Here is a 56,483-nt window from a genome sequence, read left to right on the forward strand (position 1 = left end):
AAAAAAGCCAAAAAAGCAAAAAAAAGGACCACTTTTCTGCCTCCTCTCTTCCCCCCCCCCCCCCCCCCCCCCCCCGCGGCGAAGATGGGGTATGAGAGGAGGCCTTGGACGCCGGAGGTGGCGGCGTCCCGATGCCGTCCGGTCAGTGCGTGAAGTGACCCCGGTAGTACTGGAAGACGAAGCCGATGGTGGCCATGATCACCGCGAAGGCGCCGATCATGAACATCCACCAGCCGATGACGAAGCCCACGGTCATCAGCGCCACCGCGAGGCACAGGAACAGCGGCCACCAGCTCGACGGGCTGAAGAAGCCCAGCTCGCCCGCGCCGTCGCTGATCTCGGCGTCCTTCCTGTCCTCCGGCTGCTCGCCGATGCGGCGCGCGGTGTAGAGCAGGTAGTAGCCGATCATCAGCGCGAGACCGACCGAGATGGCCAGCGCCGTGGTGCCGGTGGGCTCCTTGGACCAGAACCAGTAGACCAGGTCGACCGCGGCGAAGAAGACGCCGCAGAGGAGGAACAGCCAGCCCTGAACCTTCATCGAACCTCCTCCAGTTCCCGGTCAGGCGCCAGCCCGGGCGGGTTCTTCAGGTCGAAGGCGGGACGCTCCGACCGGATGCGCGGCAGCCTGTGGAAGTTGTGCCGCGGGGGCGGGCAGGACGTCGCCCATTCGAGGGAGTTGCCGAAGCCCCACGGGTCGTCGACCATCACCTTGGGCGCGTGCCGCCAGGTCCGCCACACGTTGTACAGGAACGGCAGCGTCGAGGCGCCCAGGATGAACGCGCCGACCGAGGAGACCACGTTGAGGTCGGTGAACTGGTCGGCCGCCGAGTAGTCGGCGTACCGGCGCGGGAAGCCCTCGGCGCCGAGCCAGTGCTGCACCAGGAAGGTGGTGTGGAAGCCGATGAACAGCGTCCAGAAGTGCCACTTGCCCAGGGTGTCGTTGAGCATCTTGCCGGTGAACTTCGGCCACCAGAAGTAGAAGCCGGAGAACATCGCGAACACCACGGTGCCGAAGACGACGTAGTGGAAGTGGGCGACCACGAAGTAGGAGTCGCTCACCTGGAAGTCCAGCGGCGGCGACGCCAGGATGATGCCGGTCAGGCCGCCGAACAGGAACGTCACCAGGAAGCCCACCGCGAAGAGCATGGGCGAGGCGAAGGTGATGTGACCTCGCCACATCGTGCCGATCCAGTTGAAGAACTTCACGCCGGTCGGCACGGCGATGAGGAAGGTCATGAACGAGAAGAACGGCAGCAGCACCTGGCCGGTGACGAACATGTGGTGCGCCCACACCGCGGCCGACAGGCCGGCGATGGCGATCGTCGCGCCGATGAGGCTGATGTAGCCGAAGATCGGCTTGCGGCTGAAGACCGGCAGCACCTCGGTGATGATGCCGAAGAACGGCAGCGCGATGATGTACACCTCAGGGTGCCCGAAGAACCAGAACAGGTGCTGCCAGAGCATCGCACCGCCGGTCGCCGAGTCGAAGATGTGCGCCCCGAGGTGGCGGTCGGCCTCCAGGCCGAGCAGCGCCGCGGCCAGCACCGGGAACGCCAGCAGCACCAGGATGCTGGTGAGCAGGATGTTCCACGTGAAGATCGGCATCCGGAACATCGTCATGCCGGGCGCGCGCATGCAGATGATCGTGGTGATGAAGTTGACCGCACCGAGGATGGTGCCGATGCCGGACATAGACAGACCCATGATCCACAGGTCGCCGCCCAGGCCGGGGGACGAGATGGCGTCCGACAGCGGGACGTAGGCCGTCCAGCCGAAGGAGGCCGCGCCGTCGGGGGTGAAGAAGCCCGAGACGGCGATGGTGCTGCCGAACAGGTAGAGCCAGTAGCTCACCATGTTCAGACGGGGGAACGCCACGTCCGGCGCGCCGATCTGCAGCGGCATCAGCTCGTTGGCGAAGCCCGCGAACAGCGGGGTCGCGAACATCAGCAGCATGATCGTGCCGTGCATGGTGAACAGCTGGTTGAACTGCTCGTTGCTGACGAACTCAAGGCCCGGCTGGGCCAGCTCGGCGCGCATGATCAGAGCCATGACGCCGCCGATGAGGAAGAAGATGAACGAGGTGATCAGGTAGAGGTGCCCGATCACCTTGTGGTCGGTCGAAGAGGCCCACCGGGCGATGACGGTCCCCTTGCGGGCACGCCGCGGCGGAACCGCACCTCCGATCGGCGCGTTGATGGCGGTCACTGGGCACTCCCCGCCTGGCTGTTGACATATCGGTCGTACTCGGCCGGGGGCACGAGCTTCACGGTGAAGAGCATGCGGCTGTGGTCGACGCCGCACAGCTCGGCGCAGCGGCCGGCGAACTCGCCGCCCTTGTTCAGCGTGTGGATCTCGAAGACGTTCTTCACGCCCGGGATCACGTCGCGCTTGAACAGGAACGCGGGCACCCAGAACGAGTGGGCCACGTCGTCGGACTTCAGGTCGAACTGCACCGACTTGTCCTGCGGCAGCACCAGGACGGGCCGCTTGGCGGGGGTGCCGACGACCTGGACCGTCTTGCCGCCGTACTCGCTGGTGAAGCGCCAGCTCCACTGGAAGCCCTCGACCTGCACCTTGACGTCGGGGTTGGCCGACACCTGGGTGATGGTGTTCTCGTCACGGGCGGTGAAGTAGAAGAACACCGCGACCATGATGATCGGGACCGTGGTGTAGAGGATCTCGATCGGCAGGTTGTAGCGCACCTGGGGCGGCAGGGCGTCGCCGCTGTTCTTGCGCTTGCGGTGGAACGCGCAGGCCCACAGGATCAGGCCCCAGACGACGACACCCACGGCGAGGGAGGCGATCCAGGCACCGTTCCAGAGACTCTGGATGATGCCGGCCTCTTTGGTGACGCCTTGGGGGAAGCCGGCACGATCCCACGTGCCAGGGCCCCCACACGCCGTCAGGGAAACCAGCAGCGCCGCCAGGGCGGCGGCGCCCGGCACCCTTCGGGCCAACGGACGCCGTCTAGTACGGCGGGTCGGACTCACGGATCGCCTACCCCACAGATAAAGCCCAAGAGTCCCCCTCCTGGGCGGTCGTTTCCAGATTCACGATGTTCGCGCTCTTGGTTGGCTCACGTCACGCTGGGGGACACATTAGCGCGGACAGGGGCCGCCCTCCTTCTCAGCCCCCGCGAACGCGGCGGGCGCCTCGCCGCGCTCCCCCGCCTCGGCGGGCCGTGGCGCGGGTGCGAGCATGAACGCGTGGCGTACTTCGACGCGGCCTCGGCCGAGCCCCTGCACCCCGCCGCCCGCGAGGCGCTGATCGCCGCGCTCGACGCCGGCGGCGCCGATCCGGCCCGGCTGTACGGCGCGGCGCGGCAGGCGCGCCTGCTGCTCGAACGTGCCCGCGCCGAGGCCGCCGAGGTGATCGGCGCCCGCCCCGACGAGGTCTCCTTCACCTCCTCCGGGACGCAGGCCGTCCACCTCGGGGTACTGGGGACGCTGCTCGGCCGCCGCCGCGCCGGGCGCCGCGTGGTGGCGAGCGCGGTGGAGCACTCCAGCGTGCTGGCGGCCGCCGCCGCGCACGAGCGCGAGGGAGGCGCCGTAGAACTGGTCGGCGTCGGCCGGACGGGACGGGTGGACCCGGCGGAGTTCGGCGCGGCCGTCGCCGCCGAGGGCACCGCGCTGGCCTGCCTGCAGACCGCCAACCACGAGGTCGGCACCCTGCAACCGGTCGCCGAGGCGGCCGAGGCGTGCCGCGCGGCGGGGGTGCCGCTGCTGGTGGACGCCGCCCAGACGCTCGGGCGGCTTCCCGTCCCGGCGGGCTGGTCGGTGCTGGCGGCCAGTGCGCACAAGTGGGGCGGGCCCGCCGGGGTCGGGGTGCTGGCCGTACGCAAGGGCACGCGGTGGCGTTCGCCGCTGCCGGAGGACGAGCGCGAGCGCGGCAGGGTGCCGGGCTTCGAGAACGTGCCCGCCGCCGTGGCCGCCGTGGCCGCGCTCCGCGCCGCCGCGGCCGAGGCCGAGGAGGAGAACGCGCGGCTCTCGGCGCTGGTGGACCATGTGCGCCGTACCGTGCCGCGCCTGGTGCCGGACGTCGAGGTGGTCGGCGAACCGGAGCTGCGGGCACCCCATATTGTGACGTTTTCGTGTCTTTACGTACCCGGTGAGGCGATCCTCGCCGAATTGGACAGGGCAGGGTTCGCCGTATCGTCCGGCAGTTCATGCACGGCGAGTACGCTACGTCCATCCCATGTGTTGGAGGCGATGGGGGTGCTCACGCACGGCAACGTCCGCGTGTCGCTGCCCCGAGGCGCCTCCGCCGCGGACGTCGACCGGTTCCTCGCCGTCCTGCCGGACATCGTCCGGCGCGTCCGCGAGAGCGTGGGAGTGAGGTCGTAGAGATGCGCGGCGGACCACGGGGTCCGGGCCCTCGCGGCGAGCCCGCCGCGGCGGGACGCGCGGGCGGGCGGCGGCGACGGCGAAGGTGGATCAGCGATGGCAGGCTCGCAGCAGGCGGCGGCCGGGGCGCCACAGCCCTCGGCCGCGCTCACGATCGACGCCCTGGGGCGCAAGTGCCCCATTCCGATCATCATGCTGGCCGAGCAGATCAACCAGGTGCCGCTCAACGCGACCGTGGCCGTCCTCGCGGACGACCCGGCCGCGTTCACGGACGTCCCGGCGTGGTGCCGGCTGAAGTCGCACCACCACGTGGGCACCTATGAGCTGCCCCAGGGCGGCTGGGCGATCCACGTGCGCCGCAACTACTGACCGCGCGGCGGCGCGACCCCGCGGCCACCACGGGCCGGACGGCCGCGCCGCGCGGATGTCCTCGCGCGGGCGGTCACGCCGCGCGGGCGGTCAGGCGTAGTGGCACACCAGGTGCGGCTCGACCTCGGCTGCGGCGCCGGCGCCGTAGGCGGAGGCGAAGCGCTCCATGAACGCCTGCTTGCCGAGCTGGTACTCCTGCCCGCCGACGTGCTCGAGGACGTAGGTGGCGGTGAGGTTGCCGATCTGGCCGCAGCGCTCCAGCGACAGGCCCCAGGACAGGCCGGACAGGAAACCGGAGCGGAAGGCGTCGCCCACGCCGGTGGGGTCGGCCTTGCGCAGCTCGGGGGTCGGCGGGACGTGCACGCTCGGCTCGCCCTGGCGGTCGATGCGGGCCCCCTTCGGCCCCAGGGTGGTCACCCGCACCCCGACCTTGGACAGCACCTCTTCGTCGGACCAGCCGGTCTTCTGCTCGACGAGGGCCTTCTCGTAGTCGTTGGTGAACAGGTAGGCGGCGCCGTCGACCAGCGACCGGATCTCCTCGCCCTCCATGCGCGCGAGCTGCTGGGAGATGTCGGCGCCGAAGGGGATGCCGCGCTGGCGGCACTCGTCGGTGTGGCGGAGCATCGCCTCGGGGTCGTTCGGGCTGATCATGACCAGGTCGAGCCCGCCGACGCGGTCGGCGACCGGCCGCAGCTCGATGAGCCGCGCCTCGGCCATCGCCCCGGTGTAGAAGGAGGCGATCTGGTTGTGGTGCTCGTCGGTCGTGCACAGGAAGCGGGCGGTGTGGTGCAGGTCGGAGACGCGCACCGAGCCGCAGTCGACGCCGTGGCGCTCCAGCCATGAGCGGTAGTCGGCGAAGTCGTCGCCGACCGCGCCCACCAGGATCGGCGTCAGGCCGAGGCACCCCATGCCGAAGCAGATGTTGGCGGCGGTGCCCCCGCGCCGGATCTGCAGTTCGTCGACGAGGAAGGACAGCGACACGCGGTCGAGCTGCTCGGCGATGAGCTGGTCCCCGAAGCTTCCTGGGAAGGTCATCAGATGATCGGTCGCGATGGATCCGGTGACGGCGATGCGCACGGGCTCGCTCTCCTCGTTGTCAGCCTCGATGAGCCCGCCAAGAATACGCCAACGAACTCGTCCCGGCGCCGCGAACCGCCACCGACGATCTTCTCACCGGGACGCCGGCCCGGTCGCGGCCCGCGCCGGGGCGGGCCAGGTCATCGAGGGCCGCCGGGTGACCTGCGGCGCGGCGCGGCGGACCCCGGCGCACCCCTACCGCTCCGGGGCGCGGCGCCGCCCGCCCCCGGTGCGCGCCGGAGGCGCGAGAACGAGGCAAGAGAACACTGTCGGCCCGGTGACATGGCCGCCCATGACCACTCTCCGCCGCCATGAACCCTGGGCCCGGCGAGCCCGGGGTGCGGATACGCCTGAACCCCGCCCGGCGGTACGTCGAGCGGGGGCGGGCGGAGATGTGTTTAGTTGAACGAGTCGCCGCAGGCGCAGGAGCCCGTGGCGTTCGGGTTGTCGATCGTGAAGCCCTGCTTCTCGATGGTGTCGACGAAGTCCACCGTGGCACCCATGAGGTAGGGCGCGCTCATGCGGTCGGTGACGACGCTGACCCCGCCGAAGTCGGAGACGACGTCCCCGTCCATCGAGCGGTCATCGAAGAAGAGCTGGTAGCGCAGGCCCGAGCAGCCACCGGGCTGCACCGCCACCCGCAGCTGAAGGCCCTCTTCGCCCTGCTGTTCGAGCAGGCTGCGCACCTTGGTCGCGGCCGCGTCGGTCAGGACAAGGCCCTGCTGCGTGGTCTCGCTGCTCTCAACCGTCATCTGTTGACTCCCCGTCTGCCAACGCCCCTCGGGGACGGAGGCCTGGTTCTGAGGTCTCATTCAGACGCTACCAACAGCCGGACCCCTCTACACATTCCTGTCTCAGCCCGCGGTCCTGTCCCACCCCCTCCGCGCGGTGCATCGCCCGACGTATGCCATCATTAGTCGTCAACTAGACGATAAGCCCCTTAAGAGGTGTAAGCCGTGACGACTACCGAAACCGGCCTTCCGCTCTTCGTCCTCGGCCAGGGCACCGACCCGCACAGCGAACGCGGCGTCGACTGCCCCGGCGACCTGCCCGCGGCCTCGGATCCCGAGCTGGTCGCGCGCGCGGTCAGGGCCAAGGCGGCGCTCGGCGACCGGGTCTTCGTACTCGGGCACCACTACCAGCGTGACGAGGTCATCCAGTTCGCGGACGTGACCGGCGACTCCTTCAAGCTCGCCCGCGATGCGGCGGCCCGGCCCTCCGCCGAGTACATCGTCTTCTGCGGCGTCCACTTCATGGCCGAGTCCGCCGACATCCTGACCGGCGACTCCCAGCGCGTGGTCCTGCCCGACCTGGCCGCCGGCTGCTCCATGGCGGACATGGCGACCTTCGACCAGGTCGAGGAGGCGTGGGACGTCCTGACCGACCTCGGCATCGCCGACGTCACCGTACCGGTGACCTACATGAACTCCTCGGCCGACATCAAGGCGTTCTGCGGGCGCAACGGCGGCGCCGTCTGCACCTCCTCCAACGCCCGCCGCGCCCTCACCTGGGCGTTCGACCAGGGCCCCGACGGGCCGGCCAAGCAGGCCGGCGACCGCAAGGTGCTGTTCCTGCCCGACCAGCACCTGGGCCGCAACACGGCCGTCCTGGAGATGGGCTTCTCGCTGGACGACTGCGTGGTCTACAACCCGCACCGCCCGAACGGCGGCCTCACCGACCAGCAGCTCAAGGACGCCAAGGTGATCCTGTGGCGCGGGCACTGCTCGGTGCACGGCCGGTTCTCCGAGAGCTGCGTGGACGAGGTCCGCGAGCGCATCCCGGGCGTCAACGTGCTGGTGCACCCCGAGTGCAAGCACGAGGTGGTCACCAAGGCCGACTACGTCGGGTCGACCGAGTACATCATCAAGATGCTCGACCAGGCCCCCGCCGGGTCGGCGTGGGCCGTCGGCACCGAGCTGAACCTGGTCAAGCGGCTGGCCGCCCGGCACCCCGACAAGACGGTGACCTTCCTCGACCGGACGGTCTGCTACTGCTCGACGATGAACCGCATCGACCTGCCGCACCTGGTGTGGGCGCTGGAGTCGCTCGTCGAAGGCCAGGTCGTCAACCAGATCACCGTCGACCCCGACACCGCCCACTGGGCCAAGGTCGCCCTCGACCGCATGCTCGCCCTCCCGTAGCCGCGGCCGGGGGAGCCGCGCGGGTCAGAGGAGCTCGTACACGGCGCGGACGGTGACGGTGACGGTGCCGTGGCCGGGGTTGAGGGAGGCCTTCTCGGCCATCATCGCGAAGCGGGAGGGCGGGACGTCGCCCTCCTCTTCGAGCTTCATCACGCGGCCGAGCCGGCGTCCGGCCAGCTCGGCGTACTGACGCGCCTTGCTCTGCGCGTCCCGGAACGCCGTGGCGCGCGCGGCCCTCACCAGCGCCGCCGCCTTGGACACCTCGAACGAGATGCCGTTCAGCCGGACCTCCTCCCCCACCCCCGCGACCGCGTCCACCACCGCGTCCGCGCGGGACAGGTCGCGCACGTGCACCTCGGCGCCCTGGGTGGCGCGGTAGCCCACGACCTTGGGGTACTTGTCGTACTCGGCGCCCAGGGTCAGATCGTTGGTGCGCAGGTCCCGCTCGGCCACCCCGGCGGCCAGCAGCGCCTCGGTCAGCTTGCGCGCGGCCGCCTTGACGGCGGCGAACGCCTCCCCCGCCCGCTCCCTGCGCGCCTCGACGCCGACGTTGATCCGCATCAGGTCCGGGGTGACCTGGACGGTCCCGCGTCCGACGACGACGAGCTCGGCCGGATCGGCGGCGGCGCGCACGCGGTGGGCGGGCGCCTTCGCGCCGTCACGGGCCTGGACGGGGGCCGGCACGGCGGCGGCGGTGGCCGCGAGGGCGGGGACCGCCTGTGCTCCGGCGAAGACGAAGGCGGTGGCCGCCAGCGCCACACTGAACGCCACACTGAACTTGGTCATGAGCACATGGCACCACCGGGCGGCCCCGGCTCCGGCGCGCCCTTCCCGGGCACGGCCGGAACTTGACCAAGGTCAGGTGGTCCTGGTGTAGCGCAGGAACAGTTCTTGATACTCCGCCGCCTCGGCCGTCGCCGGCACGCGGGTGGCCTCGCCGTCGAAGCAGACGACCACGGAGTTCCCCCTGGCCGCCCTCCCCCAGCCGTCCGGTGAGCTCGTAGCCCCCGACCCGGACGGGGTCACCCGGTCGTATCGGCACCGGGTTCGGCATGGCGCCCTCCACCCCCACTTATGGGCTTATCACACCCCGCGGCGGGGACTTGGGCGAATCTTTACCTGCCGCCCCATCCCGTACCCGTAGCGTGACCCGCGGCGCCGGAGCCGGAGCCAGAGGCGGAGCCGGCGCCGCCGTGGCCGCGGCGCCGGAGCAGGGTCAGCAGGCTCGGCACGGTGAGGAACCCCTCGGCGATCGCGGAGGCCAGCCCCACCTTGGGCAGGTCTCGGGTGTCGTCGTAGGCGAGGAAACGCGGCACCCAACGGGGGTGGTACTTGGCGTTGGCCCGGTACAGCGACTCGAGCTGCCACCACCGGGAGCAGAACACCAGCGCGCGCCGCCACAGCCGCAGCACCGGCCCGGCGCCGAGCCGCGCCCCGCCCTCGAAGACCGAACGGAACATGGCGAAGTTGAGCGAGACGCGCTTGACGCCGAGCCCCGACGCCCGGCCGATCAGCCCGGCGACCATGAACTCCATGAGCCCGTTGTCGGCGTGCCGGTCGCGCCGCATCAGGTCCAGCGACAGGCCGTCGTCGCCCCACGGCACGAACGACAGCATGGCGGCGGGCTCTCCCGCGGCGTCCCCGGCCTCCACCAGCACGCACTCGCCGTCGGCCGGGTCGCCGAGCCTGCAGAGCGCCATGGAGAAGCCCCGCTCGGTCTCGGTGTCGCGCCAGGCGGCGGCCCGTTCGATGATCTGCCGGACCTCCTCGGCCGACAGCTCGGCGTGGCGCCGGACCCGCAGCGTGAAGCCCGCGCGCTTGACCCGGTTCACCGCCTGCCGCACCCCGCGCATCTCGCGGCCCGCCAGGCCGAACTCGGCGACCTCGATGACCGCCTCGTCCCCCAGCTCCAGGACGCGCAGTCCGGCGCGCGCGTAGGCGTGGGCGGCGGCCTCGCTGGGTCCGAGGACGGCCGGCGCCCAGCCGTAGCGCCGCGCCTCGTCCAGCCACGCGCGGATGGCCGGGCCCCAGGCCTCGACGTCGCCGATGGGGTCGCCGCCGGCCAGGCAGACGCCTGCCACCACGCGGTAGGAGATCGCCGCCTTGCCGCTCGGCGAGAAGATCGCCGCCCGGTCGCGCCGGGTGGCGAAGTAGCCGAGCGAGTCGCGCGAGCCGTAGGCCGCCAGCAGCGTGCGGATGCGCTCCTCGCTCTCGGGCGGCAGCTCGGCCTTGGCCCGCTGGGAGCGGAACAGCACGGCGAAGGCGACCAGCACCGCGACGGCGCTCAGGATGCCGATGACGGAGTTCACCCAGAACGGCGGCCGTCCCGTGCGGTAGAAGTCGAGGGTGACCACCCCGCCGAGGGTGCGTTCCAGCGCCCAGGGCAGGTGGTCCTTCGCCTGCAGGGTGCCGGGGAACAGCGTCACCAGGCCGTACCCGACGCCGAAGGACACCGCGAGCAGCGAGCCGAGCGTGAGCAGGGCCTTGCGGAACGACGCCCGCCGCATCGGGGCGAAGAACTGGTCGTGCGCCGCCGCGAGTACGCCGAGCACGACGGCCGACACCGAGAGGTTGACCTCCGAGGCGACCACCTGCCCCATCAGCGCGAACTCCTCCACCAGGTCGGGCATGAGCGAGGCGGACAGCACGATGGCGAGGTTGCCGAGCACGAGAAGGGCGAAGAAGGCGACGAGCACCCAGTACGCGGCCCGCTTGTGCCGGGCCAGGGCTCCGGCGAGGATGCCGAGGAACACCGCGTAGCCCAGGTTCGGCTCGACGGGGAAGACCGCCATCTCGAGCAGGGTCGTGACCGGCCTGAGCAGGTGGCGCACCGGCGCGACCAGCGCGATCGCCGCCGAGTAGACCGCCGCCACGGCGATGCCCACCGACATGACGCGGGGCACGACGGCGCGCAGGCGCTCTCCGGCGTGGGCTTCGGCGGCCGCTCCAGCGCGGCCATGGTCGGTCACTGCCACCCTGTTTCCCCCCGGCGATGGCTGATGTGCCGGGTGGTATACCCCGCGTTTGGCCTGGCTAAGGGCGTAACGACCAGAGTGATCGTTTTCGTACGCGCCCTTGACGCGCGGCAAAGACGAGAGCGGGGGAGGTCAGAGGCCGGGGGCTCCCCAGAGGGGAAACCAGCGGGACAGGTCGGGCTCGATGCGCAGCTCGCCGGAGAGCGCCCCGCGGACCTGCAGCTCCAGCGGGTTGTCCCTGCGCTCTCCGCCCAGCGGCGCGAACGGGTAGAAGGTGCCCTGCTTGTACAGGTAGACGACCGCCAGCCGCCGCCGCGAGGCGTCGGTGAAGGAGACGAGCGAGCACAGCAGCGACGGGCCGAACCCGGCGCTCTCTAGTGAGGAGTTGACGCCGTGCAGGTCGGTGACCAGCGCGCTCAGGTCGTCGGCCGGGCGGCGTACCAGCAGCCAGGTGTAGCCGTAGGAGTCCTGTGACCGCTCGACCTCGACGTCGCCGAGCAGGGCGTTGATGTCCTGCTGCAACGTGGCGAACGCCCCGCCCTCGGCGGAGCGGAAGCAGACCGAGCCGAGCCCGGTCGGCTCGAACGCGGTGGCCGCCTGCAGGGTCACCGCGGCCGGCGGAAGCGCGAACAGCGCGTCGAGGTTCGGCCGGGCGGGCTTGCTGCGGCCGAGGAGCGCGTCCAGCCAGCCCATCGGCTCAGGCTCCGCGGCCGAGCTGGGCGGCGATCCGGTTGAGCTGGTCGAGCCGGCGCTCCAGGGGCGGGTGGGTGGCGAACAGGGTGGCGAGGCTCGCGCCGGCGCGCCCGGAGACCGCCGGGGTGAAGAAGAAGGCGTTGAACGCCTGCGCCTCGCGCAGGTCGCGCGTCGGGATGCGCGACATCTCGCCGGTGACCTTCACAAGGGCGCTGGCCAGGGCGGAGGGCCGCTGCGTCAGCAGGGCTCCGGCGCGGTCGGCCGACAGTTCGCGGTAGCGCGACAGCGCCCGGGTCAGCAGGAAGCTGATCGCGTACACGACGACCGAGACCAGCATGATGATGAGCCCGATCGGCGGGCCGTTGTTGTTGCCCCGGTCGCGGCCGAGCCCGGAGTACAGCGCGAAGCGGGTCATGAGGCCCGCGACGATGCCGAGGAAGGAGGCGAGGGTCATCACCGCGACGTCCCGGTGCGCCACGTGCGACATCTCGTGGGCGATGACGCCTTCCAGCTCGATCGGGTCGAGCCGGCGGAGCAGGCCGGTGGTCACGCAGACCACGGAGTTCTTCTGGTTGCGCCCGGTGGCGAAGGCGTTGGGCACGTCGGTGTCGGCGATCGCCACGCGCGGCTTCGGAGTGTCGGCCAGGGCGCACAGCCGGTCGATCAGGCCGTGCAGTTCGGGCGCCTCCTGCGGTGAGACCTCTCGCCCGTGCATCGCGAACAGCGCGATCTTGTCGGAGAAGAAGTACTGGACCAGCAGGAGGCCCCCGGCGAGGACGAGAACCACGACCGCCTGGACCCCCAGGGCGATCAGGACGCCCACGAAGACGACGTAGAGCAGGCCCAGCAGGAACATGGTGGTGACCATGCGCACCGTCAGACCCCGGTCGGGGGCATACCGGGTTTGTGTCATATCTACAAGCTATCCCGGGATAAGCCCGGAATCGCCAAGCATGCCTCTCACTTCGTCGATCGAAGCGTCGGCCGGCGGCAAAATCAGCTCCGAGGGCTCCAGGGCGTCGTCGGGCAGCGGCTTGCCGATCTGGCGCACCTTGTCGAGCAACGCGTGGAGCTTGGTGCGGAACTGCGCCTCGTCGTCGACCTCGATGGCGGCCTCAAGCTCGGTGTCGAGCGAGTTCAGCACGTCGATGTCGCCCTCGGCGACCTCGACCTGTCCCTCGCCCATGATGCGGACGATCACAGGCCCTCCCCCGGCTGACGGTACTGCTGGGTCGGCTGGGACTGGGACTGCTGCTGAGGAGCCTGCTGCTGGCCCGGGTGGCCGGCCTCGATCGCGTCACGCGGCGCCGGGCCCTGGCCCAGCTCGGCCTTCATGCGGGCCAGTTCGAGCTCCACGTCGTTGCCGCCGCCCATGCGGTCGAGCTCGGCCTGGATGTCGTCGCCGCGCTGGCCGCTGAAGTCGTCCAGGGCGCCGCTCGCCAGCAGCTCGTCGATCGCGCCCGCGCGGGCCTGCATCTGGGCGGTCTTGTCCTCGGCCCGCTGGATCGCCAGGCCCACGTCGCCCATCTCTTCGGAGATGCCGGAGAACGCCTCGTTGATGCGGGTCTGCGCTTCGGCGGCGGTGTAGGTCGCCTTGATGGTCTCCTTCTTGTGGCGGAAGGAGTCCACCTTGGTCTGCAGACGCTGGCTGGCGAGGGTGAGCTTCTCCTCCTCGCCCTGCAGGTTGTTGTGCTGCACCTGCAGGTCGGCGATCTGGGTCTGCAGGGCGGAGCGCCGGCTCAGCGCCTCGCGCGCCAAGTCTTCACGCCCGACGCTCAACGCCTTGCGGCCCTGGTCCTCAAGCTTCTTCGCCTGCTGCTGGACCTGATTGATCTGCAGCTCCACCCGCTTGCGCGAGGTGGCGACATCGGCCACGCCCCGGCGCACCTTCTGCAGAAGCTCAAGCTGCCGCTGATAGGAGTAGTCGAGGGTCTCGCGCGGATCCTCCATCTTGTCCAGGGCCTTGTTGGCCTTGGACTTGAAGATCATGGAAAGTCTCTTCATCACGCTCATGCGCGTTGGCCGTCCCCTTCTTAGGTAGTGCTGTGCCTATGCTCCCGCTCGCTGCGACGCTCGCCGGCCGTATGCTCGCTTCGCTGGCATCCATGCTCCCTCGCGCCGACTCGCAACTCCATAGGCTGCCCGCTCATCGTCAGCCCCCGATTATCGCGGCTAAGTCGCGTAGGTCCACCCTACGCATAACGCACGAGGGCGTCATTAAGTTGCACCCCCGGTAGGCTGACGTCGTGTTCCGACGTCGCACGCAGGCCCCCACGGATGACAGCCCCTCATCGTCCTCAGAGACGCAGTCGAAAACCGCGGGCAAGGGCCGGCCAACCCCCAAGCGCCGCGAGGCCGAAGGCCGCCGCCGCCAGCCGGTGACCGCTCCCGGCAATCGCAAAGAGGCCTACAAGCAGGCGCGCGAGCGCCAAGCCGCCGAGCGGGCGCGCGCCCGCGAGGGCATGTTGAGGGGAGATGACCGTTATCTCCCTGCCCGAGACCGTGGGCCGGCGCGCAAGCTCGCCCGTGACTGGGTCGACTCCCGCCGCACGATCAGCCAGTATTTCCTTCCCGTCTCGCTGCTGCTGCTCGTGATCCTGTGGACGGTCCCGATGTTCGGCGGCCAGGCCGGCATGGCCCTGTACTCCTACGCCATCACCATCCTGTGGCCCGCGATGATCATCGTGGTCGCGGTGAGCGCGGTGTGGGTCGCGCAGCGGGTCAAGAAGGAGGTCGCGCAGCAGCTGCCCGACGAGAGCCTCCGCGGCGTCGGCTTCTACGCCGCCATGCGCGCCATGCAGATCCGCCGCCTGCGCTTCCCCCCGCCCACCGTCCTGCCCGGCGGCAAGCCCGTCCCCCCCAAGAACTGACCCGCCTCACCGGCGACGGAAATGGTGGCCCCCGCGCTCCCTCGGCGGCCACCATGCTCCCGTCTCCGGGTGGATGTTCAGAAGGCGCCGCGACGGCGGGAAGTGGGTACGGCGACATCGGCGCCCTCGTACGGCGAGACGCGGCCGGACCCCGTGGCCGGCGGCGCACTGGCGCGGGCCCTCGATCACCGCGTCCAGCGCAGGCGCCCTGCGGTCACCGTGGGGCGCAGGCCGCGCACCGGGCCGCCCGTCTCCAGCGACTCGGCCGCCGCCTTGAGCAGCGCGTAGAAAGACGTCCAGCTCTCGCCGGAGGCGAATGACGCGCCCTCGGCGCCGGCGCCGAACCGCCGCACATCGCCGCGCCGGGGGTCGATCACCCCGGTCGCGCCGGCCGCGCCCACGGGAACGGGCGCGGTGTCGCCCTCAGGGGCGCGGGACGCCGGGGTACCGTCCGTGGACGGCGGCTCCGCAGCGGGCGCGGCGAAGGGGATCAGCCGGCCGTCCCACCGCCCCGCCGTCGACGGCGAGCCCGCGCCAGAGGCGGACGCGGCGCACAGGCCTCGCCAGGTGTCGCGGATCTCGCGCACGCCGAAGGCCCGCCACTGCGGCAGCACCGCGCCCTCGCCGCCCGAGGGCCCTCGCGCGCCCTCTGTTCCCGTGCCGTCGTGGCGCAGCAGCGACGCGCGCAGGGCGGCGGGGAACCGCATGCCCGTCTGGGCTTCGGCGATCGCGATGGTCCGCGCCCTCGCGGGCGGGCGCAGCCCGGCGTAGGTCACCGGCGCGTTGGCCTTCAGCCACCTCTCGACGCGCCGCCACTGGTGGTTCACCGCCCGGAGCACGCGGGGGTCCACCGGGCGCAGGACGAGACGACGCCCCTCGGGAGGACACGCGGCCGCCGTCGTGCTCGTGGCCGGCACGCCGCTGACCTCCGGAGAGGCAACCGGAAGCGGCACACCGCTTGCGGACGCGTCCGATGAAGGAGAGGCGTCCGGCGAGGACCCGCCCGCGGCGCGCGCGGAAGGGACGGAAGAGGCCGCCGCCGCCACCGGAGAGGGGGCGTCCCCCATGGCGCGGGCGCCGAGGAGGCCGGCCGCCACGGCGACGAGGCCCGCGGCCGCGACCGGCGCCGCCCACCGCTTCCCGCGCCGCCCGGCCGCGGCCCGCGGCGCGACCGGTTGCGGGGAGACGGCGGGGCGATGGGTGGGGTCGGCGGCGGGGCGATGGGTGGGGTCGGCGGCGGGGCGATGGGTGGGGTCGGCGGCAGGGCTGCGGGGGAGGGCGCGCAGTGCGCGGGCCGCCACGAACAGGGCCGCGCACACGGCGGCCACCGCGAGCGCGCGCCGTACAACCCCGCGTGTGATCAACCGCCGCACCCGGGGCAGACTACCCCGAAACAGATCACGAGTAAGCGACAGTTAGGGTCAAAGGCATGCAATATCGCCATCTTGGCCGCAGCGGTCTGAAGGTCAGCGAGATCAGCTACGGCAACTGGATCACCCATGGTTCCCAGGTCGAGGAGGACGCCGCCAAGGAGTGCGTGCGGGCGGCCCTCGACGCGGAGATCACCACCTTCGACACCGCCGACGTCTACGCCGCGACAAAGGCCGAGGAGGTCCTCGGCCGCGCGCTGAAGGGCGTGCGCCGCGAGTCCGTCGAGATCTTCACCAAGGTCTACTGGCCCACCGGCACGGGACCGAACGACTCGGGGCTGTCGCGCAAGCACATCACCGAGAGCATCCACGGCTCGCTCCGCCGCCTGCAGACCGACTACGTCGACCTCTACCAGGCGCACCGCTACGACTACGAGACGCCGCTCGAAGAGACGCTGAAGACCTTCGACGACCTCGTGCGGCAGGGCAAGGTGCTGTACGTCGGCGTCAGCGAGTGGAGCGCCGCGCAGATCGCCGACGCGCTCAAGATCGCCGACGAGATGGGGTTCGACCGGCTGATCTCCAACCAGCCGCAGTACTCCATGCTGTGGCGGATCATCGAGGCCGAGATCGTGCCCCTCTGCGAGAAGGAGGGCGTCGGGCAGATCGTCTGGTCCCCCATCGCCCAGGGCGTGCTCACCGGCAAGTACCAGCCGGGTCAGGCCCCGCCCGCCGGTTCACGGGCGACCGACCCCTCGGGGTCGGGGTTCATCTCGCGCTTCCTGGACGACGACGTGCTCAAGCGCGTACAGGACCTCAAGCCCATCGCCGCCGATCTCGGCCTCAGCATGGCGCAGCTGGCGGTCGCCTGGGTGCTGCAGAACCCGAACGTCTCGTCGGCCATCGTCGGCGCCACCCGCCCCGAGCAGGTGCTGGACAACGTCAAGGCGTCCGGCGTGAAGCTGGAGGCCGAGGTCATGGCCAAGATCGACTCTGTGCTCGGGGCGATCGTCGAGCGCGACCCGGCCAAGACCGTGAGCCCGGCCACCCGGCCGGGGCCACGGTAGCGGTCACCGCCGCCACGGCCGGGCCGGCATAAAGGCGCGGCCGTAAAGGCGTTCTGTCGGGTCCCTTGGGTTTTCGGTCACTCTGACAACGTTTGTCACATGGACATCAGGAAAGCCAGGGGGCCTGGCCTCACTCCACACGCAGCGACATCCCGGCGTACTCGACTTTGTCGTCTTCCAGCAGCGTGACCCGCTCGACTCCCGATTCGAGCAAGGTGCGCCAGTTTTCACCGAGCCATGACTCGGCATCGGCCTGACTCGGGAAGATCTCGCGTGGAAGCGGGCCGTCCATAACCTCACCACCGTTAGCGTTTTCATAACGCCAGCGCCAAGTCATGCCATACGCTCCTTTTCGCGGGGTTTGCCCATTGCCTCACCAGGCTGTGCAGACCCTATCTCCTGGAGTCTGCCGCAGATCTTGCCGTGCGGTCGGCGGGACAGGCCAGAGGGCGAGGAGAAGCGCGGAGGACCCGCGCGACCGTGCGACAGCCGAGACAGGAGGCCGACCGATGCCGCCGACGTTCCGTCTTCCGGCGCCCGCCGCCGGACCCGGACTCGCGACGGCGGCCGTGGCGACCCCCGTGGCAAGGGCATAGTGAAGGTTCTTCTCTCCGGCACCGCCGGTCCGTACGGCTGGCCCGAGCCCGGCTGCGGCTGCGCCTCCTGCCGCCGCCTGCCCTCCGGCCACCGCCTGCCCACCACGGTGGTGCTCGACGACGTGGTGCGGCTGTCGGCGCCCGCCGGCGTCCGCCTCACTCCCCCGGCGGCGATGCCCAAGGGGTACCGGATGACCGTCACGCCGGACGGCTACGCGGTGAGCGGCCCCGACCGCGGCCGGGTCCTGTACGCCGACTCCGCCGACGACCTGTCGGGCGCGCCCTCGCCGAGCTGGGCGGAGGACGCCTACGACCTGGTGCTCATCGACCTGCTCGACCGGCCGCAGCGGCTGGGCGACCTGCGCAGGCGCGGCCTGGTCACCGCGCGGACGCAGGTGGTGGCCATCCATCTGGACCACCGGATCCCCTCGGAGGACGAGCTGCGCAGGCGGCTCGGCTTCTGGGGCGCCCAGCTCGTGGACGACGGCACGATCATCGACACGCGAACGCCGGCCGCGACGCGCCCGGCCGTCGCCGGCCGGGTGCTGGTGCTCGGCGGCGCGCGCTCGGGCAAGTCCGGCGAGGCCGAACTGCGGCTGATCACCGAACCCGATGTGACCTATGTCGCCACCGGGCCGGCGGGCGGCCGGGACGCCGACTGGCTCGCCCGCGTCCGCGCCCACCAGTCGCGGCGCCCGCCGTACTGGACGACCATCGAGACCACCGAGCTGGAGGCGCTGCTGCGCTCGGAGAGCGGACCGCTGCTCATCGACGGCATCGGCACCTGGCTCGCCGCGGTCTTCGACGCCTGCGGCGCCTGGGGCGACCCCGCGCACGACCGGCCCAGGGGCAGGAAGCCCGGACGGTTCGGCACGGCCCTGGACGCCGTGGCGGCGCGCTGCGACGACCTGGTGGCCGCCTGGCGGCAGACCCGGGCCCAGCTGATCGCGGTCAGCGACGAGGTGGGCCTCAGCGTCGTCCCGGCCACGGCGAGCGGACGGGTGTTCCGCGACGCGCTCGGCCGGCTGAACCAGCGCCTGGCCGCGGAGTCGGAGGAGGCCGTGTTCGTCGTCGCCGGCCGCGTCGTCCCCCTTCCCATCTGACGGCGGCCGCTGATATGTCCCCTGACATGCCCCCACCCGCCGCCCCGGAGGAGCCGGTCGCCGCCGGACTGCGCCTGGCCGCAGGCACCTTCACCATCTGGCCGGCCGGCCTGCCGCGCACCGACCGCGTCACCGCCGGATGGGCCATGGCCCTGGCCCCGGTGATCGGCCTCGGCCTCGGCCTGGTCGCCGCGGCCGTCATGGCCGGCGCGAGCCTGCTGGTCTCGCCGCTGCTCGCCGCCGCGCTCGGCCTCGGCTCGCTCGCCGTGCTCACGCGCGGCCTGCACCTGGACGGTCTCGCCGACCTGGCCGACGGCCTGGGCAGCGGCAGGCCGCCCGAGCAGGCGCTGGACATCATGAAGCGCTCGGACATCGGGCCGTTCGGGGTCGTGACGCTGGTCTTCACGCTGCTCCTCCAGGCCGCGGCGGCGGCCGAGGCGGGGCCGGCGGCGCTCATGCTGGCCTGTGTCACCGGGCGGCTGGCCGTGACCTGGGCGTGTGTCGCCGGTGTGCCGGCGGCCCGTCCCGGCGGCCTCGGGGCCATGGTCGCCGGGACGGTGCGGCAGAGCACGGCGATCATCGGGACGGCCGCGGTCGCCGCCGGTGCGCTGGTCCTCGGGCTGCTGACGGGCGAGCCGGTGGCCTGTCCGCTCGCCGTCGCGGCCGGCCTCGGGGCGGCCTGGGCGACGCGCGCGCACGCCACCCGCCGGCTGGGCGGGATCAGCGGGGACGTGCTGGGCGCCCTGGTCGAGATCGCCACGGCCGCCGCCCTCATCACCTGCGCCGCCGCGTTCTGATCCACCACGTGCAGATCCGTCGCGTTCAGATCCGCCGCCCTCTGATCCACCCCGGCCTCACGCCGGTCAGGAGGACATGGCCTGGCGGGTGGAGATGAGGGCGTTGAGCAGGGCGGCACCGCGTTCGGCGTCGTCCACGCTGACGGCCATCTCACCTCCGGAGGCGTAGCGCACGACGAGGCACTCGCCACCGCGGATCATGATGGTCGACGCCCCGGGAAGGCCCCGGATGCCCCATCCGCCCACCTCCAGCGGCCGGCGCAGCTCGACCCTGGCGCTCTGGATGCCGGCGAGCGGGATCGTCCGCCTGGGCCAGTGGAAGGGGCCGAAGGTGATGACCAGGCCCTGCTCGCTCACCCGGGCGCCGACCGTCGAGAGGCCGCCGCCGGCCACCGCGGCGAGCGCCAGCGGGAAGACCGCGTCACGGACGCCGCCGCCCCCGGCGACCAGGCCGAGGACCGCGACGACCACCAGGCCCGCCAGGGCCGCGAGGCTCAGCCCGGAAAGCCACGGGTTGGACGCCGTCGAGACCCACACCGAGCGCCGGTCCGGGCGCAACCGGAGACTGCGGCCCTGTGCCGCGCGGGCCTGGCGCGGGTCACCCTGCGGATCGCCGGGCCCCGTCGAGGCGAGCAGCCCGCCGATCGCCGCGAGCAGGACCGCCGCGATGAGGATCACCAGGGTCTGGCCGCCGACCGCCCCGGCGTCCTGCCATCCGGCGCGGTCGAGGTTGGCGGCGAGCGTCGTCCACTGCATGCCCAGCGCGACGCCGGCGCCGCCCGCCAGGGTGGCGGCGGACGCCCTGCGGCGCGACGCGAGGCGCGCGCCGTCCCCGCCGAGCAGCAGGCGCGCGGCGACGCCCGCGGACGCGGCCCACAGCAGCGCCTGGAAGCCGAGGGCGGACCAGAAGGACATCGCGCCGTCCGGCCCGCCCGACGGCCCCCAGTGGGTGGCGAGCGGCTCGGGGAGCCTGTCGCGGAGGGCGAGGGGGACGATGACGAGCGCGGCGGTCACCGCCGCGGCCCACACGCCGGCCGTCAGGAGGAACCGCGATCGGTACGTCATGACGACTCCATCTCCTTCATGATCTCCAGCACGTCCGCCGGGGCGTAGCCGTACCGCCCGGCCTCCTCCAGCAGTTCGCGCGCCATGCGCGCGACGACCTCGCGGCCGTCGGGAGGAGCGAGCACCGAGACGCCCCTCCCCCTGCGGAACTCAAGGACGCCCTCGTCGCGGAGACGGCGCAGGGCGCGCAGCACGGTGTTGGCGTTGACGCCCAGCGCGGCGGCGAGCTCGCGCGCCGAGGGCAGCCGCTGACCTGGAAGAACCAGGCCGGAGGCGATGGCGTGCCTGATGGCCCCTGCCACCTGCTCGTGCAGCGGCCGTGGATCGTTGAGATCGAGCGTGAGCAGCATAGTGCTATTGAAACTAGCACCATTACCGGCAAAGCGCATCATGGTGCTAGCGACATCGGCACCATTCGGGCCGGACAGGGTGCCAGATTCGTAGGACGAACCCTCGTTTATGCGTACGGGAGAAGCACGGCTAGCATCGGCACACGTGACGACAGTGCGACTCAACGCCTCTGACTCGGGTTCGGTCGAGACCGACGCCCTCGTAGTCGGCATCAATACCTCGCCCGACGGCCCCCGCCCCGCGCCCGGCGCGCAAGCCCTGGACGCCGCCATCGCCGGCGGGCTCGCGCCCACGCTGAACGCGCTGGGGTTCTCCGGCAAGGCGGGCGAGATCGCCAAGTTCCCGTCGTTCGGCGCCGTGCCCGCCCCGGTGATCGTCGCGGTCGGGCTCGGCGACGCCCCCGCCCACGAGGGCGCCCACGACCTTGAGACGCTGCGCCGGGCGGCCGGCGCGGCGGCCCGCTCGCTCGCGGGGACGGCGCGCGCCGCCTTCTCGCTGCCCGCCGCCACGCCCGAGCAGGCCGAGGCGGTCGCGCTGGGCGCGCTGCTCGGCGCCTACGACTTCGCCAAGTACCGCACGGGCGAGGGGCAGCAGGCTCCGCTCGAGACGATCACCGTGCTGAGCGACGCCCCCGGCGCCGACGGCTCGGTGGGCCGCGCCACGACGCTGGCCGAGTCGGTCACTCTCGTCCGCGACCTGGTCAACACCCCGCCGTCCGATCTGTCCCCCGCGCGCTTTGCCGAGATCGCCGAGGAGACCGCGAGCAAGGCCGGCCTGTCGGTGGAGGTCCTCGACGAGACCGCCCTCAAGGAGGGCGGCTACGGCGGCATCGTCGGCGTCGGCCAGGGCTCGGTGAACCCGCCCCGGCTGGTGCGCCTCGGCTACGCCCACCCCGACGCCCAGACGACGGTCGCGTTCGTCGGCAAGGGCATCACCTTCGACTCCGGCGGCCTGTCGCTCAAGCCGTCCGCCTCCATGGCGTGGATGAAGTCCGACATGGGCGGCGCCGGCGCGGTGTTCGGCGCGCTGCTGGCCATCGCCAGGCTCGGCCTGCGGATCAACGCCGTCGGCTACCTGTGCCTGGCGGAGAACATGCCGAGCGGCAGCGCCCAGCGTCCCTCCGACGTGCTGCACACCTACGCCGGCAAGACCGTCGAGGTGCTCGACACCGACGCCGAGGGGCGCCTGGTGCTCGTGGACGGCATCGCCCGCGCCGGCGAGGACGACCCCGACATCATCGTGGACGTCGCCACCCTCACCGGCGGGCAGATCGTCGCCCTCGGCTGGCGCACCTGCGGCGTCATGGCCTCCGACGACGAACTGCGCGAGGAAGTCGTCGAGGTGGCCACGGCCCAGGGCGAGGCCGCCTGGGGCATGCCGCTGCCCGAGGAACTGCGCAAGGGCCTCGACTCCCCGATCGCCGACATCGCCAACCTCAACCCCGAACGCTCCGGCAGCATGCTGGCGGCCGGCATCTTCCTGCGCGAGTTCGTCCCCGCGGGCGTGCGCTGGGCCCACGTCGACATCGCCGGGCCCGCCTTCAACAAGGAGGCCCCCTACGGGTACATCCCCAAGGGCGGCACGGGCATGATCACCCGCACCCTCGTCGCGCTGGCCGAGCGTCACCAGGCCGGGCGCGAGGCATGATGAGCGCAGGACGCTGACGACCGCGCCGCCGCCGGTCACCACCGGCGGCCGAGCGGGGTCACAGATGCACGAGACAAGTGAAAAGATGCTGTTGGGCAGGCCGGGCGCACCGCGAGAGCGGGCATGACCCGGCCGTGAGGCCCACCGATTCCGACAAGGAGCTTTCCAGTGGCTGATGGCAGCGGCCCCTACGACATCGTTGTCCTGGGCGGCGGCAGCGGCGGGTACGCCTGCGCCCTCCGGGCGGCAGAGCTGGGCAAGAGCGTCGCGCTGATCGAGAAGGACAAGATCGGCGGCACGTGCCTGCACCGGGGTTGCATCCCCACCAAGGCGCTCCTGCACGCGGCGGAGGTCGCCGACGAGACCCGCGAGGCCACGAGCGTCGGCGTCAAGGCACACTTCGAGGGCGTCGAGATGCCCGGTGTCCACGCCTTCAAGGACAAGATCGTCAACCGCGCCTGGAAGGGCGTGCAGGGCCTGCTCAAGAGCAGGGGCGTGACGATCATCGAGGGCGAGGGCCGGCTCGACGGCCCCAAGCGCGTCGTCGTGGGCGACCAGGTCGTCGAGGGCCACAACATCGTGCTGGCCACCGGCTCGGTCCCGAGGTCGCTTCCCGGCCTCGACATCGACGGCGAGCGCGTCATCACCAGCGACCACGCGCTCAAGCTCGACCGCGTGCCCTCCTCGGTGATCGTGCTGGGCGGCGGCGTGATCGGCGTCGAGTTCGCCTCAGTCTGGAAGTCCTTCGGCTCCGAGGTCACCATCGTCGAGGCGCTGCCCCACCTGCTCCCGCTGGAGGAGGAGTCCAGCTCCAAGCTGCTCGAGCGCGCCTTCCGCCGCCGGGGCATCAAGTACGAGCTGGGCACCCGCTTCGAGAGCGTCAAGACCAGCGACACCGGCGTCGTCGTGACGCTGGAGGGCGGCAAGACCTTCGAGGCCGAGCTGCTGCTGGTGGCCGTCGGCCGCGGGGCCGTCACCTCGGGCATGGGCTTCGAGGAGGCCGGCGTCGCCATCGAGCGCGGCACCGTCGTGGTGAACGAGTTCTGCCAGACCAGCGTGCCCGGCGTCTACGCCGTCGGCGACCTGATCCCGACCCTCCAGCTCGCGCACGCCGGCTTCGCCGAGGGCATCCTGGTCGCCGAGCACATCGCCGGCCTCTCCCCCGTGCCGATCGACTACGCGGGCGTGCCGCGCATCACCTACTCCGACCCCGAGGTCGCCTCGGTCGGCATCACGTCCGCCGTCGCCAAGGAGCGCGGATACGAGATCACCGAGCTGGTCTACGACCTCGGTGGCAACCCCAAGAGCCAGATCATCGGCACGCAGGGCGCCGTCAAGATCATCTCCCGGAAGGACGGCCCCGTGCTCGGGGTCCACATGGTCGGCAAGCGCATGGGCGAGCTCGTCACAGAAGGCCAGCTCATCTACAACTGGGAGGCCCTGCCTTCCGAGGTGGCCCAGCTCATCCACGCTCACCCGACCCAGTCGGAGGCCGTCGGCGAGGCGATGCTCGCCCTGGCCGGCAAGCCCCTGCACGTACACAACTAAGCCCTCACAGGAAACGCGAGAGAAGACGACACCATGCCGGTTTCCGTAACCATGCCCCAGCTCGGCGAGAGCGTGACCGAGGGCACCGTCACACGCTGGTTGAAGAAGGAAGGGGACCACGTCGAGACCGACGAGCCGTTGCTCGAAGTCTCCACCGACAAGGTCGACACCGAGATCCCGTCCCCGTCCTCGGGCGTCCTCACCAAGATCGTCGTCGCTGAGGACGAGACCGTCGAGGTCGGCGCGGAGCTGGCCATCATCGACCAGAACGGCGCCGCGGCCGGCGCCGCCGCTCCGGCGCAGGCCGAGCCGCAGGCCAAGGCCGAGCCCGAGCCGCAGCCCGAACCCGAGCCCGAGCCGGTCAAGGCCCCCGAGCCCGCCCCCGCGCCCGCGCCGGTCTCCTCGATCCCGCAGCCGCCCGCGCCGCAGCCCGCGCCGCAGGCGCCTCCCGTGCCGCCGCGTCCGGCCCCGCAGCAGGCCCCCGCCCCGGCGCCGGCCGCGCCCGCGCCGTCGGCCACCGGCGAGAGCCCGTACGTCACTCCGCTGGTGCGCAAGCTCGCCACCGAGCACGGCGTCGACCTGGACGCCCTCACCGGCACCGGCGTCGGCGGCCGCATCCGCAAGCAGGACGTCCTGGAGGCCGCGCGCGTCCAGCGCGAGCAGGCCGCCCAGGCTCAGGCGCAGGCCGCGCAGGCCCCCGCGCCCGCCCCGGCCCCGCAGGCCGCCGCCCCCGCGCCGGTCGCCGCCGCGGCGCCCGAGCCGGTGCAGGCCGACACCACCCTGCGCGGCCGCACCGAGAAGATGTCGCGCATGCGGCAGACCATCGCCAAGCGCACGATGGAGTCGCTGCAGACCTCCGCGCAGCTCACCTCGGTCGTCGAGGTCGACGTCACCAAGATCGCGCGGCTGCGCGACCGGGCCAAGGCCGACTTCCAGCGCCGCGAGGGCGTGAAGCTCAGCTTCATGCCGTTCTTCGCGCTCGCGACCGTCGAGGCGCTCAAGCAGCACCCCAAGCTCAACGCGGTCATCAACAGCGAGACCAACGAGGTCACCTACTTCGACCACGAGCACCTGGCGTTCGCGGTCGACGCCGAGCGCGGCCTGGCCTCCGCCGTCATCAAGGACGCCGGCGACCTCAACATCGCCGGTCTCGCCCGCAAGATCGCCGACCTGGCCGAGCGCACCCGCACCAACAAGGTGAGCCCGGACGAGCTGTCCGGCGGCACGTTCACGCTGACCAACACCGGCAGCCGCGGCGCGCTGTTCGACACGCCGATCATCAACCAGCCGCAGGTCGCCATCCTCGGCACCGGCGCGGTCGTCAAGCGGCCGGTCGTCCTGGACACGCCCGAGGGCGAGGTCATCGCGGTGCGCTCCATGGTGTACCTGGCGCTGACCTACGACCACCGCCTGGTCGACGGCGCGGACGCCGCCCGCTTCCTGACCACGGTCAAGCGCCGCCTGGAGGAGGGCCGCTTCGAGAACCAGCTCGGCCTGGCCTGACCCACCCCGGCCGGACCACCTCGTGGTCCGGCCGCCGGCCGGACCGGACACCAGCCGGTCCAGAAGGTCCGGCCTGACGGCGCACGTCCGAGAAGATCCGGCCTGACGGCGGCCGGACGGGAAGATCCGGCCGGACACGCGGCCGTCCGGGCCGGGCTGCCTGGGCCGCGCGCGGGCGCGGACGTAGGGTGATCGCATGGCAGTCGTGGTCACCGGCTCGTCCGGGCTTCTCGGTTCGGCCCTGGTGCGCGCCCTGCGCGAGGAGGGGCGGCCGGTCGTCAGGCTCGTCCGCCGCACCCCCGCCGCGCCGGACGAGGCGTTCTGGGATCCACGTGAGGGCATCCTCGCCCCCTCGGTGCTCGAGGGGGCCGAGGCCGTCGTCCATCTCGCGGGGGCGGGCATCGCCGACCGCCGGTGGACGCCCGAGCATCGGCGCGAGCTGGTCGACAGCCGCGTCGACGGCACGCGCACCCTCGCCGCCACGATCGCCGGGCTCGAACGCAAGCCGGCCGTCTGGCTGAGCGGCTCGGCCATCGGCATCTACGGCGACACCGGCGAGCACCCCGTCGAAGAGGCCTTCGAGCCCCCCTCACACTGGCGTCCCCTGGAATCCGGGCCCGCGGCCGGGCAGGCGGAGGACGGGACGGCGCGGGCGCACGGGCAGTGGCTCGCCGAGCTCGTGCTCGCCTGGGAGGCCGAGACCGTCCCCGCCGAGCGGGCCGGCGTCCGGGTCGTGCGGCTGCGCACCGGTCACGTCCTCACCCCCGAGGGCGGTTTCCTCGGCAAGATGCTCCCGTTGTTCAGACTCGGCCTCGGCGCGCCTCTGGGATCCGGCCTGCAGTACGTCTCGTGGATCACCATGGACGACTGGGTGGGCGCCGTCCGGCACATCATGGCCGAGCCCGAGGTGACCGGGCCGGTGAACCTCACCGCTCCGACGCCGGTCACCAACGCCGAGTTCACCCGGGCCCTCGGCCGTGCGCTGCACCGCCCGACCATGCCGGTGGCGGTGCCCGGCTTCGCGCTGCGCGCCGTCCTCGGCGACCTCGCGGAAGAAGGCGTGCTCATCGGGCAGCGCGCGCTCCCCCGCCGTCTGCTCGAGATGGGGTACCGGTTCCGGCATCCGCGTCTCGACGACGCACTGGCGGCCATACTCTAGGGTGCCGGTCCGGTGAACACGGGTGGGGGCCGCGTCTGGGCCCTTGCGCCTTCGAGGCAGGGCTTTCCCCGCCCTCCGAAAAGGCAGCAGGAGAGATCATGAGCAGGCTCGGCCAGTCCCATATCCTCGCCATAGGCGGGGGTTCGTTCGTCTCGACGCGGCGCCTCGGCGTCATGGAGCCCTCCGGCCTGCTCCGGTACGCGCTCGACCTCACCGGGCAGGACCGCCCGAAGCTCGGCCTGCTCGCCACCGCCACCGGGGACGACGCCGAGTGGCTGCTGAAGATGTACGGCGCCTTCCGCGCCTTCGACGTCGAGGTCAGCCACCTCTCCCTGTTCCCGATGCCGAACGTCGACGACCCGCGCGAGTGGCTCCTGGAGCAGGATGCCGTGTACGTCAGCGGCGGCAGCGTCGCCAACCTGGCCGCGCTGTGGCGGCTGCACGGGCTCGACCAGGCGATGGAGGAGGCCTGGCGGTCCGGTGTGGTCCTGGCCGGTCAGAGCGCGGGAGCGTTGTGCTGGCACGTGGGCGGCAACACCGACTCCTTCGGGCCCGCCCTGCGCCCGTGGGCCGAGGGCCTGGGCCTGCTGCCCTACTCCTGCGGGGTCCACTACAACTCCGACCCGCAGCGCCGCCCGCTGCTCCACGAGTCGATCGCCTCCGGCGAGCTGCCCGACGGGTACGCCGCCGACGAGGGAGTGGGCCTGCACTACGTCGGGCGCGAGTTCATCCAGGCCGTCACCGTGGATCCGAAGGGTTACGCCTACCGCATCGAGCGCGACGGCGACGGCGTCAAGGAAGTCCGCGTCGAGCCCCGCCTGCTGACGACGTGAGCGCGTGACCTCGCGTTAGGCTTGCACCGTGACTGAGCGCGCCGACCAGACCAGGCAGAACGGCACCATGGGCGGCGGGGCCGGCAGGCTCGCGCTCGTCCGGCTCGGGGTGGACGTCCCCTACGAGCAGGCGTGGGAGCTCCAGCGCGAGGTCCACGCCCGCCGGGTGGCCGGCCTGATCCCCGACACCTGCCTGCTGCTGGAGCACGCCCCTGTCTACACCGCGGGCAAGCGCACCCGGCCCGAGGAGCGTCCCGCCGACGGCACCCCGGTCATCGACGTCGACCGCGGCGGCAAGATCACCTGGCATGGGCCCGGCCAGCTCGTCGGCTACCCGATCGTGCGGCTGACCGAGTCGCTCGACGTGATCGCCTACGTCCGCCTGCTGGAGGAGGCGCTGATCCAGATCTGCGCCGACTTCGGCGTGGTGGGCGGGCGCGTCGAAGGGCGCAGCGGCGTCTGGGTCGCCGGCGACCCGGCGAGCGGCCTGCCCGACCGCAAGCTCGGCGCCATCGGCATCCGGGTGGCCAAGGGGGTCACCATGCACGGGTACGCGCTCAACTGCGCCAACGACCCGAGCTGGTTCAACCGCATCATCCCGTGCGGCATCAGCGACGCCGGGGTCACCTCGCTGTCGGCCGAGACCGGGCGGCGCATCACCGTCGACGAGGTGCTGCCGTTCGCCGAGAAGCGCCTGGCCGAGGCCCTCGGCGCCCAGGGCGTCGACGTCCAGGAGGAGGACCTGCTCTCCGGCCGTCTCTGATCGACCGGGCGGGCGTATTCATGGGATGACCCTGTGACCGTGTGGTGCGGGCGGAGTCGTAAGCTTGGAGACGTGACCGTAGCTCCTGAAGGCCGAAAGCTCCTCCGCCTGGAGGTGCGCAACAGCCAGACCCCCATCGAGCGCAAGCCCCCGTGGATCAAGACCAGGCTTCACAACGGGCCGACGTTCAACGAGATCAAGACGCTCGTGAAGGACCAAGGTCTGCATACGGTGTGCCAGGAGGCCGGCTGTCCCAACATCTCCGAGTGCTGGGAAGACCGTGAGGCGACGTTCCTCATCGGCGGCGACCAGTGCACGCGGCGGTGCGACTTCTGCCAGATCGACACCGGCAAGCCCGCCGAGTACGACACCGACGAGCCCCGCCGGGTCGCCGAGTCGGTCGCGCAGATGGGCCTGCGGTACGCCACCGTCACCGGCGTCGCCCGCGACGACCTGCCCGACGGCGGCGCCTGGCTGTACGCCGAGACCGCGCGGCAGATCCACGCCGTGATCCCCGGCTGCGGCGTCGAGCTGCTGGTGCCCGACTTCAACGGCCACCGCGACCAGCTCGAAGAGGTCTTCGGCAGTCGTCCCGAGGTGTTCGCGCACAACATCGAGACGGTGCCGCGCATCTTCAAGCGCATCCGCCCGGCCTTCCGCTACGAGCGTTCCCTGGGCGTCATCACGATGGCCCACGAGGCGGGCCTGGTGACCAAGTCCAACCTCATCCTCGGCATGGGCGAAGAGCGCGAAGAGATCGTCCAGGCGATGCGCGACCTGCACGAGGCCGGCTGCGACCTGCTCACCATCACGCAGTACCTCCGCCCGACGCCGCGCCACCACCCGGTCGACCGCTGGGTCAAGCCCGAGGAGTTCGTCGAGCTGCAGGCGCAGGCCGAGGAGATCGGCTTCGCCGGGGTCATGTCCGGCCCGCTGGTCCGCTCCTCCTACCGCGCGGGCCGCCTCTACCGCCAGGCCGTCGAGGCGCGCCAGACCGCCTGAGCGGCGCACGGGCGCCCCGCCGGCATCCGTCCGGCGGGCGCCCGCCCCACCCTCGCCCTTTGACGAGCGCCCCGCCCGCGCCCTGTCGCCCCGCGTTCCGTCGTCCTCCCGAGACCGGCGACGGCCGCGCCGCCGGGGAGTCGAGATGTCGTTGCGCCGCGCGCCGTTCGCTCGGCGTGCCCGGCCGATGACGGGCCGCGACTCCGATGGTCACGGTCCGACCGGCCATCAGGTCACGTTTTCCTTTCTTCACCCTCGCATTTGTATCCTTCAACCATGGCGAACAAGCCCGCAGACTCAGAGCGCCCGGGGCGCATCAAGCAGCTCCGCATGGTCGCTCAGATCATCAAGAAGGCGAACCCCAAGGGGATGCCGATCGTCTACGCGTCGGCGGTCGCCACGCTGGTCGTCTTCATCGTCATCGGGCTCGTCACCGGCCTGCTCTGGCAGCTGATCATTCTCGGCGTGATGGTCGCGCTGACGGTCGGCCTGCTGGTGTTCGGGCAGCTCGCACAGCGGGCGCAGTACTCCATGCTCGACGGGCAGCCGGGGGCGGCGGCGGCGATCCTGCAGAGCATGCGCGGCAACTGGCAGGTCACCCCCGCCGTCGCCGTCACCCGCGACCAGGATGTGGTGCACCGCGCCGTCGGCTACCCCGGCATCGTGCTGGTGTCCGAGGGCCCGGGCGCGCGGGTGCAGCGCATGCTGGTCGCCGAGAAGAAGCGCGTGCAGCGGGTGGCCATCGACGTCCCGGTGTACGACATCCAGTGCGGCGACGGCGAGGGCCAGGTGCCCATCAAGAAGCTCCAGCGCCACCTGATGAAGCTCCCCCGCAACCTGAAGAAGGAAGCGGTCTCCGAGGTCAACTACCGCCTGCGGGCGCTTCCGCAGACGCTGCCCGTGCCGAAGGGGCCGATGCCGAAGGGCGCGCGCATGCCCCGCGGCAAGATGCGGTGACGGCGGGGCCCGCTCCGGTGGCCCGGCGCGCGCTCGGCGACGCGCCGAGCGCGCGGGCCAACCGCCGCTGGTGGGATTCCGCGGCCGACGAATACCAGGCCGAGCACGGCGGCTTCCTGCGCGACGACGGTTTCGTCTGGTGCCCGGAAGGGCTCGACGAGGCCGAGGCGCGCCTGCTGGGCGACGTGCGCGGCAGGCGGGTGCTCGAGGTGGGGTGCGGCGCCGGGCAGTGCGGCCGGTGGCTCGCCGGGCACGGCGCCGAGGTGGCCGCCTTCGACCTGTCCCACCGCCAGTTGCAGCACTCCCGCCGCATCGACGAGGAACTCGGCGCGCGGCTTCCCGTCGTCCAGGCGGACGCGCTCCACGTCCCGTTCGCCGGCGAATCGTTCGACCTGGCGTGCTCGGCGTTCGGCGCGCTGCCCTTCGTCTCCGACGCCCGCGCCGTCCTGGCCGAGATCCGCCGGGTGCTGCGGCCGGGCGGGCTTTTCGTGTTCTCGGTCAGCCACCCGATCCGCTGGGCGTTCCCCGACGATCCCGGTCCGGGCGGGCTCACCGCCGACCGGTCCTACTTCGACCGCTCCCCGTACGTGGAGCAGGACGATGACGGCGAGCCCGTCTACGTCGAGCACCACCGCACCCTGGGCGACTGGGTGGGCGCCATCGTGGCGTCCGGGCTCGCGCTGACGTCGCTGGTGGAGCCCGAGTGGCCCGCCGGCCACGACCGCGTGTGGGGCGGCTGGAGCCCGCTGCGCGGCCGCCTGCTGCCGGGCACGGCGATCTTCTCCTGCCGCAAGGACCACGGCGACTGAAGCACGGCGGGGAGCAGCGCGGACCGCTGCGACTCAAGCACCGCGAGAAGCAACGCGGACCGCGGCGGCTGAAGGGCCGCGGGGAGCGGCGGGAACCGCGGCGGCCGAGGAATCTCGGGGGCCGCGGCGCTAGACGCGGACGACGACGGTGCGGGACGCGCGGTCGTGCAGGCCGCGCTGGTCGCGGTCCCAGATCAGGGCCGGGACGGCGAGACAGAGCAGCAGCGTGCGCAGCAGGACCGCGCCGAACGCCGGCCGGCCGCCGTCGAGGGCGGCGACCCTGATGCCGAACAGCCGCATGCCGAGGGTCATGCCGATGGTGCCCACCAGCACGATGTACTCAACGGCGAACACGCCCAGGCCCACCCAGGCGGTGTCGCGCGGGTCGGCGCGCAGCAGCCCCCCGGCGATCGCCCAGGTGCAGATGAGCCAGTCGACGGTGACCGCGCCGAGGCGCCGCCCGAACCGGGAGACCGACCCGCTGCCCTCCTTGGGGAGGCCGAGCCGTTCGCCCGGGTAACCCAGTTCGACGCCGGCGGCGCGGGTTCCGCCGATCCATGTCTGCGTCCAGCGGGGTTGCTTGCTCATGCAGGTAAGATATCGGTGAGCTATCTAGGTGCCTCCGGCGGCACACCCCCTACCCGCTTAACATGCGTGAAACAAACGAGACATGGGGTGGAAACGGCACAGGCCTACTTTCGAGTCTGCAAGCCCGTGCCCCTGGGAGGTTGGATGTTCAGCTCCGCCGACGACGTCCTGAAGTTCATCAGGGACGAAGGGGTGCAGTTCGTCGATGTCAGGTTCACCGACCTGCCGGGCACGACGCACCACTTCACCTTCCCTGTGGAGAACTTCGGCGCGAGCGTCTTCACTGACGGCCTCATGTTCGACGGCTCGTCTATCCGCGGGTTCCAGGCCATTCACGAGTCGGACATGCTGCTGCTGCCCGACCCGTCGACGGCCGTCATCGACCCGTTCCGCCAGCACAAGACGCTCAACATCAACTTTTTCGTTCACGACCCGCTGACCGGCGAGGCCTACAGCCGCGACCCGCGCAACGTCGCCCGCAAGGCCGAGGAATACCTCAAGGGCACCGGCATCGCCGACACGGTGTACTTCGGCCCGGAGGCCGAGTTCTACATCTTCGACGATGTGCGCTTCGCCACCAGTCAGAGCGAGAGTTACTACCACATCGACTCCATCGAAGGCGCCTGGAACACCGGCAAGGCCCAGGAGGGCGGCAACCTCGGGTACAAGCCGCGCTACAAGGGCGGCTACTTCCCGGTCCCGCCGATGGACCACTTCACCGACCTGCGCTCCGAGATGGTCCGCCGCCTCATCGAGGCCGGCATCGAGACCGAGATGCAGCACCACGAGGTGGGCACCGCCGGCCAGGCCGAGATCGACTTCAGGTTCGGCACGCTGCTCAAGACCGCCGACAACCTGATGCTGTACAAGTACATCATCAAGAGCACCGCGGTCGAGTACGGCCACACGGTCACCTTCATGCCCAAGCCGATCTTCGGTGACAACGGCTCGGGCATGCACTGCCACCAGTCGCTCTGGAAGGACGGCGAGCCGCTCTTCTACGACGAGGTCGGCTACGCGGGCCTGTCGGACACCGCCCGCTACTACATCGGCGGCCTGCTCAAGCACGCGCCGGCGCTGCTGGCCTTCACCAACCCGACGGTGAACTCCTACCACCGCCTGGTGCCCGGCTACGAGGCGCCGGTCAACCTGGTGTACTCCCAGCGCAACCGCTCGGCGTGCATCCGCATCCCGATCACCGGGTCGAACCCGAAGGCCAAGCGCATCGAGTTCCGGGTGCCCGACCCGTCGTGCAACCCGTACTTCGCGTTCGCCGCGCAGCTGATGGCGGGCCTCGACGGCATCCGTAACAAGATCGAGCCGCCGGCGCCGGTCGACAAGGACCTCTACGAGCTTCCCCCGGAGGAGGCCGGTGCGGTCCCGCAGGTCCCCGGGTCGCTGCCCGAGGTGCTGGCCGCGCTGGAGGCCGACCACGAGTTCCTGCTCGAGGGCGGCGTGTTCACGCCCGACCTCATCGAGACGTGGATCAGCTACAAGCGCGAGAACGAGATCGACCCGATCCGCCTCCGCCCGCACCCGCACGAGTTCGAGCTGTACTACGACGTGTGATCCCTAGGATGCCGCTCTGAGCGGAACGCTCACGCGGTCTCCGCCCAGCGGGCATCGAAGTCGCCCACGTTCACGAGAGAAGGCCATCGGCCGGCGCCACAGGCGCGGTCGATGGCCTTCTCTCGTGTGCCGCTCCTCCTGGCGGCCGTCCACGGAATTGCCCGCGCCGAATGCCGCTCGATGGTCGCCGGCCTCCCTTCGGCCGGTACAACCTCCACGTGCGCCTGCCTATTGCGCCGGTACAACGGCGATAACGGCGCTGGACGGAGTTCGGCGGCGGGCGGTTTCGGCGCGAGGATTCCTCCCCGGCACCGCGATTCCTTCTCCGGTACGCGTACGCCGAAGCCGTCTCCCGGAACCGAATGCCACCCACCCGGGAGTCACGGTATCGGGCGTTTTCTGGGGATATTTCGTGAAATGACGACTGGACTGAAGCGGCGGGTCGAATCAATGCCTGCCGCCCGTCGATCGTGCCGGGCCAGGCCGGGCGGCCGGGGCGTAAGCCGTCATCGGGGAAACGGCGAGTTGTGATTTGCGCCTTTTATCAGGGCTCAGTGCTATTCGGGGATGATCGCCACCGCGTCGATCTCCACGAGCGCGCCCGGGCGGGCGTGTCCCGCGGTGGAGACGACCGTGATGGCCGTGCGGTGATCACCCCACACCGATCGCGACGCCGCGTATCCCGCCTGTGCGTCGACCCCCGCGACGAGGTAGATGTTGAGCTTGGCGACATGCTCTGGACCGGTGCCCGCGGCGGCGAGCACGGTCAGCACGTTCCGCATCGCCTGACCGGTCTGCGCCTCGATGCCGTCGACCAGGTTCCCGTCGCCGTCGGTGCCGAGCTGGCCGCCGACATAGAGCGTCCGGGCGGCGGGCGCGATCACGCCCTGGGTGAAGGCGGGGTTGTGGTGCAGTTCTTCGGGGTCCAGGTGCGTCGTCTTCGCGGTCATGAGTCTCCTCGAAGGTGCCGGTTCGTGTCCTTGCGGCCACCCTGGCAGCCCGGGCGGACAGGATCTGTCCGCTATCTCTGGCAGGGTGGAGGGCATGGACCTGGCGAGCGGTGACGAGCGGGGCACGACGGAACGGGTGCTCACCTTGCTCGGGCTGCTGCAGCAGCGCCAGGTCTGGACCGGCCCCGAGCTGGCCGGACGGCTCGGCGTCACTCCGCGCACGGTGCGGCGTGATGTCGAGCGGCTGCGCAAGCTGGGCTATCCCGTGCATGCCAGCCAGGGTGTCGGCGGCGGCTACCAGCTCGGCCCGGGTCAGGATCTGCCGCCGCTGCTCCTCGACGACGAAGAGGCGATCGCCACCGTGGTCTCGCTGCTCGCCGGCGCGGGCGGCACGGTCGCCGGCGCCGGCGACGCCGCGCTCCGGGCGCTCACCAAGCTCGACCGGGTGCTGCCCGCGCGGCTGCGGCGCGAGGTGCGCGCGCTCTCGGGCTCGGTGGAGTCCTTCGGCGCGGACCGCACGCCGGTCGACCCCGAGGTGCTGATGACGCTGGCCAGGGCCTGCCGCGACGAGGTCGAGGCGGGGTTCGACTACCCGGCCGGGAGCGAGGTGCGACGACGCCGGGTCGAGCCCTACCGCCTGGTCGCCTCCGACCGGCGCTGGTACCTGCTCGCGTACGACCTCGACCGCGACGACTGGCGCAGCTTCCGCCTCGACCGGATGACCGATGTGTCGGCGCGGACCTGGCGCTTCCGTCCGCGCCCGGCGCCCGACGCGGCGGCGTACGTGCACGAGGGGGTGGCGAGCCGCGCCTACCCGCACCAGGCGCGTTTTCTCGTGCACGCGCCGGCCGGCACGGTGCGCGCGCAGATCCCGGCGTCGGCGGCCGTCGTACGACCGCGAGGGAGCGAGGTCTGCGAGGTGCTCAGCGGCGCCGGCAGTCTCGATTTCGTGCTCACGCACATGCTCCTGCTGGGGCACGACTTCGAGGCGGTAGACCCTCCGGAGCTCGCGGAACGCTGTCGCGCGCTGGCGGAGAGACTGCTGGCGGCCGGCGCGGCGATGCCGCCGGCGCCGGACACCGGGCGGTCATGAGCCGGCGACCGGGACGGCGCCGGGAGGGGACGACAAGCCTCGGGACGGCGCTTCAGCCGGCGATGACCGGTGCGGTGGGGACGGCGTCCCGGGCCAGCCGGAGCAGGCGCTCAGGGTCGATGCGGCGGTCGTGGTGCGCGGCCTCCCTGATGGCCCGGGTGACGACCTGGTTCAGCACATCGGCCGCGGTGAGCCGCGGCTCGGGACGCTCCAGCGCCGCGGCCACCTCTTCGAGCACGGACGCCTCGACGGCGTCGCCCAGCGCGCGCACGAGGATCGCGTGACGATCGGCGGCCGAGGGCCGTTCGAAGCGGTACGTCGTGGCCCGCCGGAGCACCGCGGGATCCATGCGGCCCACCAGGTTGGTGGCCATGACGAAGACAACCGGGACGTCGGAGGAGGCGAACACGCGGTCGAGGCCGACGATGAGCGCGTCGACGACGGCCACGTTCTCCTGCGCGCCCGAACTGCCGTCGGTGGACCCGCGGCTGCTCGCCACCGCCTCGGCCTCGTCCAGGAACACCATGGTGGGCAGGCCGTGCCGCCCGGCCGTCTGACCGATGGCGTCGAGGACGCCGACCACGTCGCTGCCCGCCCTGCCCTGGATGCCGGAGCCGCGCAGTCGCTCGCTGAGCTGGACGAACAGCACCGGCCGCTGCAGCCGCCCGGCCGCGATCGCCGGGAGGTGGTGGACGAGCTCGGACTTGCCGGTGCCGGGGTCGCCGGTCAGCAGCACGAACGAGGTGGCCCGCAGCGCGTCGTCGGTGCCGGGAATGAGCCGGCCGTAATGGCGGCGGCTCCACTCGGCGAGCCAGCCGCGGCCGCGCAGGCGGGCGACGACGTCCGCGATCACCTCGTCCTTCGGAATGCCGGCCAGGGCGTCCACGCGGGCGGCGGACCGGGCGAACGCCTGCGCGTCGTCGGGGGCGACGGTCACCACCTTCGACGCGTACTGCCGCAGCTCGGCGGGGATCTCCACACCGGGCGCGCCCGGCCTGGCCGCCGCCTGGGGCAGGAACTCGAACGGCGTGCCGCCGTCGACCACGACGCCCGGCGCGGGCAGGGCCGCTAGGCGCACCAGCACCCGGCGGCCGGGCAGCCGCGTGCCGCGGACCTCGAACTCCGTGCCGATGGCCGCCTGGTCGAGCCGCAGCCCGTCGAGCTGCTTGCGCAGGTCGACCTCGACCATGGGCATCAGCTCGGCCTCGAGATCGCCGTCCACGGCGAACGTCAGCGCAGTTCGCATCTCCATCGCTCCGAATCAGATGACGGTCACGCGGTCAGAGGCTGATCTGGCCCGATCCTGCCAGCGTCGAGCGGATGATGTCGGCGATCGGGATGCCCACGAGCTGGTCGACGAGCTGGGTCAGGACCGTCATCCCGATGAATCGGGCGGCCTGCCCGCCGAACCGCGTCCACACGGGCTTTCGCACCGTGACGGCCTGCGCGAGCTCGTCGACCAGGCGGATCTCGTTCGCCCGGCGCTCCACCGGCCCGTAGGCTCCGCCGTGCCTGAGCACGACGTCGGTGGCGTTGAGCACCGGCACGCGCAGCGCCGCGACCGCGCGCAGCGCCTCGGGCTCGCCCTCGCCGCTCGCGCGGACGACCCTGAGCGTCAGATTTTGGTCTTTCCAGCGCTCTTGGGCGACCGGAAGGAACCGCTTGTTCACCAGGTGGGCGATGCGGTCGCCTTCGGCGGGGTCGGCCAGGACGAGGCCGAAGCCGGCGAGCCGGTCGACGATGCGTTCCACCGAGGCGAGCGTGGGCAGGTCTCTCGTCTCACTGGAGATCACGAGGGTCGTGCTCACGACCTCCCGCGCGGGCAAGCGGATCAGCAGGTCGCGGGCCACCTGATCGCCACGGGGCGTCACCCGGATCATCGCCGTCACCGCGATCAGCTCCTTTTGAATTCTTGGGACTCGGCGGCGAGCACCCCGGAACTGTAGACGCTGCGCCCGACCCAGCTGCCATCGCTGTAACGCGCCTGGAAGGCGCCCGTGCCCGGCAGGGGCCAGCCGGTGCCCTGCAGGATCTTCCGCTGCCGGTCGACCGGCAGGGCCCGCATGGTCGGGCTCCACACGACGAAGGGGGTCATGCGCGCGGTGCGCGGCACCCGCACCGGCCGCACCTTGGCGCCGCCCAGACCGACTCGCGGACCGGTGCCGGTGTAGGTGATCTCGTAGCGCAGCTCGTGCAGGATCAAATGGTCCTGAACGGGATCTTCTATGGTAAAACTCACCCGGGAAATGGCGTCATTCATGATAAAGGTGATCATCGCGTCGTGCAGCTCGAGAACCCGGTCGGCGGTGAGCAGCGCCGGATATGCGGCACGGAATTCCTGAAGGTCGCGTTTTATCTGCTGGACCACATAGAGCACATCGACGTGGGTGACCGTAAGGGACACCGTCTGCACGATCGACATTCATGCTCCTCGGCATCGCGTTCACCGACGCCCAAGTTTCGCACTCCGTATCCGAGCATGTCAACCGAGTTATCAATTACCATTCCACCGTTCGATTTCCCGACTCCCGCGGTTAAGTCTCCGCCCGCTCAGAAGATAAGAGCGCCGCAGAAACCGATCAGACGAGGGCGTGATCGCCGTACAGGCGCGGCCGCCACCCGGCCGCCGTCGGCCGCGCCCGCGCGGCGGTCCCCGGCGCCGTGGCATCGCTCCGCGCGCTCCCTGTGTCCTCGCCGGCCTCCGTGGACCCGGCCGCTCCCCGGGCCGACCCGGCAGACCGGTCGGCCCGGTCGACCCGGTGGCGGCTCGCCGGCGAGTTGAACGCCGACGGGCGACCGCCGCGCACCGGCCGGGCCGGTCATCGCGAACCCCGCGAGGGGAATGAGCCCTGGATCCTCACCCGCCGCAACGTCGCCCGTCCGACGAAGTAGCCTCCTGCCCGGGTTTCGTGAAGGTCGCCGGAAGCCGGTGGGCTTTCACCCCGGACTCGACGCCGGCATGACAACAGCGTTATGACGCTTGGCCTCATAAGTGACCATGAGTCCATGTGTCGCGGATCACGGCCGGCCCGACATTGTCCGGCCGGTACGATCGCCATCTTCTGACGGCTCCGATAATGGGGCCCGATCCGCGACGTCCGTGACATCGGCGCGCTTCGATGAGTAACATCCGCCGCGGGGTGCGTCAAGCGCGAGTCGGCTTGCCGCCATATCGTTGCGCACCGCGAATGACCGCGACATGATCCTGCTGTGCGCGCCACCGAGCAAAGTCGGATTCCCGTGTCACCATGAGCGCCGAATCCGCCGTCCCCGTTCCGCGATCGGAAATTCGCCTGACCGGACGGCGGCGCTCCCTGGCCGTCGGACCTCCCGCTCAACACCTATCAGCGCACTGACGCGGCGCCTTTCTTCGGCCGCGCCCTGATGACCGGTCCATTCGGCGCCGCCGAGCAAGGGGCCTGTGATCGCACGCATTCCGACTCCGGTCGGCCTGCGCAGCCTGCGACCGGAAAGGAGTTGTTTTGACCTCCCGAACAGCCGCAAGGAGGGCCGCTCTGGCTCTCGCGGCAGGCGCTGTCGCATTGATGGCCGGGGCGACGCCCGCCCATGCAGGACACGACGGCCAGTGCAACTATGCGATCGAGGACGGCGACATCTGCCTCTACCGCAACATCGACTACACCGGCGGAATGCTCGACTTCACCAGAACCGACAGGAACTACACCTCCGCCGCGGATGTCTTCTATTCGTTCCCCGGCGATCCGACGAACATCAACATCAACGACCAGGCCAGCTCCATCGTCAATTATGAAGGCTACTGCGAGTGGTGGTTGTACACCGACGCCGAGTTCGGCGGGCTGGGCTTCGTGATGGCCAACATCAATCAGGAGTGGAGCAATATCGGCTCGTACAACGATCGTCTCAGCTCGCATTACAAGTGGACCGGGTGGACGGAGTGCACAAATGGCTCGACCGGGTGAGCACCACCACGCCAACGCCGCAGAAGGTGAATGATGAGAATCCGTACCAGAAGGCTGCGGCCGACGCTCCTTCTCGCCCTCAGCGTGTTCGTGACGATCCAGATCGCCGCGGCCGCGCCCGCCGCGGCGAATCCGGACGCCGATGGATGGTGCACGCAGGGAGAACTGTGCGTCTACCGGCTCGCCAATTACATCGACGAGCAGGCGGATTACTACTATCCCGACTACGACTTCACCGACGACCATTTCTGGTTCTGGAGATCGATCGACTACTACCCGGCGGCCGAGATCGTCGACAATCGCACGAGCTCCGTCAAGAACCTGGACGCCGGATGTACCGCCACGCTCTGGCAGTACGTCGATGCAGGCGGCGGATCGATCAAGGTGTTTCCGAGCGGCGCCATACCCAACCTGGTCAACCTGGGCTTCGACAACAAGCCGAGCTCCCTGACCTGGAGCTGCGGCTGACCCGCCGGCACAGCGAATTCCTCGATACAGATGACTACGGAGCAGTGGTGACGATGAGCAACAAGGGCCTTACCAGACGGCATCAAGTCGCACTCGTGCTTGTTTCCTCCGCATCGCTTGCCGCGTGCGGCGCCCAGCAGGCCACTACGGCGGCGCAGGCCGCTCCTGGAGCCCGGGCGTCGGCTCAGAGCCTCCGCCTTCTGACGACGACTCAGAACACGGTGTTGCCCCTGGACGCGTACAAGCCCACCGCCGAGCAGATGGCGGACCTGACGAGCGCGATGCGTTACTCCCTCGCCTCGTGCATGAACGGCTTCGGGTTCATGGATTACACCAAGAAGCGGATCGGCGCCGAGACCGCCCCCTTCCCGAAGGACCGGCGCTACCTGTTCATAGATCCCGCCAAGGCGGCCCAGTATGGATATGCCGGGGGGCCGGCCGCAGAACTCTCGGCCAAGCCTCCGTCCTCTTCGTCCGCCGGTCGCTCCGCGAAGATGAGCCCCGAGGAGGAGAGCGTCTACGTGGGCAAGGGGCAACGCCTCTACAAGGGGCGCCAGATTCCGGACGGAGGCTGTCTCGGCGCGGCCCGGCGCGCCATCGCCGACGGGACCGCCGGGGACGACGAATGGCTGGTCACCCAGTTGGAGTCGCAGGCTTTCCAGCGCGCGGAGGACGACCCCAGGGTGGCCGAGGCCACGGCACAGTGGAGCGCGTGCATGAAGAGGGCAGGCTACGAGTACAGCACTCCGGGAGCGGCGTGGGAGGACCCGCAATGGCGCGGCCGGCGTGATGGCGGCGCGCTTTCCGAGACGGAGAAGGCCACCGCGACCGCCGACATGACCTGCAAACTCGAGGTCGGCTACCTCGGCGTGCGCGTCGCCGCGGAGACCGACGCCCAGCAGAGTGCCATCGGCGCCCAGGGCGACGCCCTGAAGAAGTATCAGATGAACCTGAAGGTCAAGCTGGCCAACGCCGGGAAACTGCTCGGCGACTGATACTCGCGACAACGCCTGGACCTGCCCGGACCCGGTGGCTGCGGCGTATCCACGGATTCGCGATCCGTGGATGAACGCGGCATGGACCCGCCGGGGCGGCGCTGGAAGCCTTGCTGCAGCGGCGGGGAGCCGCTGACCAGGGGGTTTCGATGAAAGACGTATCCGTACCAGATCTGACCGGCACGCTGGCCGTGGTGACCGGCGCGAGCGACGGGCTCGGGGTGGGGCTGGCCGTGCGGCTGGCCCGGGCGGGCGCCGAGCTGGTGCTGCCGGTCCGCAATCCCGTCAAGGGGGAGGCCGCCGCCGCCCGCGTCCGCGCGGCGGCCCCCGGCGCCGTGGTGTCGCTCCGCGCGCTCGATCTGGCCTCGCTGGACTCGGTGGCGTCGCTCGCCGGCGAGCTGAACGCCGACGGGCGCCCGATCGGCATCCTGATCAACAACGCGGGGGTCATGGCCCCGGCCACCCGGCAGACCACGGCCGACGGCCTGGAGCTGCAGTTCGGCACCAACCACATCGGCCACATGGCGCTGGTGGGCCGCCTGCTGCCGCTGCTGCGCGCCGGCCGGGCCCGGGTCACCACCATGTCCAGCAGCGCCGCCCGGTACGGCGCGATCGACTGGGACGACCCGCAGAGCGAGCGGAGGTACTCCGCGGTACGCGCCTACAACCAGTCGAAGCTGGCCAATCTGATGTTCGGCCTCGAACTCGACCGGCGCGCCCGTGCCGCCGGCTGGGGCCTCGTCAGCAACGTCGCGCACCCGGGCACGACCCTCACCAACCTGTACGCCTCAGGCCCGAACATCGGGCGCGAGCGCCCTTCCCACCATGATGCGATCATGAGGCGGCTCGCCCGCTGGGGAGTGCTCGTGCAGGGCGTCGAAAGGGGGCTGCTGCCGGCCCTGTACGCTGCTACCAGCCCGATGGCGCAAGGTGGCCGCTTCTATGGCCCGGACGGGCTGGGCCAGTTCACCGGCGACCCGACCGAGCTGGCCGTCTACAAGTCGGCGCGCGACCAGGCCACCGCGGCGCGGCTCTGGGACCTCTCCGAGCGGCTGGCCGGAGTCCGGTTCGGCGCCTGACGGGCACTGAGGGGGTGTCGTCCGTCATGGACCGAAATCTGCTGGCCGACTTCCTGCGGACGCGGCGGGAGGCGTTGCAACCGGAGGACGTCGGCCTGCCCCGCGGGCCCCGGCGGCGTACCGGCGGGCTGCGCCGTGAGGAGGTCGCCGCGCTGTGCGGCATGTCCGCCGACTACTACAGCCGCATCGAGCAGCGGCGCGGGCCCAACCCCTCCGAGCAGATGCTGGCCGCGATCGCCCGCGGCCTTCGCCTGTCGATCGAGGAGCGAGACCATCTGTTCCGGCTGGCCGGGTACGCCACCCCGCGGCGGGCTCTGCGCGGCGACCACATCAACCCGGGGATGATGCGCGTCTTCGACCGGCTGGAGGACACCGCGGCGCAGGTGGTGAACCATCTCGGGGAGACGCTCAAGCAGACCCGGCTGGCCGTCGCGCTGCTCGGCGACGAGACCGGTTACACGGGGATGGCGCGCAGCCCGCACTACCGCTGGTTCACCGATCCCGCCGAGCGGCTGAGGTATCCCGAGGAGGATCACCCGGTGCACGACCGCCTCTTCGCGGCCGCCCTGCACGACGCCCGCGCCAGGGACGGCGAGGGTTCGCGCGCGGCCGAGATCGTCGAGGCGTTGCTGGAGAGGAGCCCGCGGTTCGCCGCGGTCTGGCGCGAGCGCCCTGTCCTTGGCCCGTACTGCGCACCGAAGCGCCTGCTGCACCCGCGGGTGGGCCTGCTGGAGCTCCACTGTCAGACGCTCGTCGACCCCGACCAGTCGCAGACCCTGCTGGTCTTCACCGCCGTGCCTGGCAGCGAGAGCCACGACAAGCTCCACCTTCTGTCGGTGCTCGGCGACCAGCGCGTCTGACCGCCCGGACACGGGCGGCCGGCGCCCCGCACGGCGCTCGCCCTACCGGCGGCGGCGCCGGGGTTCGGCCTACCGGCGGCGGAGCGGGTCGTCGCCGCGGCCGTGGCGGATGTCGACGACCGGGCCTGGGGCGGTGGGCTTGCCGATGACGCCGGAGGAGACGGCGGAGGAGAGCTGGGCCACCGCCCGCAGCAGCTCGCGCAGCGCGCTTCCCGTGCTCTTGGGGGTGTGCGACATGGAGGATTCCTCCTGTGACCGGAGACTCATGGACGTGTGTGATGCGTCATGCTCCATATCACGATATGTCGCGTCCGCGGCCGCCGTCCAGCCGCCCTGGTGAGCGGGCCCGGCCGCCCGGCGGCTCCCGGACGAGGGACCGGGGTAAGGCACGGATAAGCTCGTTTTCGAGTCTTCGTCCAGCCCGTCGGCGCCTCGCGCAGGAAGCCTTCCCGGGTTTCTGACGTTGTGCTGTAAAACGGGCATCCTACCGAAAGCGGTTGCCCCGAACGGAGAAAGGCAGCGCATTGTTCGGTCGCAAGCCCCTCGAAGAGCGCCTCGCCGACCGCCGGGCGCAACTCCCCCCGCTCAAGGAGGGGGAGCACTTCGAGCACGGGCCGGCGAAGTTCATCTTCGTCTTCCTCATCGTCTTCGTCGTGCTCGCCCACCTGGTCGGGCTCGTCGTCCTCATGGCCCTCGACCTGCACTGATCGATCAGTACGACAGCCCGATCAGTACGGCAGCGTGTACCTGGTGAAGTGCTTGGCCACGTACGGCGCCTTGAACTTGGGGAAGGCCACGGTCTTGATGTCGCCGTCCGAGGTGTAGCGGTCCTCGGGGTGGGCGTTCAGCCAGTCGAGCCAGGCCGTCGAGCAGAAGCGGGCGCAGTCGCCCACCTTGTCCATGGCCCGGATGCGCGGGATGCCGAGCGGGTCGAAGTCCTTGCTGAAAGGCGAGGCGGCGGGGGTGTACCCGGCCAGGAAGACGCCCGCGTAGTCGTACTTCACCCCGGCGGCGTCGCCGCGGAGGGCCCACTCTTTGGTGCTCGGCTGGTTGCCGTACGGCAGCGCGAGCGTGACGGGGACGTCCTTGATCAGCGAGGTGATCAGCTTGTGGCCCGCGGCGATCTGGTCGGTGACCTGCTGCTTGGATCTGCCCCGCAGGTTCATGTGGTCGCGGGTGTGGTTGCCGATGTCGAAGCCGTTGTCGCGCAGCCAGCCGAGCGTCTGTGCCTGCGCCTCGGGCCCGAAGGTGCCGAACATGTCCCTGATGACGTAGAAGGTGGCGACCGGCCGGAACCCCGGATGCTTGCGGGCGACGTCCTGCAGGATGGCGACGGCGGTGTCGGCCTTGGGCTTCCCCATGCCGTCCAGGGTGAGCTGCGAGGGCGAGGAGTCGTCGAAGGTCAGCACGACCGGGTGGCGGCCGGCGGGAATGGAGATCTTCCCGGTGGTGTACTCCCTGGCCGTGATCGGGACGTAGCCGTCCTTGGCGAGCCGTTCGAGCTCGGCCCGGAACTGCTGCGGGGTGCGGTCGTCGGTGACGGCCGGCTTGGCCACCACGCGGTGGTACATGAGCACCGGGATCTGGCCCAGTTCGTTGGCCTTCACCTTGGCCGCGGTGGCCAGCGCGGCCTTTCGCGCCTCCTGCGCGGCGACCGGCCCGGCCTGTTTGTGCGGCGCGGCCGGCTGCGCGACGACCTTGGTGTCGCTCTGCCCGCACGCGGCCATCGCCATGACGCCCAGCGACAGCACCCCGACATGACCTGCCCGGAACCGCCCCATGGTCCCCCCAACCAGCCCGAGGAATGAGATACGTCTCTCCTACCCCCGGGGCCGCGTTCTCAACACGCAACGCAGCAGAACGAATGCTCATAGTGACGACATCATCCACCACCATGGCATTCCGGACGACACGGCGGAGTGCCGTGCCGTCCCGCCCACTCTCATTCGTGGCCGGTCTACTTGCCGGTCTCCCCGGCCCGCACGCGGATGCCGGTGAGCCGGCGCAGGATGTCCCACCAGAACGGGGCGCCGAACAGCAGGGCGAAGAAGGTGACGAGGAACCCCGGCCAGTGGCCCGGGCTGATCAGGCGCTGCAGCCACTCGCCGCCGTTCCAGGACCACTTGGGGCTGCCGCCGTCGGGGACGCGCACCGACACCGGGGCGTGCCCCACCATCTGGACGAACGCCGGGGCCGACAGCACCTCTGTCACGCAGGCGTAGGGGTCGGCGGGGTGGTCGGGGCACTTCTCTTGCAGGGACCGCAGCGACTGGGCGCCCCCGTCGGCCGTGGCCGCGACCTGGGCCCGTATGGCGTTGTCGGTGAGGATCGCCCTGCCGTACTCCAGGGAGTCCATGCTGAACAGCAGCGTGAGCACCAGGCCGAGCGCGGCGAGCACCCAGCGGACGTAGCGGCGGTAGAGCATGGTGAGGCGGCTCATCTCGCCGTCGAACCACTGCTCGACCGCTTTGCGGAAGGCGTCCAGGTCGCCGTGGGCGGTGTCCCAGGCGCTTTTCAGCGGCCGGTACAGCGGGCTGTCACCGGCCTCCAGCTTGGCGAGCATGGCGGGCACGCCGCCCTCGGCGGTGACGATCTCCATCATCGCCATGGCGAACCGGACGGGCGGGATGGAGGCGATGCTGGTCTTGCCGTCCTTGCCGTGGTCGATCTCGCGGAGCCGCTCGTACAGCCGGCCCGTCCAACTGGTCGCCGAGCTGTCCACCGGCGGCGGCTGCGAGTTGTACGCGGGACGCGCGTCACGGCGGAACGGCAGGCTGGAGAACACCTCGGCGATCGTGCCGGGGATGGACTTCTTGCCCTCGTGCCCGTCCAGGGTGTCCTTGAGGTAGGCCCACAGGAACTTGCTGCGGATGCCGAGCAGCCGCACCAGGCCTTCGTTCAGCCCGCTGAGCAGCAGCGAGAAGAGCAGGAACGCCAGCACCAGCCCGATGGCGAGATCAAGGTAGACCGAGTTCACGGCGCGTCACCTGCCGCGCCCCGCGGGGCTGCGAGGAAGTCCGATGTGGGCACGACCATTCCTCCACGGGCCTTGGTCAACGAAGTGCCAACCAACGTACTCATAAAGGTCATGCGGCGCAGGCCCCTTCACGATCACGCCGAGGCGCGGCCGCAGAAGGCGACGGCGCTCAGGCGCCGCCGTAGAAGACGCGTTCGGCGACCACCCGCGCCCGGCGCGTGGTGCGCAGGTAATCCTCGACGAAGTCCTCCGAGCCGTCGGGAGGGTAGCCGAGGGCGCGGGAGATCAGCATGCGCTCGCGCACGTCCGCCGGGATGCTGTCGCCGGCCCGGCCGCGCACGAGCATGATGGCGTCGCGGATCTGCGAGGCGAAGCGCCACGCCTCGGCGAGCACCTCCTCGTCGGTGGAGGCCAGCAGCCCGGCGCCGACGGCGGCGCGCAGGGCCTCCAGCGTGCGGGTGGTGCGCAGCTCGGGGACGTCGTAGGCGTGCCTGAGCTGGATGAGCTGGGCGAGCCACTCGACGTCCGACAGCCCTCCTCTGCCGAGCTTGGTGTGCAGCAGCGGGTCGGCGCCCCTGGGCAGCCGCTCGGCCTCCATGCGCGCCTTGAGCCGGCGGATCTCGCGGACGGCCGCGTCGCCGATGCCCTCGGGCGGGTGGCGAAGAGGTTCGACGAGCCGCATGAACTCCTCGCCGAGCTGCGGGTCTCCCGCCGAGAACCGAGCACGCAGCAGTGCCTGGGACTCCCACGGCGACGACCACCGCCGGTAGTAGGCGGCGTAGGAGGACAGGGTGCGCACCAGCGGGCCCTGGCGGCCCTCGGGGCGCAGGTCGGGGTCGATCAGCAGCGGCGGGTCGGGCGCGGGCCGGGCGAGCAGGCGGCGCAGTTCGTTGGCGACCGCGTGCGCGGCGTCGGCGGCGGTCTTCTCCTCGGCGCCCTCCAGCGGCGAGTGGACGAACATCACGTCGGCGTCGCTGCCGTAGGAGCATTCGTAGCCGCCGAGCCGGCCCATCGCGATCACGGCGAAGCGGGTGGGGAACTCGCCGCGCCGCTCCAGCGTGATCTTGTGGATGGCGGTGTCCAGCGCCGCCTGGATGGTGACGTCGTTCAGCTCGGAGAGGGCCTGGCCGACCTCCTCGATGTCGATGCGGCCGACGAGCCCCGCGACGGCGATGCGCAGCAGCTCCCTGCGGCGCAGCGCGCGGACGGAGGCGACGGCGGTCTCGGCGTCCTGGGAGTGGCGCTGGACGGAGGCGGCGGCCTCGCCGGCGATGGAATCCTTCGGGCGCGGCATCAGCTCCGCGTCGGAGCCGAGCATCGCCACGGCGTCCGGGGAGTGCAGCAGCAGGCCGGTGGCGTAGCGGCTGGTGCCGAGCAGGCGGGCCAGGCGCTCGGCGACCGCGGTCTCGTCGCGCAGCAGGCGCAGGTACCACGGGGTGGTGCCGAGCTTGTCGCTGATCTGGCGGAAGCCCAGCAGCCCGGCGTCGGGGTCGGGCGCGTCGGCGAACCAGCCGAGCATGACCGGCAGCAGGGTGCGCTGGATCGCGGCCCGCCGCGAGACGCCGCTGGTCAGCGCCGCGATGTGACGGAGGGCTCCGTCGGGGTCGGCGTAGCCGAGCGCGGAGAGCCTCGCCGAGGCGGCGGACGCGGACAGGCGGGTCTCGTCTCCTGGCAGCCGGGCGACGGCCTGCAGCAGCGGCCGGTAGAAGAGCTTCTCGTGCAGCCGGCGGGCCTCCATGGCGTGGCGCTTCCAGCGGGTGGTGAACTCACCGACCGGGTCGACGACCATGCCGAGGCCGCGGCCGATGCGGCGCAGGTCGGTGACGTTCTCCGGCACGACGTGCGTGCGGCGCAGGCGGTGCAGCTGCAGCAGGTGCTCCACCTGGCGCAGGAAGGTGTAGGCCTCCGCCAGCGCCTTGGCGTCGTCCCTGCCGACGTAGCCGCCCCGCGAGAGCGCGGCGAGCGCGGGCAGGGTGGCGCGGCGGCGCAGCAGACCGTCGAGGCGCCCGTGCACGAGCTGGAGCAGCTGGACGGCGAACTCGATGTCGCGCAGCCCGCCGGGGCCGAGCTTGATCTGCCGGTCGGCCTCGCCCGCGCGGACGTGGGCCTCGACCCTGCGGCGCATGGCCTGGACGTCCTCGACGAAGTTCTCGCGGGCGGCGGACTGCCAGACCAGTTCGTTGACCGCGGCGACGTACTCGCCGCCGAGTTCGAGGTCTCCGGCGACCGGCCGGGCTTTGAGCAGCGCCTGGAACTCCCAGGTCTTGGCCCACCGGCGGTAGTAGGTCAGGTGGCTGGCGAGGGTGCGCACCAGCGGCCCCGCCTTGCCCTCGGGGCGCAGCGCGGCGTCGACCTCCCACAGGGCGCCCTCGGGGGTGCTGGTGGAGCAGGCGCGCATCATGCCCTGCGCGAGCCGGGTGGCGGCCTGCAGCGCCTTGGTCTCGTCGACCCCGTCCCGCGGCTCCGCCACGAAGATCACGTCCACGTCGCTGATGTAGTTGAGCTCGCGTGCGCCGCACTTGCCCATGCCGATCACGGCGAGACGCACGTCGGCGCTCTCGGAGACCTCGGCCCTGGCGATGGCGAGCCCGGCCTCCAGCGCGCCGGAGGCCAGGTCGGACAACTCGGAGGTGACCTCGGAGAGCGAGGCCGCGCCGGTGATGTCGCGCGCGGCCAGGTGCAGCAGCCTGCCGCGGTAGGCGACGCGCAGGGCCGACATGGCCTCGGCGCCGCCGTTCGGGGCGCACGGCTCGGCATCGGCCGGGTTCGCGCCGACCGCGTCGAGGAGTTCGGCGCGCATCTGCTGCCGCGGGGTGCGCTGGACGGCCTGGTCGCCCTCCAGCAGCTTCCAGTGCTGGGGGTGGCGCACGACGTGGTCTCCCAGCGCGGCCGACAGCCCGAAGACGCGGAGCAGCCGCGATCGAAGACCCGGGTCGGCGCGCAGCGCGCCGAGGACGCTGGGGTCGCGCTCGGCGAGACGGTTGAGCGAGGTGAGGGCGAGGTCCGGATCGGCGGCGCCGACCAGGGCCGCGAGCAGGTCGAGATCACCCACGGCCTCGGGTCCGAGCTCGTCGAGAAGCCGCTCTGCCTGGGCTCCGTCGGCGAAGCCCAGCCTGGCGAGGCGCCCTGCTGTCGTCTGCATACGGGACTCGGCGGTCACATGCACAAAGTAGCCGCTTCCTCACCGGTTCGTCGTTAGTGGTTTCGCTACGTAATCGCCCGGTCACAGCGAATGGACATGGGTGCCGGAGGCGGCGCCGGCCTCCAGGTCGCCCCGTACGACGGCGGCGAACGCCTCGGCGAAGGGGCGCCAGGTCGCCCGCAGCTCCTGTTCTGCCGCGTCCACCTCGGCGTCCAGGCGCGCGGCGTCGTACCCGGCCTCGGCCAGTCCGGCGGCGTTCGGCCCGGTCCAGGAGCGGAAGATCTCAGGAGAGGCCTCGGGGTGGAACTGCACGACCCAGGCCCGGTCGCCGAGGCGGAACCCCTGGTGGGGGTAGGTGGCGCCCGTGGCCATCGGGACGGCGCCGGGCGGCAGGACGGTGACGGCGTCCTGGTGGTACTGGACGGCCCGCGCGACCCGCGGCAGACGGGCGAAGAGCGGGTCGGCGGCGGCCTCCGGTCGCATCGACACCTCGCCCAGCCCCACCTCCAGCCCGGCCGCGCCGGGGCGGACCTCTCCCCCGCAGGCCAGGGCCATCAACTGGGCGCCGAGGCAGATGCCGAGGGTGGGCAGGGACGTCTCGACCGCCCGCCTGATCAGCTCACGGGTGGCCGGCAGCCACGGGGATCCCTCGTCGTCCCAGGCCGAGGGCGCGCCGCCGAGCACGATGAGGCCGGCGGCGGGGGGCTCCCCCGCCGGTCCCGGGCCGAGGGCGGGCAGCGCGCCGCCCAGGTACGGCCGGGCGATCTCGCAGGTCATTCCGGCGGCGGCCAGCCATCCGGCGAAGTACCCGAGGCCTGCCTCGGCCTCATGCTCGACGACCACAATCCGATTTGTCATGCCTCAATGATGACTGTCCGAATCTGCGGCTTGTGTGAGGGATGCCGGAAAACTGGAACTTATCCGCAGCAGATTCGTTTATCGGGACGGGGGCCGATAAACGAGGGGAAAGCGCAGACGATGGGGGAGTTCGTTCACACGGCGTTGGGTTTTCCTACCGTTCTGTTCACCTTCCTGCTGATCGTGGTCGCGGGCTACTGGGTTCTGGTCCTGCTGGGAGCAGCCGGGCTCGACGCGCTCGACGCCGGCGACTCAGGCGAGACCGGCGACGCCGGGCAGGACGCCGGAGTCCTTTCGGCGTTCGGACTCACCGGGGTTCCGGTGACCGTGTCGGTCTCCCTGCTCGTCGCGGTCACGTGGTTCGCGAGCCTCGCCTGCACCGCGCTGGCCGCGGACCCGCCCCCGTCCACCAGAGCGGCCATCCTCATCGTGGCGCCGTCGCTGGCATGGCTGGTGACCCGCCTGCTGGTGGCGCCGCTGCGCCGGGTCTTCGCCGTCCACCGATCGCCCTCCCGCGACGACTTCGTGGGCAGGACGTGTGTCATCCGCACGGGCCGCGTGGGCTCCGACTTCGGCCAGGCCGAGGTCAGGGCGCCCGACGGCTCGTCCGCCGTCATCCAGGTCAAGCAGACGCAGTGGCCGAGCCGCGCGTCGCGGGAAGGGCTCGTGACCGAGCCCGGCTCCCGCGGCGGAACCGGGTTCGAGCCGCCGACCGGAGACCAGCGCGCAGCCGGGCACGAGCGTGCGCTGCGCGCGGGCGACACCGCCCTGATCTTCGCCCACGACGCGGACGGCGAGTTCTTCTGGGTCACCCCCTACGACGCGGAACTCGATCCTGACGCCCTCATCAGGTAAAGGACTCAATTGGACGTCATCTCCACCGGCTTCGGCGTGCTGCTCGCCGTGGTCCTGCTCATCGTGCTCGCCATCCTGCTGGTGATCACCCGCCTGTTCCGCAAGGTGGAACAGGGCAAGGCTCTGATCATCTCCAAGGTCACGACGGTCGACGTCACCTTCACCGGCGCTGTCGTGCTGCCCGTACTGCACAAGGCCGAGGTCATGGACATCTCGGTGAAGACCATCGAGATCGAGCGCTCGGGCCAGGAGGGCCTGATCTGCCGGGACAACATCCGCGCCGACATCCGCATCACCTTCTTCGTGCGGGTCAACAAGACCGTCGAGGACGTGGTGCGGGTCGCCCAGGCCATCGGCACCGTCCGGGCCAGCGACCAGGCGACGCTGCAGGAGCTGTTCGCCGCCAAGTTCTCCGAGGCGCTGAAGACCGTCGGCAAGCAACTCGACTTCGTGGACCTCTACACCAAGCGCGACGAGTTCCGCGACCGGATCATCCAGGTCATCGGCACCGACCTGAACGGCTACAGCCTCGAGGACGCCGCCATCGACTTCCTCGAGCAGACGCCCATGGCCGCGCTGGACCCGGCCAACATCCTGGACGCCCAGGGCATCCGCAAGATCACCGAGCTGACCGCCATCGAGCACGTCCGCACCAACGAGTTCCAGCGCCACGAGGAGAAGGAGATCACCCGCCAGAACGTCGACGCGCGGGAGGCGATCTTGGAGCTGGAGCGGCGGCAGGCCGACGCGGAGAGCAAGCAGAAGCGCGAGGTGCAGACCATGCGGGCCCGCGAGGAGGCCGAGATCGCCCGGGTGCAGGCCGAGGAGCGGCTCAAGTCCCGCGCGGCCGACATCCGCACCGACGAGCAGCTCGGCGTCCAGCGGGAGAACCTGGCCAGGGAGGTCGCGGTCGCGGAGAAGAACCGCGAGCGCGTCATCGCGATCGAGACCGAGCGCATCGAGAAGGACCGCCAGCTGGAGGTCATCGCCCGCGAGCGCGAGACGCAGCTGTCCGCCATCTCCAAGGACAAGGAGCTGGAGACCGAGAAGCGGTCGATGGCGGAGATCATCCGCGAGCGCGTCGCGGTCGAGAAGACCGTTGCCGAGCAGGAGGAGATCATCAAGCGCCTGCGCGCCGTCGAGGAGGCCGAGCGGGTGCGCCAGACCGTGGTGATCCAGGCCGAGGCCGAGGCGCAGGAGGGCCTGGTCAAGGACATCAAGGCCGCCGAGGCGGCCGAGGCCGCGGCCCGGCACAAGGCGCGCGAGGAGCTGGTGCTGGCCGAGGCCCGCGAGCAGGCCGCCGAGTTCGACGCGCGGGCCAAGATCCGGCTGGCCGAGGGGACGCAGGCCGAGGCCGCCGCCGCCGGCCTGGCCGAGGTGCGGGTGCGCGAGCGGGACGCCGAGGCCATCGAGAAGGTCGGCCTCGCGGAGGCGGCCGTCGAGCGGGAGAAGACCCTCGTGGCCGCCTCGGCGGTCGGCGAGCGGCTGAAGTCGGAGGCCGAGGGCCTGAAGGAGAAGGCCGCGGCGATGGCCGCGCTGAACGACGCCAGCCGCGCCCACGAGGAGTACCGCCTGCGGCTGGAGGCGGAGAAGGACCTGCGGATCGCGGCCCTGGACGCCCAGCGCTCCATCGCCGAGTCGCAGGCCGTCGTGCTGGCCGCCGGGCTGGAGAAGGCCGACATCGACATCGTCGGCGGCGACGGGATGTTCTTCGACCGGCTCATGGGCTCCATCGCCATGGGCAAGAGCGTGGACGGCTTCGTCGAGCACTCCGAGGTGGCCAGGAAGCTGGCGGGGCCGTGGCTGGACGGCGCCGCCAGCTTCCCCGAGGACCTCACCCGGCTGCTCGGCTCGTTCAGCTCCACCGATGTGAAGAACCTGACCATCTCGGCGCTGCTCATGCGGCTGATCAAGGCGGGCGGCCCGGACAGCGGGCAGTTGCGTGCGCTGCTGGACGCCGCACGGCGGCTCGGCGTCGCCGAGGCGCCGCTGTCCGCCCTCACCGCCGCCACCGGCAAGGCGCGTACACCGGGCACAGCGGGCACAGCGGGCACAGCGGGCACAGCGGGTGCGGCGGGCGCCGTCGGGGCGGGCGCGGCCTCCGCGGCGGGCGCCGAGAAGTGACGGCGGCCACCGTGACCGACCTTCTCACCGGCCCGGAGGCCGCCCTGGACGCCGGCGCCTACGACGTGCTGCGCGCCCGGCTGGCGGGGCGGGCGGCCGAGCTGGGCCGGCGGGCCGAGGCGCTCAACACCGAGCGCCTCGGCGCGTTCGGCGGCGCCGAGCTGCGCCTGGCAGGCGCCGGGCGCGTCCGCACGCCCGACGAGCGCGTGCTCCGCGACATCGTCGCGGTCGGCGGGCTCATGCTGTTCGGCTACGACGTCCTCCTCGGTACGCGGCCGGAGACCACGGTCGAAAACGTCTTCTCCCTGCACCGGTTCACGCGCGAGGGCGAGGCGTTCCGGTTCGAGGACGCCGGCCCGGCGGACCTTCCAGGGCTGCTCGACGACGCCGCGTTCCGGCGCGACTTCGCCGAGCTGTACCGCTACTACCGCGAGACCCGCCTGCTGCGGCTGCGGCGGACGGCGGGCAGGCTGCTGGCCGTCTTCCAGACGGGCCCGCGCACGCAGGACGTGCGCGTGCTGCGCTGGGACCTCGCCGCCGGCGGCGAGGTCGCCTACCTGGACGACCGCGGCGAGCGCGACGACGTCCCGCCCGCCTCGCACGACTTCGCCTGGACCGCGACGACGCGGGACGACCACGTGCCCGGCCGGCATCCGCACATCTCCATCGGCGGTGAGGTCTTCGTCGACACGGTCGGCGGCGATCTGACGATCAAGGTGGAGGACGACACCGAGACGGGTGCGGGCATCTACGGCGAGCCGGTCGACGAGCCGCTGCAGAGCCTGGCGGACGCGGAGGTTCAGCACGCCAGGGTCGGCCCGCTGATCCTGCTGCGCGTCCGGCCGTACAAGGAGGAACGGTGGCGGCACCTGGTGTTCAACACCAGGACGCGGGCGGTGGCCCGCCTGGACGGCATCGGGCAGGCCTGCCGCCGTCTGCCCGAGGACCAGGGGATCGTCTTCCCCGCCGGATACCACCTGGTCACCGGCGACACCAGGACCTTCGACGCCGACGTGGCCGGCCTTGAGTACGAAGGGGAGGTCCGCTCCCCCAACGGCGAGGACGTGCTGTTCGCCTTCCACGCCCGCGCCGAGGGCCGCACGCTGCTGCTGCCGTACAACCTGATCCGCAAGGAGGTGGCCGGTCCGATCGCCTGCCGCGGCCACTCGCTGTTCGAGGACGGCACGCTCGTGGTGGGCCGCGAGGTGTCCGCCGAGCCGTCGCGGGTCCACCCGATGCAGGTGTGGCGGACGCCGTACCAGTCCGACGCCCACGCCGCCGCGCACCCGGCCGGCACAGGGCCGCTGGAGCGGGTGGGCAACGCCGACCTGGTCCGCGGCATCTCCGACGCGCTGTCGATCAGTCGCATGGCCGGGGAGACGAGCCCGTCCGCGGCCGTCTTCGCGGCGCTCATCGCCGCCTGCGAGCGGATGTCCGACCGCTACCACTGGCTCGGCGATCCTGGACTGGGCGACCTGCGCACCCCGCTCGCCGCGGTGCGCTCGGCGGCCGGGCAGGTGCTGGAGGAGTTCGAGCGGGTGCGCGCGCTCACCGAGCAGGCCGCCGCCGCGCTGGAGGAGACCGCCGGGCAGGTCGCCTCCATGGTGCGGCGCCTGCACGGCGAGGCGCCGGAAACGGCCGGCGAGTGGGTGTCGCGCCTGGCGGACCTGCGCCGGGCGCAGGGCCGCCTGGTCACCGTCCGCGAGATGCGCCACGCCGACCAGTCCAGGGCGGAGGAGCTGGCGGCGGGCCTGGCCGCGGAGGTGGACGCGGCGGCGGGCAGGGCCGTCACGTTCCTCCAGGGCCAGGACGCCTTCGCCGGGTACCACGCCGAGGTGGAGCGGCTGGCCGCCGAGGCGGGCGAGGTGGCCACCGCCGCGGGCGCCGCGCACGTCGGGCTGCGGCTCGCCGGGCAGGCCGAAGGGCTGGAAGTCCTCACCGAGGTCGTCGCAGGCCTGGACATCGCCGACGCGACGGTGCGCACCGCGATCCTGGAGCGGGTCGGCGAGGTGCTCGCCGGTGTCAACCGGGCGCGGGCCGTCCTCGCCGGACGGCGCGCCGAGTTGCTCGCCGCCGAGGGGCGGGCGCGGTTCTCGGCGGAGTTCTCGCTGCTGGGGCAGGCCGTCACCGGGGCGATCGCGATGGCGGACACCCCTGAGCGGTGCGACGAGCAGCTCGGCAGGCTGCTGCTGCGGCTGGAGACGCTGGAGTCGCGCTTCGGCGAGTTCGACGACTTCCTGGCCAGGCTCACCGCCAAGCGGGAGGACGTCGTCGAGGCGTTCTCCTCGCGCAGGCACGCGCTGCTGGACGAACGCACCCGCAGGGCCGGCTGCCTGGCCGCGTCGGCCGAGCGGATCCTCGCGGGCGTGCGCCGCCGGGCCGCCGCCCTGCCGTCCCTGGACGAGGTGAACGCCTATTTCGCCGCCGACCCGATGGTCGCCAAGCTGCGCGCCGTGTCGGAGGACCTGCGGACGCTCGGCGACCCGGTGCGCGCCGACGAGCTCGCCGGGCGGCTCAAGGACGCCCGGCAGGAGGCCGGGCGCGCGCTGCGCGACCGCCTCGACCTGTACGGCGACGACGGCCGGACGATCCGGCTGGGCGCGCACCGGTTCTCCGTCAGCGCCCGCCCGTTCGACCTCACGCTCGTCCCGCACGACGGGGCGATGGCCTTCACCATCACCGGGACCGACTACCTCTCCCCCGTGCGCGACGAGGATTTCGCGGTGACCCGCCCGTTCTGGGACCAGGCGCTGGTGTCGGAGACGCCGCAGGTGTACCGGGCCGAGCACCTGGCCGCGTCCATCCTCGCCGACGCCGAGGACGGCCGGGACGGGCTGTCGCCGGAGGCGCTGCGCGCGGCGGCGGGCACCGGCGGCGGGCTGCTCGCCGTGGTGCGCCGGGCGGCCGAGTCGCGCCTCGACGAGGGGTACGAGCGCGGGGTGCACGACCACGACGCGGCGGCCATCCTGGCGGCGATGCTGCGCCTGTACGTGGGCGCCGGCCTACTGCGCCATCCGCCGCACGCGCGGGCGGCGGCCCAGTTGTTCTGGGCGTTCGGCGCCGATGAGGCCGCCAGGGGCGCCTGGGCGACGCGCGCGGGGTCGCTCGCCCGCGCGCGCGACGCCTTCGGCCGACCGGCCGGCGCGGCCGAGCCCGCGCGAGCGGTGCGGGAGCTGCGCGAGGAGCTGACGGCGGCCATGGCGGGCTTCTTCGGCCGGATCGGGCCGATCGCCCGGGACGCCGACCTGGAACCGGCCGCCGAGTACCTGTTCGAGGAGCTCGCGGGGGCGCAGGAGGGGTTCGTCACCAGTGCCGGCGCCCGTGCCGTGCTGGCCCGGTTCCGCGCGGCCCTCGGCGGCCCGGGGGCCCCGGCCTGCCGCCGGTTCGAGGACGAGGTGCGCGCGCTCGGCGACGACCTGGCCGCGAGGCACCAGCTCGTCCGCGCGTGGCTCGGCGCGCTGCCCGCCGAGGCGGACGGCGAGCTGGTGGAGGCGGTGGCGATCGAGGTGTGCGGCGCCGCGCTGCGCCGCCATGACTCCCCGGCCGCGGTCACGGCGACCGTCGAAGGGCTGCTCGGCACCCATCCCCGCGTCGTCGACCGGCGTCTGCGCCTGCGCATCGACGAGCTGATGGCCCGCACCCGGCGGTTCCGCCTGGAGCGCGTGCCCGCCTTCCGCGCCTACCAGCGGCGGCGTGCGGAGCTGGTGGCACGCGAGCGGACGCGGCTGCGGCTGGATGAGTTCGAGCCCAGGGTGATGAGCGCGTTCGTGCGCAACCGGCTGCTGGACGAGGTCTACCTGCCGCTGATCTGCGCCAACCTCGCCAAGCAGCTCGGCGCCGCCGGCGACGCGCGGCGCACCGACCAGATGGGGCTGCTGCTGCTGATCTCCCCGCCCGGATACGGCAAGACGACCCTCATGGAGTACGTGGCGAGCAGGCTGGGGCT

52 protein-coding genes (1 of these 52 cut by a window edge) are annotated in these 56,483 nt (G+C 71.6%); 27 read left to right on the top strand and 25 right to left on the bottom strand.

What is annotated here, in order from left to right; translation table 11 throughout:
* Positions 1–142: 142 nt before the first annotated feature.
* The 3 genes from ACZ6QO_RS14720 to ctaC are packed head-to-tail and all read right to left on the bottom strand — an operon-like array spanning position 143 to position 2,957.
* The gene (locus tag ACZ6QO_RS14720) at positions 143–538 is read right to left on the bottom strand and encodes a cytochrome c oxidase subunit 4 (RefSeq protein WP_465850906.1); all 396 of its coding nucleotides are present in this window, start codon (positions 536–538) and stop codon (positions 143–145) included.
* Positions 535–2,205, bottom strand: a complete 1,671-nt coding sequence (gene ctaD / locus ACZ6QO_RS14725) for an aa3-type cytochrome oxidase subunit I (protein WP_465850907.1) — start codon at positions 2,203–2,205, stop codon at positions 535–537. The genes ACZ6QO_RS14720 and ctaD overlap by 4 nt, the downstream gene beginning before the upstream one ends.
* Complete coding sequence (ctaC, locus tag ACZ6QO_RS14730; RefSeq protein ID WP_465850909.1) at positions 2,202–2,957, bottom strand: aa3-type cytochrome oxidase subunit II; 756 nt, start codon at positions 2,955–2,957, stop codon at positions 2,202–2,204. Before ctaC ends, ctaD begins: the two co-directional genes overlap by 4 nt.
* 249 nt (positions 2,958–3,206) lie before the next feature.
* Here ctaC and ACZ6QO_RS14735 point away from each other — a divergent pair, with 249 nt between their 5' ends.
* Together ACZ6QO_RS14735 and ACZ6QO_RS14740 are read left to right on the top strand one after the other, a co-directional pair.
* Positions 3,207–4,343, top strand: coding sequence for a cysteine desulfurase family protein (locus ACZ6QO_RS14735; RefSeq protein WP_465850910.1), 1,137 nt, complete (start codon positions 3,207–3,209; stop codon positions 4,341–4,343).
* Between the two features lie 96 nt (positions 4,344–4,439).
* Complete coding sequence (locus ACZ6QO_RS14740; RefSeq protein WP_465850911.1) at positions 4,440–4,712, top strand: sulfurtransferase TusA family protein; 273 nt, start codon at positions 4,440–4,442, stop codon at positions 4,710–4,712.
* Positions 4,713–4,802: 90 nt separating this feature from the next.
* Here the strand turns inward: ACZ6QO_RS14740 and ACZ6QO_RS14745 are convergent, their stop codons facing one another.
* Entirely contained in the window at positions 4,803–5,789 is a 987-nt protein-coding gene (locus ACZ6QO_RS14745) for a carbohydrate kinase family protein (RefSeq protein WP_465850913.1), read from the bottom strand.
* Between the two features lie 398 nt (positions 5,790–6,187).
* Positions 6,188–6,541 (bottom strand): iron-sulfur cluster insertion protein ErpA, encoded by a 354-nt coding sequence (erpA, locus tag ACZ6QO_RS14750; protein WP_465850914.1) that lies wholly within the window; start codon positions 6,539–6,541, stop codon positions 6,188–6,190.
* A gap of 204 nt (positions 6,542–6,745) precedes the next feature.
* Between erpA and nadA the strand changes: the two genes are divergently transcribed.
* Positions 6,746–7,930, top strand: a complete 1,185-nt coding sequence (gene nadA / locus ACZ6QO_RS14755; RefSeq protein ID WP_465850916.1) for a quinolinate synthase NadA — start codon at positions 6,746–6,748, stop codon at positions 7,928–7,930.
* Between the two features lie 24 nt (positions 7,931–7,954).
* On the opposite strand, the gene ACZ6QO_RS14760 is transcribed toward nadA, so the two are convergent.
* The 6 genes from ACZ6QO_RS14760 to ACZ6QO_RS14785 form a co-directional block, all read right to left on the bottom strand.
* Entirely contained in the window at positions 7,955–8,716 is a 762-nt protein-coding gene (locus ACZ6QO_RS14760; protein ID WP_465850918.1) for an SIMPL domain-containing protein, read from the bottom strand.
* Between the two features lie 329 nt (positions 8,717–9,045).
* Positions 9,046–10,905, bottom strand: a complete 1,860-nt coding sequence (locus tag ACZ6QO_RS14765) for a phosphatidylglycerol lysyltransferase domain-containing protein (RefSeq protein WP_465850919.1) — start codon at positions 10,903–10,905, stop codon at positions 9,046–9,048.
* 132 nt (positions 10,906–11,037) lie between these two features.
* Positions 11,038–11,598 (bottom strand): PspA-associated protein PspAB, encoded by a 561-nt coding sequence (gene pspAB, locus ACZ6QO_RS14770; RefSeq protein ID WP_465850920.1) that lies wholly within the window; start codon positions 11,596–11,598, stop codon positions 11,038–11,040.
* Positions 11,599–11,602: 4 nt separating this feature from the next.
* Positions 11,603–12,511 carry a zinc metalloprotease HtpX gene (gene htpX / locus ACZ6QO_RS14775; RefSeq protein WP_465850922.1) on the bottom strand — a complete coding sequence of 303 codons (909 nt, stop codon included), beginning with the start codon at positions 12,509–12,511 and terminating at the stop codon, positions 11,603–11,605.
* 9 nt (positions 12,512–12,520) lie between these two features.
* Positions 12,521–12,799, bottom strand: a complete 279-nt coding sequence (gene pspAA, locus ACZ6QO_RS14780) for a PspA-associated protein PspAA (RefSeq protein ID WP_465850924.1) — start codon at positions 12,797–12,799, stop codon at positions 12,521–12,523.
* Positions 12,796–13,587: a PspA/IM30 family protein gene (locus ACZ6QO_RS14785; protein WP_465851134.1), complete on the bottom strand. Its 792-nt coding sequence runs from the start codon at positions 13,585–13,587 to the stop codon at positions 12,796–12,798. Before ACZ6QO_RS14785 ends, pspAA begins: the two co-directional genes overlap by 4 nt.
* 257 nt (positions 13,588–13,844) lie before the next feature.
* Between ACZ6QO_RS14785 and ACZ6QO_RS14790 the strand changes: the two genes are divergently transcribed.
* A complete protein-coding gene (locus ACZ6QO_RS14790) occupies positions 13,845–14,468 on the top strand; it encodes a DUF3043 domain-containing protein (protein ID WP_465850925.1) in 624 nt (207 codons plus the stop codon).
* 185 nt (positions 14,469–14,653) lie between these two features.
* Here ACZ6QO_RS14790 and ACZ6QO_RS14795 read toward each other — a convergent pair whose 3' ends face one another.
* Positions 14,654–15,841: an SMI1/KNR4 family protein gene (locus ACZ6QO_RS14795; RefSeq protein WP_465850926.1), complete on the bottom strand. Its 1,188-nt coding sequence runs from the start codon at positions 15,839–15,841 to the stop codon at positions 14,654–14,656.
* A gap of 56 nt (positions 15,842–15,897) precedes the next feature.
* On the opposite strand from ACZ6QO_RS14795, the gene ACZ6QO_RS14800 reads away from it, so the two are divergent.
* A complete protein-coding gene (locus ACZ6QO_RS14800; RefSeq protein ID WP_465850928.1) occupies positions 15,898–16,905 on the top strand; it encodes an aldo/keto reductase family protein in 1,008 nt (335 codons plus the stop codon).
* 130 nt (positions 16,906–17,035) lie between these two features.
* Here the strand turns inward: ACZ6QO_RS14800 and ACZ6QO_RS14805 are convergent, their stop codons facing one another.
* Entirely contained in the window at positions 17,036–17,242 is a 207-nt protein-coding gene (locus ACZ6QO_RS14805; RefSeq protein WP_465850930.1) for a hypothetical protein, read from the bottom strand.
* Positions 17,243–17,500: 258 nt separating this feature from the next.
* On the opposite strand from ACZ6QO_RS14805, the gene ACZ6QO_RS14810 reads away from it, so the two are divergent.
* Positions 17,501–18,604, top strand: a complete 1,104-nt coding sequence (locus tag ACZ6QO_RS14810) for a bifunctional adenosylcobinamide kinase/adenosylcobinamide-phosphate guanylyltransferase (RefSeq protein ID WP_465850932.1) — start codon at positions 17,501–17,503, stop codon at positions 18,602–18,604.
* Positions 18,605–18,630: 26 nt separating this feature from the next.
* Complete coding sequence (locus ACZ6QO_RS14815) at positions 18,631–19,401, top strand: adenosylcobinamide-GDP ribazoletransferase (RefSeq protein WP_465850934.1); 771 nt, start codon at positions 18,631–18,633, stop codon at positions 19,399–19,401.
* Positions 19,402–19,467: 66 nt separating this feature from the next.
* Here the strand turns inward: ACZ6QO_RS14815 and ACZ6QO_RS14820 are convergent, their stop codons facing one another.
* Together ACZ6QO_RS14820 and ACZ6QO_RS14825 are read right to left on the bottom strand one after the other, a co-directional pair.
* Entirely contained in the window at positions 19,468–20,466 is a 999-nt protein-coding gene (locus tag ACZ6QO_RS14820) for a DUF1648 domain-containing protein (protein WP_465850936.1), read from the bottom strand.
* Entirely contained in the window at positions 20,463–20,816 is a 354-nt protein-coding gene (locus ACZ6QO_RS14825) for a GntR family transcriptional regulator (RefSeq protein WP_465850937.1), read from the bottom strand. The genes ACZ6QO_RS14820 and ACZ6QO_RS14825 overlap by 4 nt, the downstream gene beginning before the upstream one ends.
* A gap of 109 nt (positions 20,817–20,925) precedes the next feature.
* Here ACZ6QO_RS14825 and ACZ6QO_RS14830 point away from each other — a divergent pair, with 109 nt between their 5' ends.
* From ACZ6QO_RS14830 to ACZ6QO_RS14870, 9 genes are all read left to right on the top strand, one after another.
* Positions 20,926–22,464, top strand: a complete 1,539-nt coding sequence (locus ACZ6QO_RS14830) for a leucyl aminopeptidase (RefSeq protein ID WP_465850939.1) — start codon at positions 20,926–20,928, stop codon at positions 22,462–22,464.
* Between the two features lie 168 nt (positions 22,465–22,632).
* Positions 22,633–24,012 (top strand): dihydrolipoyl dehydrogenase, encoded by a 1,380-nt coding sequence (gene lpdA / locus ACZ6QO_RS14835; protein ID WP_465850940.1) that lies wholly within the window; start codon positions 22,633–22,635, stop codon positions 24,010–24,012.
* Between the two features lie 33 nt (positions 24,013–24,045).
* The gene (gene sucB, locus ACZ6QO_RS14840) at positions 24,046–25,515 is read left to right on the top strand and encodes a 2-oxoglutarate dehydrogenase, E2 component, dihydrolipoamide succinyltransferase (RefSeq protein ID WP_465850941.1); all 1,470 of its coding nucleotides are present in this window, start codon (positions 24,046–24,048) and stop codon (positions 25,513–25,515) included.
* Between the two features lie 196 nt (positions 25,516–25,711).
* Positions 25,712–26,674, top strand: a complete 963-nt coding sequence (locus ACZ6QO_RS14845) for an epimerase (protein ID WP_465850943.1) — start codon at positions 25,712–25,714, stop codon at positions 26,672–26,674.
* 98 nt (positions 26,675–26,772) lie between these two features.
* On the top strand, positions 26,773–27,507 hold the full coding sequence (locus ACZ6QO_RS14850) for a Type 1 glutamine amidotransferase-like domain-containing protein (RefSeq protein WP_465850945.1): 735 nt from the start codon (positions 26,773–26,775) through the stop codon (positions 27,505–27,507).
* 67 nt (positions 27,508–27,574) lie between these two features.
* Entirely contained in the window at positions 27,575–28,270 is a 696-nt protein-coding gene (gene lipB, locus ACZ6QO_RS14855; protein ID WP_465851136.1) for a lipoyl(octanoyl) transferase LipB, read from the top strand.
* A 72-nt stretch (positions 28,271–28,342) separates the two neighbouring features.
* Positions 28,343–29,272 carry a lipoyl synthase gene (gene lipA / locus ACZ6QO_RS14860; RefSeq protein WP_465850947.1) on the top strand — a complete coding sequence of 310 codons (930 nt, stop codon included), beginning with the start codon at positions 28,343–28,345 and terminating at the stop codon, positions 29,270–29,272.
* Positions 29,273–29,548: 276 nt separating this feature from the next.
* The gene (locus ACZ6QO_RS14865) at positions 29,549–30,229 is read left to right on the top strand and encodes a DUF4191 domain-containing protein (RefSeq protein ID WP_465850949.1); all 681 of its coding nucleotides are present in this window, start codon (positions 29,549–29,551) and stop codon (positions 30,227–30,229) included.
* Positions 30,226–31,038 carry a class I SAM-dependent methyltransferase gene (locus ACZ6QO_RS14870; RefSeq protein ID WP_465850950.1) on the top strand — a complete coding sequence of 271 codons (813 nt, stop codon included), beginning with the start codon at positions 30,226–30,228 and terminating at the stop codon, positions 31,036–31,038. The genes ACZ6QO_RS14865 and ACZ6QO_RS14870 overlap by 4 nt, the downstream gene beginning before the upstream one ends.
* Positions 31,039–31,167: 129 nt before the next feature.
* On the opposite strand, the gene ACZ6QO_RS14875 is transcribed toward ACZ6QO_RS14870, so the two are convergent.
* Positions 31,168–31,626 (bottom strand): RDD family protein, encoded by a 459-nt coding sequence (locus tag ACZ6QO_RS14875; RefSeq protein WP_465850951.1) that lies wholly within the window; start codon positions 31,624–31,626, stop codon positions 31,168–31,170.
* Between the two features lie 144 nt (positions 31,627–31,770).
* Between ACZ6QO_RS14875 and glnA the strand changes: the two genes are divergently transcribed.
* Positions 31,771–33,195, top strand: coding sequence for a type I glutamate--ammonia ligase (gene glnA, locus ACZ6QO_RS14880; RefSeq protein WP_465850952.1), 1,425 nt, complete (start codon positions 31,771–31,773; stop codon positions 33,193–33,195).
* Between the two features lie 557 nt (positions 33,196–33,752).
* Here the strand turns inward: glnA and ACZ6QO_RS14885 are convergent.
* On the bottom strand, positions 33,753–34,145 hold the full coding sequence (locus ACZ6QO_RS14885; RefSeq protein WP_465850954.1) for a RidA family protein: 393 nt from the start codon (positions 34,143–34,145) through the stop codon (positions 33,753–33,755).
* Between the two features lie 94 nt (positions 34,146–34,239).
* On the opposite strand from ACZ6QO_RS14885, the gene ACZ6QO_RS14890 reads away from it, so the two are divergent.
* Entirely contained in the window at positions 34,240–35,238 is a 999-nt protein-coding gene (locus ACZ6QO_RS14890) for a helix-turn-helix transcriptional regulator (protein WP_465850956.1), read from the top strand.
* Between the two features lie 52 nt (positions 35,239–35,290).
* Here ACZ6QO_RS14890 and ACZ6QO_RS14895 read toward each other — a convergent pair whose 3' ends face one another.
* From ACZ6QO_RS14895 to ACZ6QO_RS14905, 3 genes are read right to left on the bottom strand one after another with little or no spacing between them, the layout of a single operon-like run.
* On the bottom strand, positions 35,291–36,490 hold the full coding sequence (locus ACZ6QO_RS14895) for an AAA family ATPase (RefSeq protein ID WP_465850958.1): 1,200 nt from the start codon (positions 36,488–36,490) through the stop codon (positions 35,291–35,293).
* Positions 36,491–36,518: 28 nt separating this feature from the next.
* On the bottom strand, positions 36,519–37,127 hold the full coding sequence (locus tag ACZ6QO_RS14900; protein ID WP_465850960.1) for a hypothetical protein: 609 nt from the start codon (positions 37,125–37,127) through the stop codon (positions 36,519–36,521).
* Positions 37,128–37,132: 5 nt separating this feature from the next.
* Complete coding sequence (locus tag ACZ6QO_RS14905) at positions 37,133–37,660, bottom strand: hypothetical protein (RefSeq protein WP_465850962.1); 528 nt, start codon at positions 37,658–37,660, stop codon at positions 37,133–37,135.
* A gap of 1,060 nt (positions 37,661–38,720) precedes the next feature.
* Here ACZ6QO_RS14905 and ACZ6QO_RS14910 point away from each other — a divergent pair.
* From ACZ6QO_RS14910 to ACZ6QO_RS14930, 5 genes are all read left to right on the top strand, one after another.
* A complete protein-coding gene (locus ACZ6QO_RS14910; RefSeq protein WP_465850964.1) occupies positions 38,721–39,179 on the top strand; it encodes a peptidase inhibitor family I36 protein in 459 nt (152 codons plus the stop codon).
* 33 nt (positions 39,180–39,212) lie between these two features.
* On the top strand, positions 39,213–39,647 hold the full coding sequence (locus tag ACZ6QO_RS14915) for a hypothetical protein (RefSeq protein ID WP_465850966.1): 435 nt from the start codon (positions 39,213–39,215) through the stop codon (positions 39,645–39,647).
* 47 nt (positions 39,648–39,694) lie between these two features.
* Entirely contained in the window at positions 39,695–40,642 is a 948-nt protein-coding gene (locus ACZ6QO_RS14920; RefSeq protein ID WP_465850968.1) for a hypothetical protein, read from the top strand.
* 149 nt (positions 40,643–40,791) lie between these two features.
* Positions 40,792–41,721, top strand: coding sequence for an SDR family oxidoreductase (locus ACZ6QO_RS14925; protein ID WP_465850969.1), 930 nt, complete (start codon positions 40,792–40,794; stop codon positions 41,719–41,721).
* Between the two features lie 26 nt (positions 41,722–41,747).
* Positions 41,748–42,581 (top strand): helix-turn-helix transcriptional regulator, encoded by an 834-nt coding sequence (locus ACZ6QO_RS14930; RefSeq protein WP_465850971.1) that lies wholly within the window; start codon positions 41,748–41,750, stop codon positions 42,579–42,581.
* A gap of 69 nt (positions 42,582–42,650) precedes the next feature.
* Here ACZ6QO_RS14930 and ACZ6QO_RS14935 read toward each other — a convergent pair whose 3' ends face one another.
* Positions 42,651–42,818, bottom strand: a complete 168-nt coding sequence (locus ACZ6QO_RS14935) for a hypothetical protein (protein WP_465850973.1) — start codon at positions 42,816–42,818, stop codon at positions 42,651–42,653.
* A gap of 287 nt (positions 42,819–43,105) precedes the next feature.
* Between ACZ6QO_RS14935 and ACZ6QO_RS14940 the strand changes: the two genes are divergently transcribed.
* The gene (locus ACZ6QO_RS14940) at positions 43,106–43,288 is read left to right on the top strand and encodes a hypothetical protein (RefSeq protein WP_465850975.1); all 183 of its coding nucleotides are present in this window, start codon (positions 43,106–43,108) and stop codon (positions 43,286–43,288) included.
* Positions 43,289–43,309: 21 nt separating this feature from the next.
* Here the strand turns inward: ACZ6QO_RS14940 and ACZ6QO_RS14945 are convergent, their stop codons facing one another.
* The 4 genes from ACZ6QO_RS14945 to ACZ6QO_RS14960 all read right to left on the bottom strand — a co-directional run bounded on the left by ACZ6QO_RS14945 (position 43,310) and on the right by ACZ6QO_RS14960 (position 49,558).
* On the bottom strand, positions 43,310–44,362 hold the full coding sequence (locus ACZ6QO_RS14945) for a polysaccharide deacetylase family protein (protein WP_465850977.1): 1,053 nt from the start codon (positions 44,360–44,362) through the stop codon (positions 43,310–43,312).
* Between the two features lie 176 nt (positions 44,363–44,538).
* Positions 44,539–45,558, bottom strand: a complete 1,020-nt coding sequence (locus ACZ6QO_RS14950; RefSeq protein ID WP_465850978.1) for a hypothetical protein — start codon at positions 45,556–45,558, stop codon at positions 44,539–44,541.
* A 169-nt stretch (positions 45,559–45,727) separates the two neighbouring features.
* Positions 45,728–48,700 carry a bifunctional [glutamine synthetase] adenylyltransferase/[glutamine synthetase]-adenylyl-L-tyrosine phosphorylase gene (locus ACZ6QO_RS14955; protein WP_465851137.1) on the bottom strand — a complete coding sequence of 991 codons (2,973 nt, stop codon included), beginning with the start codon at positions 48,698–48,700 and terminating at the stop codon, positions 45,728–45,730.
* 81 nt (positions 48,701–48,781) lie between these two features.
* A complete protein-coding gene (locus ACZ6QO_RS14960; RefSeq protein ID WP_465850980.1) occupies positions 48,782–49,558 on the bottom strand; it encodes a type 1 glutamine amidotransferase in 777 nt (258 codons plus the stop codon).
* 120 nt (positions 49,559–49,678) lie between these two features.
* On the opposite strand from ACZ6QO_RS14960, the gene ACZ6QO_RS14965 reads away from it, so the two are divergent.
* The 3 genes in view from ACZ6QO_RS14965 to ACZ6QO_RS14975 are tightly spaced (at most 11 nt apart) and all read left to right on the top strand, a layout consistent with a single transcriptional unit that may run on beyond the window.
* On the top strand, positions 49,679–50,413 hold the full coding sequence (locus ACZ6QO_RS14965; RefSeq protein WP_465850982.1) for a hypothetical protein: 735 nt from the start codon (positions 49,679–49,681) through the stop codon (positions 50,411–50,413).
* 9 nt (positions 50,414–50,422) lie between these two features.
* Positions 50,423–52,537, top strand: a complete 2,115-nt coding sequence (locus tag ACZ6QO_RS14970; protein WP_465850983.1) for a flotillin family protein — start codon at positions 50,423–50,425, stop codon at positions 52,535–52,537.
* A gap of 11 nt (positions 52,538–52,548) precedes the next feature.
* A protein-coding gene (locus tag ACZ6QO_RS14975; RefSeq protein WP_465850985.1) for a DNA repair ATPase crosses the window boundary here: on the top strand, positions 52,549–56,483 show its 5' portion. It continues 934 nt past the right edge of the window; the window shows 3,935 of its 4,869 coding nt (coding positions 1–3,935); its start codon is at positions 52,549–52,551; its stop codon lies beyond the right edge, outside the window.

The sequence above is a fragment of the Sphaerisporangium sp. NPDC049457 genome (assembly GCF_055586705.1).

Excerpts from the sequence above, each read along its gene's own strand:
- ACZ6QO_RS14875 (WP_465850951.1), bottom strand. The coding sequence starts at position 31,626 with ATGAGCAAGCAACCCCGCTGGACGCAGACATGGATCGGCGGAACCCGC.
- ACZ6QO_RS14760 (WP_465850918.1), bottom strand. The coding sequence starts at position 8,716 with ATGACCAAGTTCAGTGTGGCGTTCAGTGTGGCGCTGGCGGCCACCGCC.
- ACZ6QO_RS14915 (WP_465850966.1), top strand. The coding sequence starts at position 39,213 with ATGAGAATCCGTACCAGAAGGCTGCGGCCGACGCTCCTTCTCGCCCTC.
- ACZ6QO_RS14935 (WP_465850973.1), bottom strand. The coding sequence starts at position 42,818 with ATGTCGCACACCCCCAAGAGCACGGGAAGCGCGCTGCGCGAGCTGCTG.
- ACZ6QO_RS14930 (WP_465850971.1), top strand. The coding sequence starts at position 41,748 with ATGGACCGAAATCTGCTGGCCGACTTCCTGCGGACGCGGCGGGAGGCG.
- ACZ6QO_RS14895 (WP_465850958.1), bottom strand. The coding sequence starts at position 36,490 with ATGGAGATGCGAACTGCGCTGACGTTCGCCGTGGACGGCGATCTCGAG.
- ACZ6QO_RS14960 (WP_465850980.1), bottom strand. The coding sequence starts at position 49,558 with ATGACAAATCGGATTGTGGTCGTCGAGCATGAGGCCGAGGCAGGCCTC.
- glnA (WP_465850952.1), top strand. The coding sequence starts at position 31,771 with ATGTTCAGCTCCGCCGACGACGTCCTGAAGTTCATCAGGGACGAAGGG.
- pspAB (WP_465850920.1), bottom strand. The coding sequence starts at position 11,598 with ATGGGCTGGCTGGACGCGCTCCTCGGCCGCAGCAAGCCCGCCCGGCCG.
- ACZ6QO_RS14720 (WP_465850906.1), bottom strand. The coding sequence starts at position 538 with ATGAAGGTTCAGGGCTGGCTGTTCCTCCTCTGCGGCGTCTTCTTCGCC.
- ACZ6QO_RS14805 (WP_465850930.1), bottom strand. The coding sequence starts at position 17,242 with ATGACTTGGCGCTGGCGTTATGAAAACGCTAACGGTGGTGAGGTTATG.
- sucB (WP_465850941.1), top strand. The coding sequence starts at position 24,046 with ATGCCGGTTTCCGTAACCATGCCCCAGCTCGGCGAGAGCGTGACCGAG.
- ACZ6QO_RS14965 (WP_465850982.1), top strand. The coding sequence starts at position 49,679 with ATGGGGGAGTTCGTTCACACGGCGTTGGGTTTTCCTACCGTTCTGTTC.
- ACZ6QO_RS14820 (WP_465850936.1), bottom strand. The coding sequence starts at position 20,466 with ATGACGTACCGATCGCGGTTCCTCCTGACGGCCGGCGTGTGGGCCGCG.
- ACZ6QO_RS14905 (WP_465850962.1), bottom strand. The coding sequence starts at position 37,660 with ATGTCGATCGTGCAGACGGTGTCCCTTACGGTCACCCACGTCGATGTG.
- ACZ6QO_RS14865 (WP_465850949.1), top strand. The coding sequence starts at position 29,549 with ATGGCGAACAAGCCCGCAGACTCAGAGCGCCCGGGGCGCATCAAGCAG.
- ACZ6QO_RS14815 (WP_465850934.1), top strand. The coding sequence starts at position 18,631 with ATGCCCCCACCCGCCGCCCCGGAGGAGCCGGTCGCCGCCGGACTGCGC.
- ACZ6QO_RS14830 (WP_465850939.1), top strand. The coding sequence starts at position 20,926 with ATGCGTACGGGAGAAGCACGGCTAGCATCGGCACACGTGACGACAGTG.
- ACZ6QO_RS14845 (WP_465850943.1), top strand. The coding sequence starts at position 25,712 with ATGGCAGTCGTGGTCACCGGCTCGTCCGGGCTTCTCGGTTCGGCCCTG.
- lipB (WP_465851136.1), top strand. The coding sequence starts at position 27,575 with ATGGGCGGCGGGGCCGGCAGGCTCGCGCTCGTCCGGCTCGGGGTGGAC.
- erpA (WP_465850914.1), bottom strand. The coding sequence starts at position 6,541 with ATGACGGTTGAGAGCAGCGAGACCACGCAGCAGGGCCTTGTCCTGACC.
- ACZ6QO_RS14785 (WP_465851134.1), bottom strand. The coding sequence starts at position 13,587 with ATGATCTTCAAGTCCAAGGCCAACAAGGCCCTGGACAAGATGGAGGAT.
- ACZ6QO_RS14825 (WP_465850937.1), bottom strand. The coding sequence starts at position 20,816 with ATGCTGCTCACGCTCGATCTCAACGATCCACGGCCGCTGCACGAGCAG.
- ACZ6QO_RS14925 (WP_465850969.1), top strand. The coding sequence starts at position 40,792 with ATGAAAGACGTATCCGTACCAGATCTGACCGGCACGCTGGCCGTGGTG.
- ACZ6QO_RS14800 (WP_465850928.1), top strand. The coding sequence starts at position 15,898 with ATGCAATATCGCCATCTTGGCCGCAGCGGTCTGAAGGTCAGCGAGATC.
- ACZ6QO_RS14955 (WP_465851137.1), bottom strand. The coding sequence starts at position 48,700 with ATGCAGACGACAGCAGGGCGCCTCGCCAGGCTGGGCTTCGCCGACGGA.
- ACZ6QO_RS14740 (WP_465850911.1), top strand. The coding sequence starts at position 4,440 with ATGGCAGGCTCGCAGCAGGCGGCGGCCGGGGCGCCACAGCCCTCGGCC.
- ACZ6QO_RS14945 (WP_465850977.1), bottom strand. The coding sequence starts at position 44,362 with ATGGGGCGGTTCCGGGCAGGTCATGTCGGGGTGCTGTCGCTGGGCGTC.
- ACZ6QO_RS14850 (WP_465850945.1), top strand. The coding sequence starts at position 26,773 with ATGAGCAGGCTCGGCCAGTCCCATATCCTCGCCATAGGCGGGGGTTCG.
- ACZ6QO_RS14890 (WP_465850956.1), top strand. The coding sequence starts at position 34,240 with ATGGACCTGGCGAGCGGTGACGAGCGGGGCACGACGGAACGGGTGCTC.
- ACZ6QO_RS14885 (WP_465850954.1), bottom strand. The coding sequence starts at position 34,145 with ATGACCGCGAAGACGACGCACCTGGACCCCGAAGAACTGCACCACAAC.
- htpX (WP_465850922.1), bottom strand. The coding sequence starts at position 12,511 with ATGACACAAACCCGGTATGCCCCCGACCGGGGTCTGACGGTGCGCATG.